The organism is Pusillimonas sp. T2 (genome assembly GCF_002236805.1).
Classification (GTDB): Bacteria; Pseudomonadota; Gammaproteobacteria; order Burkholderiales; family Burkholderiaceae_B; genus Neopusillimonas.
The window spans coordinates 57,672-115,091 of record NZ_NIQA01000001.1; the positions used below are offsets into that span (position 1 = coordinate 57,672).

The following is a 57,420-nucleotide window of genomic DNA, read 5'->3' on the forward strand; positions in this document are numbered from 1 at the left end:
ATCAACGCTGCGGCATTGATCACAATGTCGCAGCTCAGTGCGCGCCTGCTTAATCGACACTCGCCCGACAAACTGTTGCGGTTTGCCCAAAGGGCCATCGTGGTTATCTCGTTAATCGGCGTCGCCCTAACCCTGACAGGCATCCTGAACCTGACACTGTTCATGATCTGCCTGGTCGGTTTCATGGCCGGACAAGGGTTTATTTTGCCCAATTCGGCCGCCATGGCCCTTAACAAGCAAGGCCGTCGCCTTGGGGTCGCCTCGGCTCTGATGGGGACACTGCAAATGCTTTGCGGTACACTGGCCGGCCTTGCCGTCAGCGCCTGGCAGTCTGAAACTGCCCTGCCCATGACAGGCTTGTTAGCAGTGTGCGCCGTGTTATCGTGGCTTTTCGGACGCATTGCATTGACGAAAGCTTGATTCAATTATGCTTTTCGTATTAGAATAGCTGGCTTACCGGGTAATTTATTGCTGATTACCATAACCGAATACCGCAGAATACAGTCTTAAGGGGCACACATTATGGCACGCGTATGCCAAGTTACCGGCAAAGGCCCAATGGTGGGCAACAATGTTTCGCACGCAAACAATAAAACCAAGCGTCGCTTCTTACCGAACCTGCAATCGCGCCGTTTCTGGGTCGAAAGCGAAAACCGTTGGGTTCGCCTGCGTGTCAGCACAAACGCCCTGCGCACAATTGACAAAAACGGCATCGAATCCGTTCTGGCCGATCTGCGTGCTCGCGGCGAAGTCGCTTAATCAATAACGCTAGCGCTACAAGGAGCTCATCATGGCAAAAGGTATCCGCGAGAAAATCAAACTCGAGTCCACCGCTGGCACGGGTCATTTCTACACGACCACCAAAAACAAGCGCAACATGCCCGAAAAGATGCTGATCAAGAAATTTGATCCCGTCGCTCGCAAGCACGTTGACTACAAAGAAACCAAACTGAAGTAATTGGTTGCTTTGAAATAAAAAAACCCTGCTACGGCGGGGTTTTTTTATGTCCGCCCCCTGGCCGACGCCTGCACGACACGCCCTGCTCGGGCGTCCTATAATGTATGGTTTGCATTTACCTTCTAAAAGAACACGACATCATGCAGGAACGCTACAGCCCCAACGAAGTCGAAACCGCCGCCCAACACAACTGGCAGTCACGCGACGCCTATTTGGTGACCGAAGACGCCACCTTGCCCGACGGCTCGGCCAAACCCAAGTTTTACGCCTGCTCGATGCTGCCTTACCCCAGCGGAAAGCTGCACATGGGTCACGTTCGCAACTACACCATCAATGACATGATGGCGCGTCAGTTGCGCATGCGGGGCTATAACGTCCTGATGCCAATGGGCTGGGACGCCTTTGGCATGCCGGCCGAGAACGCCGCCATGAAGTCCAAAGTGCCGCCAGCAAAATGGACATACGACAACATCGCCTACATGAAAAAGCAAATGAAGGCGATGGGGCTGGCGATCGACTGGTCGCGCGAAATGTGTGCCTGCGACCCGAGCTACTACAAATGGAACCAGTGGCTCTTCCTGAAAATGCTCGAAAAAGGTATTGCGTATCGCAAGACCCAAGTCGTCAACTGGGACCCGGTCGACCAAACCGTACTGGCCAACGAGCAAGTCATTGACGGCCGCGGCTGGCGCTCAGGCGCCCCCATCGAAAAACGCGAGATCCCCGGATACTACCTGCGCATTACCGACTACGCCGACGAACTACTCGACCAGGTCAAGAACGGCCTGCCCGGATGGCCCGAACGCGTACGCCTGATGCAGGAAAACTGGATCGGCAAAAGCGAAGGCGTACGCTTCGCTTTCACGCACGACATCAAAGACGCCAACGGCAGCCTCATTCAAGACGGCCGCATGTACGTCTTTACCACACGCGCCGACACCATCATGGGCGTCACTTTCTGTGCTGTTGCCCCCGAGCACCCGCTGGCCACTCACGCGGCCCGGGGCAACCCGGCGCTGGCCGATTTCATCGAGGCCTGCAAACTGGGCGGCACCACCGAAGCCGAACTGGCCACCCGCGAAAAAGAAGGGATGCCTACCGGGCTGACCGTCACTCATCCGCTGACAGGCGAGCCTGTTGAGGTTTGGGTAGGCAATTACGTGCTCATGAGCTACGGTGACGGCGCCGTCATGGGGGTTCCCGCCCACGACGAACGCGACTTTGCTTTCGCTAAAAAATACAACCTGCCCATTCTCGACGTCATCGCGGTCGACGGTAAAAGCTATTCGACCGATACCTGGCAAGAATGGTATGGCGACAAGCAACAAGGCGCCACCACCAACTCCGGCAAATATAACGGCCTGCCCTATACGGCTGCCGTTGACGCCGTAGCCGCCGACTTGGCCGCCAAAGGCCTGGGCGAGAAACAAACCACCTGGCGCCTGCGCGACTGGGGTATTTCACGCCAGCGCTATTGGGGTACGCCCATCCCTATCATCCACTGCGCCAGCTGCGGCCCGGTACCTGTTCCTGAAAAAGACCTGCCCGTCGTATTGCCCGAAGACCTCATTCCCGATGGCACAGGCAACCCCTTGGCAAAAAACGAAGCCTTCCTGGCCTGCAAATGCCCCAAATGCGGGGCCGACGCTCGTCGCGAAACCGACACCATGGACACCTTCGTCGACTCATCCTGGTATTTCATGCGCTATACCTCGCCCGGCAACGACCTGGCCATGGTCGACCAGCGCAACGACTACTGGATGCCAATGGATCAATACATTGGTGGCATCGAGCACGCCGTGCTGCACTTGCTGTATGCCCGCTTCTGGACACGCGTCATGCGCGACCTGGGTCTGGTCAAGTTCGACGAGCCCTTCACCCGGCTGTTGTGCCAGGGCATGGTGCTGAACCATATCTATTCGCGTAAAAACGCCCAAGGCGGCATCGAGTACTTCTGGCCCGAAGAGGTCGAGAACCAGTACGACGCCAAAGGCGTCATCACTGGCGCCACCCTGAAATCCGATGGTTCGCCGGTAGAGTACGGCGGAATCGGCACCATGTCCAAGTCCAAAAATAACGGTGTCGACCCGCAGTCTCTTATTGACACCATGGGCGCCGATACGGCCCGTCTGTTCGTCATGTTTGCCAGCCCGCCCGAGCAAACCCTCGAATGGTCTGACACCGGTGTCGACGGCGCCCATCGTTTCTTGCGCCGCCTATGGAACTACGCCAACGCTCATCAAACAGCCGTTAGCGCGGCCCTGGGCACCACCCCTGTATGGAAAGACGCCGACGAGGCCAGCAAAACCCTGCGCCGCGAGATATACGGGCTGCTCAAGCAAGCCGACTACGACTACCAGCGCATCCAGTACAACACGGTAGTGTCGGCATGCATGAAAATGCTCAACACGCTCGAGTCAGCCCAGCTGCCCGATACGTTGGTGGCCCAACAGGCCATTGCAGACACGCTCGGCGTCTTGTTGCGCGTGCTCTACCCCGTTGTGCCGCACATTACCTGGAAGCTCTGGGAAGACCTGGGCTACAGCAAAACGTACGGCGACTTGCTCGACGCCCCTTGGCCCGAAGTCGATGAGGCTGCACTGGTAGCCGACGAAATCGAACTGATGCTGCAGGTCAATGGCAAGCTGCGCGGCAGCCTGAAGGTACCCAACGGTGCTTCAAAAGCCGACATCGAAGCCCAGGCCGGCTCACACGAGGCCGTTGGCAAGTTCCTCGAAGGCCGGCCGGTAAAACGCATCATTGTGGTACCCGGTAAACTCGTCAATATTGTTGGATGACCCTGCTCATGCAAAGCCACCATACTCAATCAGGCCTGTCAGGCCGCTTTTCAACCGGTTTGCGCCTGCTGGCCTGCGTGGGGCTGGTGGCATTGCTCACAGCCTGCGGTTTTCGTCTTAAAGGGCAAACACCGTTGCCCTTCAATACGCTTTACACCAATATTGCCGAAAACTCGGCGTTTGGCGCGCAGTTACGGCGCTCCATCATCGCCTCGTCACCTGAAACCCGCTTCACCAACGACGTCACCCAGGCGCAGGCGCGCCTGACCGAACTCTCCAACACCCAAACGCTCGAAGAAGTGTCTATCAGCGTGCAGGGGCAGGTTGAAGAGTACGAACTGCGCATTGAATTTGTCTTTCAGCTGACCGACAATAAAGGGCACGTGATTTTGCCACCGACCACGCTGATCGCCACCCGCGAAATTCCTTACGACTCGGGGGCCTTGCAAGCTAAACAGGGCGAAATCGGCTCACTGTATATCGAAATGCAGCAAAGTCTGGTCGACCGTATTGTGCGGCGCATGACTGCGCCCGAAGTTCGCGCGGCCTTCGAAAACCCCGAAGACCTGCCGGTCGACGAAAGCGCCACCAAAGTGCCCGAACGACCACAAATGGGGTCTGACGGTGCCACACCGTCTATCTTGCGGATGCCCAACCTGAGTCCATCCGGGGCGTTTTACTAAGCGCAGAATCATGGGCAAAACCATCGATGCCGCACGCCTGCTTGATCAGTTGTCGCGACCAGGCGCGCGCTTCGACCCGCTGTACGTTATTACCGGAGACGAGCCGCTGCTGCTAACCGAGGCCGGTGACGGCGTTCGTGCAGCGGCACGCCAGGCGGGTTACACCGAACGTACCAGCCTGGTTATGGATGCCCGCAGCGACTGGACGGAGCTCTCTGGCGCGGCACGAAATATTTCGCTCTTTGGCGACCGACGTCTTATCGAGGTAAGGATTCCGTCAGGCAAACCGGGCAAACCGGGTGCAGACGCGCTGCAAGCACTGGCCACCGATGCCGCAAACGGCAGCGACGACACCGTCACCGTCGTTACCTTGCCCAGGCTCGACAAAACAACCCGCAACAGCAAATGGGCAGGGGCCCTATGGCAGGCCGCCACCGTGGTTGATCTGCCTAATGTATCGCGCCAAGCCTTGCCAAACTGGATCGGCCAGCGCCTGGCCGCCCAAAAACAAAGCGCCGACCCCAACACCTTGGCCTGGATTGCAGATCGCGTCGAAGGCAACCTGCTGGCCGCCCACCAAGAAATCATGAAGCTGGGCTTGCTGTACCCCGAGGGCCCACTACAAGCTCACGACGTGGAGCAAGCCGTGCTTAACGTGGCGCGCTACGACCTATTCGGTTTGCGCGACGCGATGCTGGCCGGTGATCCGGCTCGTACATTAACCATACTGGCCGGCCTGAAGGCCGAAGGCGAAGCCCTTCCGCTGGTATTATGGGCCATTGGCGAAGAGGTCCGCGTGCTGGCTCGACTGGCACAAGCGCAAACGCAAGGGCATAATTTGCAGGGGCTCATGCGCGACTACCGTATTTTCGGCCCACGCGAAAACCTGATCCGCCAAACCCTGGGCCGTTTACCTGCAACGGCATGGCCCGCCGCGGTGCAACACGCGCACGACATCGACCGCCTGATCAAGGGCTTGCCGGTGCCCGGCCGCCTCGACGACCCCTGGGAAGAACTGGCACGCCTGGCATTACGCGTGGCGCGCCCCCCAAGAACACATTAGTTTCAAACATAGCCATGACACAAGACATCGCATACGCCATCACCGAACTGGGGCGCCGCGCGCGCGCCGCTTCCCGCGACCTGATGGTCGCTTCCGACCAGGCTAAATCGGCCGCCCTGCTGGCCATGGCCAGCCGCCTTGAGTCGCAACGCGCCGAGCTGCAAGCCGAAAATGAACGCGACCTAGAGGCGGCTCGCCAAAACAACCTTGAGCCCGCCCTGCTCGATCGCCTGACCCTGTCCGACAAGGCCTTGAACATCATGGCCACCGGTTTACGGCAAATTGCGGCCATGCCCGACCCAGTCGGCAGCATGACGGCATCCACGCTGCGGCCCAATGGCATGCGTGTCGGGCAAATGCGCGTGCCTTTGGGCGTTATTGGCATCATCTACGAGTCCCGCCCCAACGTCACCATCGACGCCGCAGCGTTATGCCTTAAGTCGGGCAACGCTACCATTTTGCGCGGCGGCAGTGAAGCCTTCAATAGCAACAGGGCACTGGGCCGCATCATTCAGGCCGGGCTGGCCGATGCCGGTTTACCCGAACATGCCGTACAAGTCGTCGACACCACCGACCGTGCCGCCGTCGGACACCTTATTACCCTGACCGACTATATCGATGTCATCATCCCGCGTGGCGGCAAGGGGCTGATTAAACGACTTTCAGAAGAAGCCAAGGTCCCGCTCATCAAGCACCTCGACGGCAACTGCCATGTCTATATCGACCGTGCGGCTGATCTCGACAAGGCACACGATATCGCCGTGAATGCAAAAACCTACCGATACGGCGTATGCGGCGCCATGGAGACACTGCTGGTTCACGCCGACATCGCCCCTGTCGCCCTGCCACGCATTGCACGCACCCTGCTCGATAAAGGTGTTGAGCTGCGCGGGTGCGACCGTACCCGTGCGCTGGTACCCGAAGCCGTCGCCGCCACCGAAGACGATTGGGCCACCGAATACCTCGCTGCCATCCTTGCCGTACGCATTGTCGACTCACAAGACGATGCCATGGCTCATATCGCGCATTACAGCTCTGGCCACACCGAGTCCATCGTCACCGAAAACATCGATGCAGCAACGCGTTTTCAACGCCATGTTGACTCGAGCTCGGTGTACATCAACTTGCCCACCTGCTTTGCCGATGGGTTCGAGTACGGCCTGGGGGCTGAAATCGGTATCTCGACCAATCGTCTACACGCACGCGGGCCTGTGGGGCTAGAAGGCCTGACGACCCTGAAATGGGTACTGACGGGTAACGGCCAATTGCGCGGCTAAGCGTGCGTTTCAAATACATTATTCTGGTTTTAGCGTCACTTTCATGCTCTGGGTAAAAACCTTCCACCTGCTCTTTGTTATCTCGTGGTTTGCCGGTCTGTTTTACTTGCCGCGTATCTACGTCAACCTGGCGCAAACACCCGCCGGCGAAACCTATCAAACACTGGTGGGTATGGCACGCCGCCTGTACCGCTTCATGACCATTCTGGCAGTGCCGGCCATTGCCCTGGGTTTGTGGCTATACCTGGGCTATGGTCTTGGCCGCGGCCAGGGCTGGATGCACGCCAAGCTGCTGCTTGTTGTTGTTTTGCTGGGTTATCACGTCAGTTGCGCCCGCATTTTGCGTCGCTTCGAAGCGAACGCCAATACTCGCAGCCACCGCTTTTACCGTTGGTATAACGAGCTACCGGTCATTCTGTTGCTGATTATCCTCATCCTGGTCGTGACTCGACCCTTCTAAAACAATAACGACCATGACGACCTCGCAACCTAAAAAGACGCTCACTCTTAAAAAGAAACCATCAGACTCGGACGTAACCAGCACATCGGGTGGGCCACGCAAGCGCTCGGGCGCACGCGCACGTTTAGTGGCACAACGCGAACTGACACGACGCAGAACCGACACCTTCGACGCCGAGCTGGCTGATGCCCCGGTTGTCGAAACATCGCTCGATACGGCCAAGCCAGCAAGACCTGAACGGTCCCGCACGGCCGAACGCCCCAAGGCCGCACGCCGCCCAGACCAAGACGCACACTCGCAAGCGGCCACCGCCCCTGTTGTACGTCGGCCCAGATCAGACGCACGCAACAGCCCGAGCCGCATCAGGGTTGCCGAAACATTTCGCGTATTCACCCCTTGCCCGCACGGACTCGAAGAGGCGTTGGCTGCCGAACTGAACGCCCTTGGCTTTGACGACGCCGTTGCCGATCGAGCCGGATGCCGTCTGACCACCGACTGGTCAGGTATCTTGCGCATCAACCTGTATTCGCGTCTGGCCACGCGGGTTCTCGTTCAGGTGGCCCACCGGCCCGTCAACACCGAGAACGATATTCTCGATCTTGCGTACAACACGCCCTGGGAACGCTGGTTTGGTGCTGAACAAACGCTGCGGGTCGATACCTCGGCGATCCGCAGCCCCATGCAAAGTCTGCAGTACTGCAACCTGCGCGCCAAAGATGGCATTTGCGACCGCTTACGCGACAGAGAAGGCCAGCGCCCCGACATCGACACAGTACGCCCAGACGCCCGCGTGCATCTCTTTCTGGACGAAACCAGCGCTACCCTGTATCTGGACACATCTGGCGAATCGCTCTTCAAGCGCGGCTGGCGTCTCGACAAGGGCGAAGCCCCGATCCGCGAGAACCTTGCAGCAGGCCTGCTTGCGCTTTCCGGTTGGGACCCAAACGCCCCCTTGCTCGACCCATTTTGCGGCAGCGGGACCATTCTTATCGAGGCCGCCTGGATAGCCCTGGGCGTGCCGGCAGGCATCTGGCGCCCATTTGCCTTCGAGCGTCTGCGCAATCACGACGATCGCCACTGGAAAGACATCAAGGCCGAAGCGCGCTCACGCATTGCAACACGGCTGGATACCCCTCTGGTGGGCTGCGACCTGAACCCCGCCGCCATTGAAGCCGCCCGTCAAAACCTTGACCGTGCCTGGCTCACACCCGACACCATCCGCCTTGAGGTTGCCGATGCCCGTAATGTGCTGCCCCCGGCCGATCACGGCTGGCTGGTCACCAACCCGCCCTATGGCGAACGCCTTGAAGATAGCGACGACGACCTGTGGTGGCAGTGGTCGCAAAATTTGAAGCAAAACTACAGCAATTGGCATGTAAACATTATTTCCAGCGACCTTGAGCTGCCCCAAAAATTACGTCTAAAGCCCCGCCGCCGCATCCCTTTACACAATGGTGCCCTCGATTGCCGCCTTTTTGTATTCGACATGGTCAAAGAGAGCTACCGACGAGAAAAGAAGTGAACACGCTGTAGTTTTTTGGCACTGAACCCGCATAAAAAAACAACATTCTTACGCAGTGCAGCAAAACAGCTTGCAATTGGCCTAGGGTTTTCCCTATAATAGGGTTAACCCTGAACGAAACGTTCAATTTACTTAAAGAGGCTAAATCATGAACCAACTGCACAGCGACATCCGTCTTACCGATGAACTCGAGCGCCAACTTATGCAAGCGGCCATCGAAGAGCAAATGCGTATCAAACCCGGTAAAGCGCTGAAAAACCTGTTCGTGAAACTTAGCGGCAAGGCAGCAAAAAGCGCACCTGCAAAAGTTGTTACCGTACGCACTGCCGAATCAGCTGCCTAAGGTCAACCGCAGTATCCGCTGATTCGCGCCCTTATCGGGTAGAATCTGCCCGCCGACGCGATCAGTCGAAGAAAAAGCCGCATATTGCGGCTTTTTGCTTTTGTGTCCGTCATACGGCGATGCCTGACGTAATGGGCGATAATGCGGGCACCGATTTATTTTTTCTGCCCAGCAATGTCAAAAAAGACGCCTACCACTCCCGTAACGCCGGCCACACCAGTTCTCAATACACCCAGCCGCCTTAAACGCTTCGCCTGCATGATGTATGAAGGCGTTTTGCTTTTTGCCGTCGTTTTTCTGGCCGGCTACCTGTTCGACACCCTGACACAAAGCCGCAGCGGGCTGACCTTCAGACATGGACGGCAGTTCGTACTTTTCCTGGCTATCGGGTTGTATTTCGTGGCCTGTTGGCGTTACGGTGGGCAAACCCTGCCCATGAAAACCTGGAATGTCCGTCTTATTGACCGTGATGGCAAGCCGCCTCGCCTGCCTCGGCTTGTCTTGCGATACCTGCTCATCTGGCCTGTACTGATGGTAGCTGCGTTGCTGGTCAAGGGCCTGGGACTGCTCACGGGCTATGGCGCCACCGACTTGCTGATTATCTTCACCCCTTTTGCACTGTTTATCTGGACCTGGTTTGATAAAGACAAACAGTTTTTGCACGACCGCTTGCTTGGCACGCGACTAGTATCCGTATAAACCCTTATAGCGCGTCGATTGTGCGCGCAAAACATTGCACATAACGCCCGAGTCGTTCATGCTTGCATCGGTAAAGACTGCCGGATCGTCTCCGATGACCTGTTAGGTGTTTCAACGACAATGAACGACCAGTACTCGGCGCTGTACGCTTCCTATAAGTGGTATGTGCCCTCGCAGTTCAATATCTCAGAGGTTTGCATCCATCGGTGGGCCACCAACCCCCTCGAAGGGCGTCGGCCCGCGATACTTGGCGAAGACGAGTTCGGCGATAGCATTCGGTGCAGTTACGGCCAGTTGGCCGAAACCACCTGCAAACTGGCCAATGGCCTGCTGCGCATGGGGGTTGCCCAAGGCGACCGGGTTGTTGTCGCCATGGCGCAAGGCCCCGAATTTGTCGCCGCCTGCATGGCCATTCTCGGAGTAGGTGGCGTTGTTGTACCGCTCTCATCCATATTAACGGCGCAGCAAGTTACTGCCCGGGTGGTCAATGCGCAGGCCCGGATCGCCATAGTCGATTCAGCCAATATCCCCAGTTTGCTACAAGCGCAGTCGCGCTACCCGGCTTTAGGGCAAATCATCGGTTTCGGGTTCCAGCACGAAGCCACGCTATCTTGGTCCAGCCTGCTGGCGCGCCAAAACAGCAGCTTTCGTCTGGCCCCTACCAGTGCGCAAAGCCCGGCATTCCTTATCTACCCCATGGCCACCGACGCGCCCTTGCAAGGCATTATGCTGTCACACAGCGCCCTAATCGGGCAGTTGCCCGGCTTTGTCGCCTCGCAAAACTGGTTTCCGCTGCCCGACGACGTCTTCTGGACCCAGTCTGACTGGACCACGCCCGACGGCCTACTTAACGGTCTATTGCCCTGCTTGTATTTTGGTCGGCCCATTGTGGGCCTCCAAGGCAACCACTCGGTACAACGCACACTCAGTGCGCTTATTGATTACAAAGTCACCAATATCAGCGTGCCCTGGTCGTCGTTGCGGGCTGTCATGGTCGAGTCGCCCGACCTGAACCCAGCACAATTTTCACTACGGGCCATTATGGCCACCGGCACACACCCCACCCCCGCCATTCACGAGTGGTGCGAAGCTATTCTGGGCTTGAGCCCCAACCATGTTTATGGTGTCACCGAGGCCGCTTACCTTATTGGGCACAGCCACCTGCGCTGGCCAGCTCGTCCTGGCAGCATGGGCCGCGCCTACCCAGGGCACCTCGTCAGCGTGCTAGACGAGGCCGGACGCGTTTGTCCTGCCGGCACAGTCGGCGAAATCGCCGTCAACCGTTTTGACCTTAACGGTTTTCGCGACCCGGCCATCTTCTTGGGTTACTGGCAGCAAGACGAGGAAACCGCCAGGCGCTTCCGACACAACTGGTTTCTTACCGGCGATTTGGCCTCAATAGACCGTGACGGCTATTTTTGGTTCGCCGGCCACAGACAACATTCACTTACGGCCAATTCACAAGCCCACGAAAACCAGGCAGGGCCGGTATCATTAAGCCTTTAAAACCATTGCCGATTGTTTGCCATGCCTGTTTACGCGCTTAAAAACCTCATCCCCAGCATCGACCCCGATACTTTCATTTTTGACAGTGCCGACATTATTGGCGACGTTACCCTCAAGGCTGGCGTCAGCATCTGGTCCAATGTCAGCATCCGTGGCGACAACGCCCCTATCGTCATTGGGTCTAACAGCAACATCCAGGAAAACAGTGTGCTTCACGTCGACGAAGGCATCCCCATGACCATTGGCGACAACGTCACGGTCGGGCACCAGGCCATGTTGCATGGCTGCACCATCGAAGACGGTACCCTCATCGGCATGCAAGCCATTATCCTGAACAATGCCCATATCGGTAAAAACTGCCTGATCGGCGCCGGCGCCATTGTGCCCGAAGGCCGTCACATTCCAGATGGCTCACTCGTCATTGGCATCGGTAAAATTGTTCGCCAGCTCTCGGAAGAAGAGCTGCACAACCTGTCGCATAACAGCCAGCACTATGCGGACCGCGGTCGCGAATACGCCCAGCACCTGACGCGTCTGAAGTAAAGGCGTCAAAGCGGCGCTAGGCTAAAATAGCGGCATGAGCAACGAACTTAAAAAATACCTATTTCAAGACCAATCCGTCCGGGTGCAGGCCGTGCGCCTGACCGAGGCCTGGCAAACCGGGCTCGTGCATCAGCACTACCCTGCATGCGTCGAGCGCCTACTTGGCGAACTGACTGCCGCCGCCGTGCTGCTGGCGTCCAATATCAAGCTTGACGGTTCTCTGGTGCTACAGCTGCAGGGCGATGGCCCAGTCGCCCTGATAGTGGTCGAGTGCAACGTCAATCTGAACATCCGGGCTACCGCCACCCTGCGCGAGGGGCACGAAATACCAGAAGACGGTACCTTGCAATCGCTGCTGAACGCCAACGGGCAAGGCCGCTTTATTGTGGTGCTCGACCCCAACCGCGACACCACCGACATGCAACCTTATCAAGGCATCGTCCCGCTTGAAGGCGATACTGTCGCACAAGTGCTCGAACTGTACATGCGCAATTCCGAACAACTCGATACCCGACTATGGCTGGCGGCCAACGGGCGCTGCGCTACAGGCATGCTGCTACAGCGGCTACCGGGCCATGGCGGCAATCGACTGGCCGACGCACAAAGCGCCGACGACACCTGGCAACGCGCCGTCATTTTGTCCGAAACGCTGCAAACCGACGAACTCCTGAACCTCGAATCCGATCAAATCGTAAAGCGCCTGTTCTGGGAAGAAGCGCTGCTGACCTTCGAACCCAAGACGGTTCACTGGTTTTGCCCCTGCACCCGCGAGCGGGTCGGCAACATGCTGCGCATGCTGGGCCGCGAAGAAATCGAAAGCATTTTGGGCGAGCGCGAAAATATCGACGTATCGTGCAATTTTTGCGGCAAACCCTATGCGTTCGATGCCGTCGATTGCGCCGGGCTCTTCACCGAAAACCTGGACAGCGGGCATGCCAACCCTAAATCAGTCCATTGATTTAGCTCAATCAACACCATAGACTAATCAACCCAGGCGTATAAGCCGCCGTCGACAGTATCCGGGCCCTGGCACACAATGCCTGATGGCCCGTTTTTTTTACCTTCCGGTTCTTTGGCAAAATACGTTGCTGCCCAAAGCGGTCGCTGCCCGCACGACACGGGCGCGTATTAGCTACGTGTCGCAAAAAGCGCTTGCTGGTTTCAGAGCACTGCTCAGGCGGCGACATTCGCTGCCTGAAGCCCCGACACGGCAACGCGGTACCGGACTGGTTGAATTCTTGCTGGTGGCCATACCTTTGCTGGTAACCGCGTTGGGCGGCATCGAAATCTCGCACTGGATGTTCACCCGGCAAGCCATTAGCATGGCCCTCGTCGAGGCAGGACGCGCGGGGAGCACAGAACACGCCAACCCATTAGCTATTGCGCGCGCGTTCGAGGCGGCGCTGGGGCCGCTGTACCCCGGCACGGCCAAACAGCCATCAAGCCAACGCGTACAACATGCCCTTGAACGGCACCATCTGCATCACGCAACACTACCCTGGCACATTCAAATCGTATCGCCCTCGGCAACTGTCTTCGAAGACTTCAAGGCATCGGCACCAGACGTACGCCACCCAAGTGGGTTACCCACCATCAACAATAGCTACCAATTTGAACAAGATACCGCGTACCGGCAACAAGGCCAGCCCAACGGCACAGGCCCACGATCGGCCCAGACCATCTACCAGGCCAATGCGCTCATCTTAAGATTGACTTACCGCTACAAGCCCCTGCTGCCCGGCCTAGAGACCATGGCAGGCAACACGCTGGCGCTTACACAAGAGGCCGTAGTCGAGATGCAATCACATCCGGTACTCTGGCCCGACGACCCGTCTGGCAGGGTAACGCGCACACGCGATACCGCGGCACACCGTCACTGGAACGACCACGACACCACGCTACCTCAGCCGCCGGCAATACACGACGCCACAAGCCCACCCGCAAACGAGTATGCCGGGTCGCCAGGCCTGAACGAGAACGAAGGGCTAGGAAATAACGCAGACACAGGCAGCAACCCGGGTAACGAATCAGGCGGCAGCCTGGTACCGGAAAGCAGTACCGAAAATGGAGGCGGCGCTCACAGCGCAGCAGAAGACGCGGGAACCACGCCCGGGGACAATCAGGGGGAAGGCTCGTCGGAGGGCAATATATGCACGAACACATCGCCCTCTTTGACCATACCTAATTCGAATCTGGCGCGCTCTTCGACAGCGGCCGTACCCGATTTAAGATCTTGAACCTCGGCCGCCAATGCGTTGTTACGCGCGGCCAAGGCTTCATTTTTCTCTTCTTGACGGGCAAGCTGCTGTTCTAGTTCGCTGACTCGAGCCCAGCTGCCCTTACCCCACCACAAGGGATACTGTATGGCAGCAGCCAATATCACCAGAATCAACAGAACAAGGCGCATCAGCCTGCCCTACAAAAATTAACGCAGGTTGTAGAACGCGTCGCGACCGGGATACGAGGCCACTTCGGCCAGCTCTTCTTCGATGCGCAGCAACTGGTTGTACTTGGCCATACGATCGGAGCGCGACAGCGAACCGGTCTTGATTTGCATGGCGTTGGTGGCCACTGCAATATCGGCAATCGTCGAATCTTCGGTTTCACCCGAACGATGCGAAATAACAGCCGTATAACCAGCACGCTTGGCCATTTCGATGGCAGCAAAGGTTTCGGTCAGTGTGCCGATCTGATTGATTTTGATCAGGATGGAGTTGGCAATATTCTGGTCGATACCCTGCTTGAGGATTTTGGTGTTGGTCACGAACAGATCGTCACCCACCAACTGAACCTTTTTACCCAGTTGCTGAGTCAGAATCTTCCAGCCTTCCCAGTCGTCTTCGGCCATACCATCTTCGATGGTGATAATGGGGTACTTGTCGCACCAAGTTGCCAGCAAATTGGCGAAATCGGCAGCTGCGAGCGAAACACCGCCCTCGCCGGCCAGGTGATATTTACCGTCGCGGTAGAACTCGGAGCTAGCGCAATCGAGACCCAGAGCGATTTGCGAACCTGCTTCGTAGCCTGCGGCTTCGATGGCTTGCAAAATAAGCTGGATGGCCGCTTCGTGATTGGCAACGTTAGGGGCAAAGCCGCCCTCGTCACCCACCGCAGTCGACATACCCTGGTCGTGAATCAGTTTTTTAAGGGCATGGAATACTTCGGCGCCCATCTGCAACGATTCGCGGAAGCTGGTGGCGCCCACGGGCAAGATCATGAACTCTTGCATGTCGAGCGTATTGTTGGCGTGTGCACCGCCGTTGATCACGTTCATCATGGGCACAGGCATTTGCATAGGACCGCTACCACCAAAGTAACGGTACAACGATAGGCCTGAATCGTCGGCAGCAGCGCGCGCTACAGCCATACTGGCAGCCAGGATAGCGTTGGCGCCAAGGCGGCTTTTTGACTCGGTACCATCAAGCTCGATAAGGGTACGGTCAACAAAGGTTTGCTCTTGTGCGTCGAGCCCCATGAGCGCTTCGGAAATTTCGGTGTTGAGGTTTTCGACAGCCTTGAGTACGCCCTTGCCCAGGTAGCGGCTTTTATCGCCGTCGCGCAGTTCGATGGCTTCGCGAGCGCCTGTCGAGGCCCCCGACGGTACGGCGGCACGCCCCATGGCACCCGACTCGAGCAACACGTCGCACTCGACGGTAGGGTTGCCACGCGAATCTAGAATTTCGCGCCCGATGATATCTACGATTGCACTCATTGAATGTCCTGTGAAAAAAATGGAATAGCGTTAAATAACAATAATGGATTGTACTTCGAGCAGACGCACGCCCCTACCTGAGCGACACCTTTTCAAGGTGTTCGACGGCACGCACGCGCCAGCCCAGCTCGTCTTTGATGCGGCAACGTAAGGCGTCGGCCGCCTCGGGCTCGCCGTGCACCAGAAAGGTTTCGCGCGGCGGGCGCCGAAAACCGCCAAGCCAGCGGATGATTTCGTCGGCATCAGCGTGTGCCGACAACATCGACAGGTTGTTAAGCTCGGCTTTAACGGGAATATATTCGCCGTGTATTTTAATCGTCTGGGCACCGGCAAGCATTTTTGCCCCGCGGGTGCCAGCCGCCTGGTAACCAGCGAACAAAATCGATGAGCGCGGATCGGGTGCAAACCGCTTAAGGTGGTGCACAACCCGGCCGCCGGTGGCCATGCCGCTGGCCGAAATAATGATTTTAGGCATGACCGAGGCGTCTAGCGCCTTGGACTCTTCAACGCTTTCAATGTACTCGGCCACTTGATTGACCTCGTAGACTTGCGCCCGCGTGAGCTTTTGCTCGCCCGGATGGTCACGATGCACTTTGACGGCACTTAATGACATGGGGCTGTCGAGGTAAACCGGCATGTTCTCGGGCAGTCGGCGCTCGATTCGCAACTTGTGCAGGTAGTAAAGCAGCAGTTGTACTCGCCCCACGGCAAACGCCGGTATAACCACTGTGCCGCCGCGTTCGGCCGTGCGCCGAATGATGTCCTCAAGCACCGCCTCGGGGGGGCTGGCATCGTGACTGCGGTCGCCATAGGTTGACTCGAGCACAAGGTAATCGGCATCTTCGATGGTGTCCGGATCGGGCATGACAGGATCGTTGTAGCGGCCCAAATCGCCCGAGAACACAAGCTTTCGACCATCCCATTGCACTTCAACAATAGAAGCACCCAAAATGTGCCCGGCGCGATGCAGCTTGATCTTCAGGTCGTGGTCAATGGCGTGAAAAGCATCGCGCGCCAGTGGCTGAAACTGACGCAGGACTTTTTGAGCCTCTTTGGTGGTGTACAGGGGCAAGGCGGGTTCGTGCGAACTCAGCTTGTGGCGATTCGCGAACTCGGCGTCAGACTCTTGAATGTGTGCGCTGTCGAGCAGCAGGATTTCGGCCAGATCGATAGTGGGCTCTGACGCAAAAACGGGGCCCTTGAAGCCGTCTCGCCCTAACCGGGGCAAATAGCCCGAGTGATCGAGGTGGGCATGAGTGAGCACAACCGCATTGATGCTGGCCGGATCGACCGGGAACGGCGCCCAATTGCGTTGACGCAAGAGCTTGAGCCCCTGAAACAGGCCACAGTCGACCAAAATACGCTGCCCATTAGATTCGAGCAGATGACGCGACCCGGTAACCGTGCCCGCCGCACCCAGAAACGATAACTCCATGGCTCCTCCGCCAGGTGATGATCAGTCGAGTTCGAACAGGCCGTTTTCTTTGACGCAGCGATCGATGCTGACCAGTGATTTAAGCAAGCCCGGCATCTGACCCAGCGGGACGGCGTTGGGGCCGTCGGACAGGGCTTGATCGGGATTGGGGTGGGTTTCCATGAACAACCCGGCTATACCAACCGCCACCGCAGCACGAGCCAAGATGGGCACGAACTCGCGCTGACCGCCGGACGATGTGCCCTGCCCACCCGGCAACTGTACCGAATGGGTGGCATCGAACACAACCGGACAACCGGTTTCGCGCATGATGGCCAGTGAACGCATATCGGACACCAGATTGTTATAGCCAAACGATGCGCCGCGTTCGCACACCATGATATTACTGCCGTCGCCCCCGGCGGCAATAGCAGCATCGCGCGCCTTGTTCACCACCTGAAGCATATCGTGGGGCGCCAGAAACTGCCCCTTTTTTATGTTGACAGGCTTGAGTGTGGCGGCGCAAGCCTGGATAAAGTCGGTTTGGCGACACAAAAACGCAGGCGTTTGAAGCACGTCGACCACTGCAGCGACATCGTCGACCTGCGATTGATCGTGGATATCGGTAAGCACAGGCACACCTAGCTGGGCGCGCACATCGGCCAGAATTTGCAGGCCTTCGTGCATGCCCGGCCCCCGGAAAGACTTGCCCGAGCTGCGATTAGCCTTGTCGAACGAGCTTTTGTATATGAACGGGATACCCAGCTGCTGTGTGATTTCTTGCAGCCGGCCTGCCGTATCGAAAGCCATTTGGCGTGACTCGATAACGCAGGGGCCGGCGATGAGAAAAAACGGCCGGTTCAGCCCGGCTTCGAACCCGCATAGCTTCATGCCGAACCCTTAGCCGGGCGATTGGCCTGGTGTTCAAGCGCGGCCTTGATATAGCCCGTGAACAACGGGTGGCCGTCGCGCGGAGTTGAGGTGAACTCGGGGTGAAACTGTACGCCCATAAACCAAGGGTGCGAAGGGAGCTCCATGATTTCGGGGAGTTGTTCGGTGGGGGTACGCGCGCTAATGACCAGGCCGGACTCTTCTAGACGCGACACGTAGACATTGTTGACTTCGTAGCGATGGCGATGGCGCTCGTTGACTTCGTCGCCATAAATTTTATGAGCCAGGGTACCCGGGCGAACCGGGCAACGCTGTGCCCCTTTGCGCATTGTGCCGCCCAGATCAGACGTTTGATCGCGACGCTCGACTTTGCCTTCGCGGTCTTGCCATTCGGTGATGAGGGCCACCACAGGATGCGGCGTAGCCGGGTCGAATTCGGTGCTGTTGGCCCCGCCCAGTTGGGCAACGTTGCGGGCGAACTCGATAACCCCCAACTGCATGCCCAGGCAAATACCCAGGTACGGCACACCGTTTTCACGGGCGTAGCGAATAGCAGCAATCTTGCCCTCGGTGCCCCGTTTACCAAAGCCGCCTGGCACCAGGATGGCATCGAGGTGTTCAAGACATGCCGTACCTTCAGCTTCGATGACTTCGGAGTCGAGGTATTCGATGTTGACGTGGGAGCTGGTATGGATACCCGCGTGAACCAAGGCTTCGGTAAGCGACTTGTACGATTCGGTCAGGTCGACGTACTTGCCGACCATGCCAATAGTGACCGCTTTCTTGGGATGCTCGATGGCATCGACCATGCGGTCCCAGACGGTGAGGTCGGCCGGTGGCGGCGACAATGCCAGCGCATCGCAGACCAGGTTGTCGAGGCCTTGTGCGTGCAGCATGGCCGGGATTTTATAAATCGAATCGACGTCCCAGACCGAAATGACGGCATCGAGCGGCACGTTGGAGAACAACGAAATTTTCGCGCGCTCGTCGTCGGGGATACGGCGGTCGGCACGGCACAACAAGGCGTGCGGATAAATACCGATTTCACGCAGTTTTTGTACCGAGTGCTGAGTAGGCTTGGTTTTAAGCTCGCCGGCCGAGGCAATGAACGGCACCAGCGTCAGGTGCACAAACGCGGCGTTATTACGGCCCAGGCGCAGGCTCATTTGACGTGCGGCCTCGAGGAAAGGCAGCGATTCGATATCACCGACGGTGCCGCCGATCTCGACAATGGCGACATCGGCCTCGCCCTGATAGGCCGCTTTAGCGCCACGGGCAATGAAATCTTGGATCTCGTTGGTAATGTGCGGGATAACCTGAACAGTTTTACCCAGGTAGTCGCCGCGACGCTCTTTACGCAACACCGATTCGTAGATTTGACCGGTGGTAAAGTTATTGACCTTACGCATGCGCGTCGAAATAAAGCGCTCGTAGTGGCCCAGGTCAAGGTCGGTTTCGGCGCCGTCTTCGGTGACAAACACCTCGCCGTGCTGAAACGGGCTCATGGTGCCGGGGTCGACGTTGATGTAGGGGTCAAGCTTGAGCATGGTGACACGCAAACCACGCGACTCGAGAATGGCGGCCAATGAAGCAGCGGCAATGCCCTTACCCAGCGAGGACACTACCCCACCCGTTACAAATACATATTTGGTCATAAATCTGCGCCCGGTGTAGCCGGGCGGTAGCGGGAAATTGAAATTATAGCCGACGCAACCGGTTTCACAGCGGTTCGGTACGCGCAATCAACCAGTCGCGCGCCGCACCGTTGACCAGAGGCAACAATGTTTGACGTACGCAGGCGTGATAGTCGTTCAACCACGTTAAGTCGGTAGGCGTCAGCAAGCTTGCGTCGATACAGCGCGTATCTATCGGGCACAAAGTCAGGGTTTCAAATTTCATGAACTCGCCGAACTGAGTTTGCTCTGCAGGCTGGCACACCACCAGGTTCTCGATGCGCACCCCCCATTGGCCCGGCCGGTAAACCCCCGGTTCGTTGGACGTAATCATGCCGGTTGCCATCGCCATGGCCGGCTTGATGGGCGTGCGGTACGAGATGGATTGCGGCCCTTCGTGAACGTTCAAAAAGTAACCCACACCATGACCTGTACCGTGACCAAATTCAATACCTGCCTGCCACAAGGGCAGCCTGGCAATCGGATCGAGCATGGGTGCGGCAATGCCCTTTGGAAAATGCGCCTGGGACAGGGCAATCATGCCGCGCAACACTAAGGTAAAGTCGCGTTTTTGCTCGGGCGTTGGCGTGCCCACCGGCACGACCCGGGTGATATCGGTTGTACCGCCCAGATACTGGCCACCCGAATCGATAAGCAACAGACCATCGCCTTCGATGCGCGCATGTGAGCGCGTTGTAGCGTGATAGTGCGGCATAGCGCCGTTGGCGTTATAAGCGGCGATGGTCGAAAAGCTGGCGGATACGAAACCAGGCCGACGCGCCCGCGCTTCGGTAATTTTTTCGTCGATAGTCAGTTCGGTGATGGGCGCATTACCCAGTGCAGACTCGAACCAGGCAAAAAATTCACATAAGGCTGCGCCGTCCTCGGCCATCGCTTGCCGAACATGGGCAATTTCTTCCGGCGTTTTACACGCCTTAAGCAAGATGCTGGGGTTGTCGGCCTCGATGTGTTTAACGAACGCTGCAGCCGACAGCAAGCCCACCGTGGTGCGAGCCGGATCGAACAGCAAGGTAACCGATTCGGGCAGGCAAGACAACGCCCCGCCGATGGCGTCATAAGATTCGACACCCACCCCGTCGGCAGCAAGTTCTGCAACCAGTTCGGGCGACAGTTTCGAGGGTTCGACGAACAATGTGACTGTGTCGGCCCCCAGCAGAACATGCGCCAGAAAAACCGGGTTATACGACACATCGGCGCCACGCAAATTCAGTAACCAGGCAATGTCGTCAAGCGACGACAGCCAGTGCCAGCCGGCGCCCTGCGCAAGCATGCGGTCGCGTACGGCCTGAATATTGGCTGCGCGCGGCCGGCAAGCATGCGGTGGCTTATGCGCAAAAACAGGCGCCGACGGTAAAGACGGGCGCTCAGTCCAGACTTCACCTACCAGGTCAAGATCGGTATGCAGGCGTAAACCGCCGCCCGACAATGTGCTTTGCCATTGACGATGTGCAGAAACGGCCAGCGTATTGCCATCGACGGCCACTTTGGCGCCTTTAGACAAATGCGCCACCAGCCACTCGGCCGGCGTCGGTACGCCTTCGGCACCCGCCCGCATTGTTTCGATTCCGCTGCCCTCCAGGTCATTGACCGCCTGCTCCCAGTAGCGACTGTCTGTCCAGAGGCCGGCAAAACCAGCCGTTACCACCAAGGTACCCGCCGACCCTTCAAACCCCGACAGCCAGGCGCGAGCCGCCCAATGATCGGGCAGATATTCGGACAAATGCGGGTCTGCCGACAAGACAACACAAGCGTCGACGCCATGCGCATCCATGGCCTGCCGCAAGGCCTGCAGGCGAAACGAGGGGGTGGAACCGGGGGTCAAATCAGCCACGAGTTTACTCAATCAAAAATGCAAAAAAATAACGGCTTACCCCGTTAACCGGAGCAAGCCGCACGCAAACAAAAAAGTTCAGGCAAACGCTGACACATCGATTTTGGCTGCCGTTTTGGACAGGATCTCGTCAACGGTAACACCCGGCGCCATTTCGGTAAGCTTAAGGCCGTTTTCAGTGACTTCCATGACGCCCAGATCGGTAATGATGACGTTAACCACGCCAACACCGGTAAGCGGCAGCGTGCACTCAGGCAACAATTTCAGGTCTTCGGTGCCGTCTTTTTTACGCGCCACGTGCTCCATTAAGACCACCACACGACTAACGCCAGCGACCAAATCCATCGCGCCGCCCATGCCTTTGATCATTTTTCCCGGAATCATCCAGTTGGCCAGGTCGCCCTTTTCGGACACCTGCATAGCCCCCAGGATAGCCAAATTGATTTTGCCACCGCGGATCATGGCAAACGACTCAGACGAAGAAAAAATTGACGACCCCGGCAAAGTGGTGACGGTTTGTTTGCCGGCGTTGATCATATCGGCGTCGACCTCGTCTTCTTCAGGGAAAGGGCCAATACCCAGCAAGCCGTTTTCGGACTGCAGCCAGACCTCGACGCCCGGCGGTACGTAATTAGCTACCAGGGTGGGCAAGCCAATGCCCAAATTCACGTAGAAGCCGTCTTGAAGCTCTTTTGCCGCACGCGCGGCCATTTCGTCACGATTCCATGCCATGGTTATTCTCCTGCGTTACGTACGGTGCGTTTTTCAATGCGTTTTTCGGGGCTGGTGTTCAGCACAATGCGGTGTACGTAAATACCGGGCAAGTGGACGTCATCGGGGTTGATATCACCGATATCAACCAGCTTTTCAACTTCAACAACCGTAATTTTCCCGGCCATGGCGACATCAGGGTTGAAATTACGCGCGGTCTTACGGAAAACCAGGTTCCCGCTGCGATCGGCCATATAGGCTTTCACCAAACACACGTCGGGCTTGAGCGCGCGCTCGAGAATATAGCGCTCGCCATCAAACTCGCGCTCTTCTTTGCCTTCGGCCACCAGCGTGCCTACCCCGGTACGCGTATAAAACGCCGGAATACCGGCCCCGCCAGCGCGCAACTTCTCGGCCAGCGTACCCTGCGGCGTGAACTCGAGCTCGAGCTCGCCGGCCAGATACTGACGCTCGAACTCTTTGTTTTCGCCTACGTAAGACGAAATCATTTTCTTGATTTGACGGGTCTCGAGCAACTGCCCTAGCCCAAAACCATCGACCCCTGCGTTATTACTGACACACGTCAGGTTTTGAACACCCGAATCACGCAACGCAGCGATCAAGGCCTCTGGAATACCGCACAGACCGAAACCGCCGACGCCAATCATTTGGCCATCGGCCACAATGCCCTTTAGTGCTTCTGCGGCACTTGCATACACTTTGTTCATTAATGCTCCACCCTGAGTTTAAAAACGTGGCGGCCACTACCGGTATCGACCGGCCCCGGACCACCGCAAACTATACTTTAGCCGACTCGCCTACACAAAAAAACGCGCCAGGTGCTCAAGCTCGACGGCTGTCCAGGGCGACGATTGCCCGCTTTCGCGATCGGCTACCACAACCACATTCTTACCCTTGGCGTAGGGCACACCCGGCTCGCCCTCGACCTCGATGGTGACATCGAAAGTCAGACTGGATCGACCAATTCGGGTCACGGTCATGAGCACGGCTACCGTCGCCGGGTAAACCACCGACTTCAAAAAATCGAATGAAGCGTGCGCCAGCAACGGCACACGGCCATGCGGGAAATAGACCTGCTCGGCTTCGAAGCACTGAGCACGGGCCTCTTCGACATATTTGAAATACAGCGTGTTATTGACGTGCCCGACGGCGTCCATGTCGCCCCAACGCACCGGCATGACGCACCGGAATACCCCACCTACCTTCAACGGACAAACGCTTGATTCTTCTGACATAGTTGGCTTATTGACGAAGCTGTTGTTTATTTAAAAAAACGCACAGGCCGGCATACCGACCGCACGCGCCACGAAAGGATAACAGTACAAGGCTGGAACGGCTGACTCGAGCTGCACTACAATCCCCACATACAACAGAATAATTCAACACGGAGAATTACATCCATGACTGAACGCGAATCGATGGAATACGATGTCGTGGTGGTTGGCGCCGGCCCTGCCGGGCTGTCTGCCGCAATACGTATCAAACAGCTTGCCGCCGAAAAGGGCCAGGAGATCAGTGTCTGTGTACTGGAAAAAGGCGCTGAAGTCGGCGCCCACATCCTGTCCGGCGCCGTCATGGACCCCAAAGCCCTGACTGAACTGATCCCCGACTGGAAAGAAAAAGGCGCGCCACTGAACACCCCGGTCACCGAAGACAAGTTCTTGTTCCTGACCCAAAGCGGTTCGCGCTCTACGCCAGCATGGATGCTGCCCGAATGCTTCCAGAACCACGGTAATTACATTGTGCGTCTTGGCGAAGTCACCCAGTGGCTGGGCGAACAGGCCGAAGCTCTAGGCGTCGAGATTTTCCCCGGGTTTGCCGCCGCCGAGATCCTGTACACCGACGACGGTGCCATCAAAGGCGTTGCCACGGGTGACATGGGCGTGGCGCGCGATGGCTCGCACACCCCGAATTACCAGCCTGGCATGGAGCTTCACGCTCGCTACACGCTGTTTGCCGAAGGGTCACGCGGCCATCTGGGTCGCCAGCTCATCGAACGCTTCAAGCTCGATCAAGGCCGCAACAGCCAAAGCTATGCCATCGGCATCAAAGAAATGTGGGAAGTCGACCCGGCGCAATCCCGGCCCGGTCTGGTCATGCATACGGCCGGCTGGCCCCTCGACGCCGACACCTATGGCGGCTCATTCCTGTACCACCTGAAAGACAACATTGTTGTCGTGGGTCTGGTTGTCGGGCTCGATTACGCCAACCCATGGCTGTCGCCCTTCGAAGAATTCCAGCGCTACAAAACCCATCCGGCCATCCGCCCCATCTTTGAAGGCGGCAAGCGTATCGCCTATGGTGCGCGATCCCTGACTGCGGGCGGCTTGTTGTCTCTGCCTAAGTTCGTGTTCCCCGGCGGTGCCATGGTGGGCTGCGAGGCCGGCTTCCTTAATGCATCGCGCATCAAGGGCAGCCACGCCGCCATCAAAACCGGCGCACTGGCGGCCGAAGCTGCAGTACAAGCCATTATGGCCGGCCGCAGCCACGACGAACTCACGGCCTACACGACGGCATTCGAAGCCTCCTGGCTCCACGACGAACTGAACAAAGCCCGCAACTTCAAACAATGGTTCAAAAAAGGCCGTACCGTAGGTACCGTCATGACTGGCATAGAGCAGCTGCTTTTAAAAGGCAAAATGCCCTGGACACTGCGCAATAACAAGCCGGATCACGCCTTCCTGCAACCTGCAGCCGAATGCGCTCGCATCGACTACCCCAAACCCGATGGCAAGCTGACATTCGATCGTCTCAGCTCGGTGTTTATCTCAAACACCAACCACGAAGAAGACGAACCTGTCCACCTGACATTGAAAGACGCGTCGGTGCCGGTGTCAGTCAATCTGGCCAAATACGGTGGCCCAGAGGCGCGCTTTTGTCCTGCCGGCGTCTACGAGTTCATTAAAGACGACGCGGGCAGCGATCGCCTGCAAATCAATGCGCAAAACTGTATTCATTGCAAAACCTGCGACATCAAAGACCCCACACAAAATATTGTTTGGGTCACCCCGCAAGGCGGCGAAGGGCCGGTTTATAACGGCATGTAATACCGCCGGGCTTCTGCGCCCTTATATCGCCATAAAAAGGCAGCCTTTATAAAAGGCTGCCCCCAGGCTAAAAATAAACCCCGCTGTTTTTTGCAGCGGGGTTTATTTTTTGTCGGTTAAGTAATTGCGGGTTTTTGTTTTTGCAACGTGCGGAGGTCTTGTTATGCCGCCATGGGCCGCATAACAAGACACAAACGCCTTTACACCGACTTCGACAACTGGGAAAGAATTGCCGGGTTTTCGAGCGTCGAGACGTCTTGCGTGACCTCTTCGCCCTTGGCCACAATACGCAACAACCTGCGCATGATTTTGCCTGAACGTGTTTTGGGCAGGTTTTCACCAAAACGGATGTCTTTGGGTTTGGCTATCGGGCCGATCTCTTTGGCTACCCAGTCACGCAGTTGTTTGGCCACCTGCACGGCTTCGTCACCTTCAGGCAAGTCGCGTTTAAGCACGACAAACGCCACAATGGCCTCGCCCGTGGTGTCGTCTGGGCGCCCAACCACAGCGGCCTCGGCCACCAGTGGGTGCGACACCAGGGCCGACTCGACTTCCATAGTACCCAGGCGGTGGCCAGAGACGTTCAGAACGTCGTCGACACGGCCCATGATCCAGAAGTAACCATCGGCATCGCGCTGCGCACCGTCACCCGCCAGGTAGTACCCTTTGAGCTCGGGCGGGAAATAGCTTTTCTTAAAGCGTTCAGGGTCGCCCCAGATATTACGGATCATGGCCGGCCATGGGCGCTTGACCACCAGGAACCCGCCAGTCCCATTTTCGACATCGCCACCAACTTCGTCGACGATGGCAGCCTCGATACCCGGCAGCGGCAAGGTGCACGAACCGGGCTTGAGCGGTGTCACGCCAGGCAAGGGCGTAATCATATGGCCGCCAGTTTCGGTTTGCCACCAGGTATCCAGAACCGGGCAACGCTCGCCCCCCACTTCTTTGAAATACCACATCCAGGCTTCGGGGTTGATGGGTTCGCCCACCGAACCAATAAGACGCAATGAACTGAGATCGTACTTGCGCGGGTGAACATCGGGTTGGGCTTCGGACGCTTTAGTCAGTGATCGAATAGCAGTAGGCGCGGTATAGAACACCGTCACGTTATGGCGCTGGATCATTTCCCAGAAACGCCCGGCATTGGGATAGGTAGGCACGCCTTCGAACATGACCTGCGTCAGGCCATTGGCCAACGGACCATAGGCAATATAGGTATGGCCCGTAATCCAGCCCACGTCGGCCGTACACCAGTAGACGTCGGATGGCTTGGCATCGAATGCCCACTTAACCGTGAGCATGGCCCATAGCAAATAACCAGCCGACGCGTGTTGCACCCCTTTAGGTTTGCCCGTAGAGCCCGAGGTATAAAGAATGAACAAAGGATGTTCGGCATTAACCGGCACGGCTGGGCAATCGGCCGACTGTCCTTTGGCAACGTCGTGCATCCAGAGGTCACGCCCTTCTACCCAGTCAACGGCGCCGCCTGTACGCTTGTACACGACCACATGGCGTACCGCCTCGCAGCCCCCCATAGAAATAGCTTCGTCGACCGCAGGCTTAAGCGTGATTGCCTTACCACCGCGCATTTGTTCATCGGCGGTAATGACCAGCGAGGCGCCGACATCGACCAGACGCTCGTGGATGCTTTTGGAGGAAAAACCGCCAAACACCACCGAGTGCGTGATACCCAGACGCACGCAGGCATGCATGGCGACAACGGCTTCGACGGACATGGGCAGATAAATAATGGCGCGATCGCCCTTTTTGTACCCCAGCGCCTTCAGGCCGTTAGCGAACGCGCACACTCGATCGTAGAGTTCGCGATAGGTGACTTGCGTGACATCGCCGTTATCGGCTTCAAAAATAATGGCGGTTTTGTGCTCGACCGGCGTACCCAAATGACGGTCGAGGCAGTTCTCGGAGACGTTAAGCTCGCCATCGCCAAACCATTTGTAAAACGGTGGGTTCGATTCGTCGAGCACTTGCGTAAAGGGCGTTGTCCAGTTCAAGTTTTCTTTGGCCAACCGCCCCCAGAAACCCTCGGGGGAAGCTTGCGCCTCGGCGACAAGCGCTTTGTAGGCCTCCATCCCGGCAATATTTGCCGTTTTGACAAGCTCGGGAAAGGCGGGAAACACCCGGTTTTCTACCAGCACTGACTTAATTTGTGTGGACACGATGGTTGACTCCTTCTTGTTCGTCTGGATAACCCAATTCACGATAAGTATCGCTCACCTGAACGCCGCGCGCAAAATTGATGCGCATTAATATGACAAAACCGACGATAAAAAACAAACCCGTAAACAGCAGAGCCTGACGATGATTGCCACTGGTTAACCAGGTAACCAGCCCATAACTGAACGGACCGACAACAGCCGCCAGCTGAATGGCAAACGTCCATAATGCATAGAACTCTGCCAGACGACCAGAAGGCGCAAGCGCCCCGACCATGGCCCGGCCTGCGCTTTGACTGGTGCCCATGCACAAGCCGGCAAGCACTGCGGCTACCCAGAACACCCGGACATCGACGGCCAGATAAGCCACAACAACCATAACCATCCAGCCCACGAGCGTAATGGCCAACGCAGGTTTATGGCCGACCCGGTCTTGAAAGTGACCAAACAATAGGGCCCCGGCAGCCGCCGCAATATTGACGACAAAAACCAGCGCCATGGTCTGTGCCATGCCAAAGCCCATAGCCTCGGTGGCGTAGACCGCAGCCAAGGTAATGACCACCGCAATACCCGCCTGGTAGAACGCACCACACAACAGCAACAGGCGAAAATCGGGGAAAAAATGACTGACTTCGTGCCAGGCGCCCACCAGATGACGCAACGGCGATACGCGCCGCCGACGACTGGGCACCGAACGCTCTTGTAAAAAGACAAATGAGGGAATGGCAGACAGGCCAAACAACACGGCCGTCAGGAGCATTACCCAGGGCACATAGACAGGCGCGTCGTAACCCTTGCCGGACAGCACTGACACCAGCAGCAATGACAACCCCAGCGCCAGCATGCCGCCAAAATAGCCAAAACCCCAGCCCCAGCCCGACACCCTTCCCAGACTGCCCGGGCGTGCGATCTCGGGCAAAAACGCGGCAATAACCGATTCGCCCACGCAATAACAATAGTTTGAAACGGCCAGCACCAGCAGCCCTACCAGCACCATGCCTGGCCCAATACCCGCAAGCAAACACGTCGCGAGCACACAACCTGCCGTACTTAAAAAAAGTACCCTGCGCTTACGGCGGTGGGCATCGGCGTAGGTACCCAGTGCGGGCATCGTGAACATCACCAGCAAGTAAGACAATGACAACGCCGACGTAAGTGCCAGCGTGCCCCAGTCTTTACCTGCGGCAACCACCCCGACAAAATAAGTATTGAATACCGTCGTCAGTACAACGGTGGTGTAGCCGGAGTTGGCAAAATCATAAAAAGCCCAGCTCCAGAACTCGCGACGCTTGACCCCGGGGGCCAGCGCGCCAGACAGCCCCCGCTGGGCAGGGGACTGTGTCGGAACGGACCCGACTGCGTCTGGTGCAGACATAAACCGGCGCCGGCTTATGCCGTAACGGCAGCAATACCCGCACGGGCAATAGCGGCATCGTCGCTGGATTTGACGCCTGCTGCTGCAACGGCGCCGACGACTTGCCCGTCAACAATAATGGGCACGCCACCCTCAAGCAAGCCCTCGAGCACTGGCGCGGTCAGGAACGACATGCGTCCCTGATTGATGATGTCCTCGTACACTTTTGACTCGCGACGCCCCAACGCAGCCGCGTTGGCTTTGGCGGGTGCCATATGAGCAGTAATAGGGGCGGCGTTATCAAGCCGCAGCAAACCCAGCAAGTGCCCGCCATCGTCCACCACGGCGATCGACACCGCCCACTGGTTTTCGGCGGCGTGCTTTTCAGCAGCAGCCAAAATGGCTTTGACGTCTTCTGCGCTTAAAACGGGTTTTGTTTTCATGATTTAACTCTGAATCTCGTGGAAGTTACAAAACCCAGACTTTACCTGATCGAGCAGATTAGTTAAACTCGGGCACGCGAAAAAATGTCCGGGCATCCGCGGCCCGTTCTAGCCCATGACATCACTATCGATTACACCCGCACATCGTATCTTTAACTCAATTTTGCCCCGCCGATTCGGTGGGGCTTTATGCGCCGCCCTCGTGGTCGGGCTGTTGTCTGGTTGCGCCACCACAGGCCAGCAAAGCGCCGGCACATCGCTTCGCGACGCTTACCAGGCGCAAGCCACCTCCGACCCGCTTGGCGCCTACCTGGCGCAAAACGACTACGGCCTTAGCCGCGGCAGCAACCTGGGCTACGACCAGCCTGCCACAGGCCCACGGGCCATGGCGTCAACTGCACTGCAGCATCTAGGCGTTAAGTATTCTTTTGGCGGCGACGCACCAAGCACAGGGTTCGACTGCAGCGGGCTGGTTATTTATGCGGCCGAAAAATCATTAGGCCTTAAATTGCCTCGCCGCTCGGCCGAAATTGCGCGCTTGGGCACGGCCGTGAACAAGTCCGAACTCAAAAAAGGTGACCTGGTGTTCTTCAATACACTCGGCCACCGTTTTTCACATGTAGGTATTTACCTGGGCAACCGGCAGTTTGTTCATGCGCCTCGCGCCGGTTCGGTAGTGCGCATCGAAAACATGGACATGGCTTACTGGAAGAAGCGCTATAACGGCGCGCGTCGCCTCGACCCAGGCCAACTCGACGACGCAACCACCGCCCTCACCCTGAATAAATAGCAAATCCGCTTCAGGATTTGCGCGCCGGGCACGCCTCGCAGTACCCGCACTGGCTCAGGGCCTGCTTCATGCAGCATACCGAGCGACGACAAGCCACCACCCTGATGCCGGCGCGTTGCGCTGCGGCACGAAACGTTTTCATAACGTTATGACCCAGAAAATCAGTTAAAAGTATTAATAACTGGGTGCCCGAAGGGAGCTGAGGTGTTTTCTTTTGATGCGCGCTGTGACGGCCGCTGATGTGCTGCATGATGGCTATGTTGTGCCCTTTCAGCAGGTCGGGGATATTTCCCAGCCGGTCGGCCCCCACAACAACAGCATTAACAGATCCTGACATGATTTCCTCTCGCGGATAACGTTGAACCACTTAACGATAATCATTATCATTTAATATGTCAATGAGAATAATTCCCATTTGATTTTTTAGGCGTCAATGTTCGACTCCCGATCAATCGCTTCCTGGACAACGTCTCGCGTCAGGCTCTCGGACAGCATCTGCAAAAACACGTAAACATAATCGCGCAGGAAAATACCCGACTTGATGGCAACACGCGTGACGTGCTCGCCAAACAAGTGCCCCACCGGAATACCAACCAGCCCCTTGTCGCGGCGGGGATCAAAAGCCATACCGGCAATAATGCCAACACCTAGCCCGACGTCGACATAGGTTTTGATCACATCGGCATCAATCGCTTCGAGCACGATATCGGGCGTAATGCCGGCATTGGCGAAAGCCTCGTCGATGGCGCGGCGGCCAGAAAACTGGCGATCGTAAGTTACCAGCGGATACTGCGCCAAATGCGCTAACGACAGCTCACGGGCCTGACTGGACGTAAGCTCGGCCAACGGATGTTCGGGCTTCAGTACCAGGACGTGTTCCCAGGCGTAAACAGGCAACGCCGCCAAGCCGGGGGTATGTGCCAAAGACTCGGTCGCGATGGCCAGGTCGGCTTGCTCGTGCAGGACCATACGCGCCAATGTCGGAGGGTTACCTTCGGCTAACGACACACGAACTTTGGGAAACCGCTCACGAAAGCCCGGAATGACCTTAGGCAGTAGGTATCGCGCCTGTGCGTGCGTGCAACCTATGACCAGCCCGCCTTCATCACGCTGGGCGAATTCGTCGCTGACTTTTTTAAGATTGTCGACTTCGCGCATGATGCGCTCGATCACTTGGGCCACCGCCGTGCCGGGCTTGGTCAAACCCTTGATGCGCTTACCGTGACGCTCGAAAATCTTGATCCCCAGCTCATCTTCGAATTCGATAATTGACTTGGACACGCCCGGTTGCGACGTGAACAGCGCGCGAGCGGCTTCGGTCAGGTTGAAATTGCGACGAATGGTTTCGCGAACGAAACGAAATTGCTGTAGGTTCATGATGTGTCCCGATATAGAGACACAATTATATGTAATAAAGACCCTACACAAAATAGCTTTTGGATATAAGCAATAACCTAACAGTTAGCTTTTGCGGGGCGCCTTGACACGCAACTTACGCCACATCATGAACACCATCAAGCCTAAAAATACGGCATGAACCAGCCAGACACCCACAGAAAAAGGGAGCTGTCCATTGCCGATCCAACCACGCGACAGGTTGATTAGATTCATATAAAGCAGGCCAACCAGGCCGGCGATAAGAATATCGCCCGAACGCCCCAGCCGCGGGTTGACCGCGCCAAGAGGTATGGCCAACAGCGCCAGGTTGAGGGCCGCCAGCGGCAGTGCCAGGCGCCACATAATTTGCGAATTGGCATGCTCGGTGTTGTCACGCAATAGCTGCTCGGTAGGCCGCGCTTTGATTTGCCGCTCGGCGATTTCACGCATGGCTGCCGGCGTTGTCGCATCGGCGCTTCGTTCGAGGCGAAAGCCATAGCGCTCGAAGTCGAGCAGACGGAATTCGGGCTGCCCTGGCTTCAAATCGTAGCGATGACCTTCAGTAAGTACCAGAAAGCGATCGCCATTAGCCTGTGTCTCGACACGTGCGCTATTGGCGGTAACGACACTAAGCCATTGATCGTCGATCACACGGGCAACCACCTTGCCCAGTTCGTCGCCTTCGTTGACGGGGTCTTCGGCAAAAAATACCCGTGCACCGCCCTGCGTTTCGATGAACTGGCCGGCCGAGACTTTGGACAAGTCGGACCGTTGTTCGTAACGTTGACGGTACTCGGCAATTTGCCGATAAGCCCAGGGCGAGGCAAACAGGGTAAGAAACGCAATGATAAGCGCAGCCGGAACGGCGCAGCGCATAACCGGCCCCACCCAGTCTTTAAGCGACAGCCCGCTGGCAAACCACACCACCATTTCAGATTCGCGAAAATTTCGGGTGACTGTCGTCAAGACTGCGATGAACAACGACACCGATAAAATGACTGGCAATGCCGTAATACTTGAAAACGTGGCAAGACCGAAAACGACATCGGCCCCAATACTGCCGTTAGCCGCTTCGCCCAGCAAACGCACCAGCAGCACGCTGAGCCACACGACAAGCAATGTAGAGAACACAACCCCTGCGTGACTGAGAATTTCGGAAACTACCGAGCGTTTGAATAGAGACATAAAGAAAAATGGGAGATAATCAGTAGCACTTTACTGACATTAACCGAGACCACCATGGAATTCAGTACCAATACCACAACAACACTTCATACCCTGAAAACTGCAGCCTTGGCCGTTGGCGTATTTGCCGAAGGACAACTTACTGCCGCTGCCAAAATTATCGACGACGCCAGCAACGGCGCTGTCCGAGACGCTGTGAAGGCCGAGTTCCCGGGCACCGCTGGCACGCAGTTAGTGCTGCGAAACCTGGCAGGCATCAGTGCTCAACGCGTTATTTTAATCGGGTTAGGCAAACAAGAGGCCTACAACGCCAAAACTCACGCCGCCGCCGAACAATCCTTCGCCAAATACTGCGTTCAGGCGCAGCTTACCGAGGGCGTATCGACACTAGCCCGCACCGATTGCAAAGACAGCACATTGCAACAGCGTACGCAGGCATTGGCCGTTGCTGTTGGCCAGGCCACTTATCAGTACGACGCCACGCTGGGCAAAGCCTCTAAAAAAACCGCACCCAAACTTAAAAAAATCAGTACCTGGGTCACCCGTGCCGAAGCCGACGAGGCCAATGCCGGCCTGCAGTCTGGCCGCGCTATGGCCAATGGCATGCAACTGGCACGCACACTGGGCGACTTGCCCGGCAATATCTGCACGCCAACCTATCTGGGCAACACCGCCAAAAAACTGGCCAAGACCCATAAGACGCTTAAGGTCGAGGTTCTCGGGCTGAAACAGCTACAAGAACTGGGCATGGGCTCGTTCCTGTCGGTCGCCAAAGGCTCTGACGAGCCCCCGGTATTTATTGTGATCAAGTACACCCCAGCGGCAGCCGCAAAAGCAGCGCGCGCCAAGGCCAAAGCGCCGGTTGTCCTGGTTGGCAAGGGTATCACCTTTGACTCCGGTGGTATTTCCATCAAGCCCGGCGCCAACATGGACGAAATGAAATACGACATGTGCGGTGCTGCAAGCGTTGTCGGCACGATGCAAGCGGTGGCCGAACTGGGCATTAGCCAGCCAGTTATCGGCCTTATTCCCGCATGCGAGAACCTGCCCAGCGGGCGCGCCAACAAGCCAGGCGACGTCGTCACCAGCATGTCGGGTCAAACCATCGAAATTCTTAACACCGATGCCGAAGGCCGTCTCATCTTGTGCGATGCCCTGACCTACGCCGAGCGCTTCAAGCCCGCCGCCGTCGTTGATATCGCGACCCTTACCGGCGCGTGCGTCGTCGCCTTGGGTCACGTCAATACCGGCTTGTTTTCGGCCGACGACGCCTTGGCCGACCAGTTGCTTGCGGCCGGCAAGCAATCGGGCGACCCCGCATGGCGCATGCCGCTCGACGACGCCTACCAAGAGCAGCTGCGGTCCAATTTCGCCGATATGGCCAACATCGGCGGCATGCCGGCCGGTTCTGTAACGGCTGCCTGCTTCTTGTCGCGCTTTGCCAAGGCCTACAAGTGGGCTCACCTCGACATCGCCGGCACAGCATGGCGCAGTGGTAAAGACAAAGGCGCTTCAGGCCGCCCCGTCCCTCTGCTGGTCCAGTTCCTGCTAAACCAGGCTTGATGACCACGATGTCCAGGGTCGACTTCGCCTTTGGCGCTCCCGACCGCTTGCGCATGGCCTGCGAGGTCGTGCGCAAGCACTATGCGGCCGGTCGGCCGTTGGTGGTTTATACGCAAAACAACCAACTTATGGGCCGATTCGACCGCCTGCTATGGTCATTCGAGCCCGATGCCTTCATACCCCATGTCGATGCGGCTGACCCACTCGCGCCGCAAACAGCGGTCATTTTTACAACAGCTGCTCCCATGCCCGACATGCACGCCCGGCATGCGCAAGCACCCGTCTGGCTAATCAATCTCGACGCCGATATCCCACCCACGGCCAGCCACTTCCCGCGCATTCTCGAAGTCATCGACAACAAACCCGCCGAGGTCGCCGCAGCGCGCCAGCGCTGGCGCGCCTACAAGCAAGAGGGGCACGAACTTTTTGCCCACGACGTGTCCAACACCGTGCCGGCATCCTGATTTGCACACACCGCGCAAAGTCATCGCGCCCATAGTCATAATGACCTGAAGACCCTGCCCTACCGCTTGATTATTCAGCTGTATGTCAGTAATCTAAGGGCTGTAATTGTTTTATCTGTTTACCTTAAAGGATCAACCATGAGCGACTTTCGTCAACCCTCATACGCCGAGCAGCAATACGGCGCAGCCGCCGAGGTTGTGCGTAATCGCGTGTTGCGCAATACCTACTGGCTGCTCGCGCTGTCATTAATCCCCACCGTACTGGGTGCATTCGTTGGCCTGACTACCGGCATCAACAGCGTCATGGCGGCCAGCCCCGGCATGAGCGCCATCTTGTTCCTGGTAGGCGCATTCGGGCTCATGTTCCTTATCGAACGCAACAAGAACAACAGCATGGGCGTTGCCCTGTTGCTGGCCTTTACATTCTTCATGGGCATCATGCTGTCGCGCCTTATCGGCTTTGTATTAGGCATGGGCAATGGCGCACAGCTCATTATGCTGGCGTTTGGCGGTACTGCCGTTGTATTCGGCGCCATGGCCTCGGTGGCCAGCACCACCAAACGCGACTTTTCCCACCTGCAAAAGTTCTTGTTCATTGGTGTCGTCGTGCTGCTGGTTGCCTCGCTGGCCAACATCTTTTTGCAGTTGCCAGCGCTGGTTCTTACCATTTCAGTCATGGCAATCGGGCTGTTCTCGGTCTTGCTGCTGGTCGACCTGCAACGCATCATTCGTGGCGGCGAAACCAACTACATTTCAGCCACGCTGGCGGTCTACCTAGACTTGTATAACATTTTCGCCAACTTGCTCATGCTGTTGGGCATTGTCGGCGGCGATCGCGAGTAACCGTCTTAGCCGAAACAAGCGTTCACGCTTAAGCACTTCGTCAATCGGGCCGGACACCCGGCCCACCGCCTCGAAGTCACCTTCTATTTTCCGCAACGCCGACGCCACAGCGTCGGCGTTTTGCTGCCAGCATCGAGTCAACAGCTCATCTGGGTCGAGCAATGTCAACCCAAACCCCCTCAGTTCGGCCCGGTTAAAGTCTTTGATATTACGCGTCACGACGGCGATATTGACAGGGCCGGTACGCTCACGCACTTTACGGGCTGCCGCCACAACATGCCAGTCTTTAGGGTCACTACGCTTTAACCCCTCTTTAAACTCGCTGACGTCACCCTGATCGGCATCGGGATACGCCACTTGCAAGTCGCCCCACTGCGCCTGAATATCTTCGAGGCTGGCTTCCCACAAACGCGCCGCATTACGGCACCACTCGTCCCCAATAACCGGACTCCACGCGGGTCGAAACAATCCACTGTCAACCAAACGGAGCAGCATACGACGCACGACGTTGGAAATGAGTACGCAGGTATCAATGACAATAATGTCAGGCAAAGGCTTGGCCATAGCGGGCGACACATTTGAAACTGAAAGACTCACAGTCGCTGCAGCTCCATCAGTACTTTTCGCGTGCGCAATGGCCTGCCTGACAGCAATTCATCCAGCCGTTCTCGCAGACTTTTGCGCAGCTCGGGCTCGAGCGCCGGGTCGTTGAAATCGGGAGGAGATTCATCCAGGCCATAACCCGTTTCTTGCAACAGCACCCATTCGAACCGACGCAAAGCGGCAGCTGCGCCGCCACCGGCGGCCAACTGAATCAGCGCAGCATCGTAGGCATCGTAAAGCATCGGATGAGGGTCTTCGCGTGGCAACAGCCTAAGCACCAATTCGTTCAAGTACCAGGCAGACATGAAGGCGCGACCGGCCAACGGCCTGATACCCAGCGTCTCGGCCCGCGTCAGTGTTTTAACCTCGCCAGCGCCCGTCCAGGAGAGCAACAGCGGCTGGAACCCCGTCAATACGGAACGCAATGTCGAATAAGGTCGTTTCGCACCCTTTGCCACCAGGGCAACTTGACCATGGTCTCGCGAAAAAACCTGGATTAATAAAGACGTTTCACGCCACGGTGCGGCGTGCAATAAATACGCAACGGTCTCGTTGACCCGCGTACTTCGCTTACTCATACCCCAGGTCGCGCAGAGCGGCTTCGCGATCAGACCAGCCCTTTCGCACTTTGATGTAGATTTCGAGGAACACGGGCTTATCGAGCAGCTTTTCGATGTCTTGACGGGCCTCGGTTGCGATGCGCTTCATGTGCATGCCGCCTGCACCCAGCAAGATAGGACGATGACTTTCGCGCTCGATGACGATACAGGCCGCCACCTTGACCGAGCGGCCCTCTTCTTCCCATTGCTCGATGACGACAGTACAACCGTAAGGCAGTTCGTCACCCACCAGGCGGAATATCTTTTCGCGAATCAGTTCGGCTGCAATGAAGCGCACTGGCCGATCGGTCAGGGCGTCGGCTTCGAACATGGGTTCGCCCTCGGGCAAACGCGTAGCGATCTCATCGAGCAAGGTGTCGAGCTGAACGGACTTTACCGCGCTGACCGGCACCACCGCCGCATAAGGGAACAACGCAGTCAGACGACTGACGAACGCAAACATCGCGTTTTTGTCTTTGAGGCTGTCTACTTTGCTGATGACCAGAATCGTTTTATTGCCCTTGGGCAACAAGGGAAGAAGCTGCGCATCACCCTCGGACCACTTACCCGCTTCGACGACGTGCAATACGACGTCAACGTCGGCCAGCGCCTGGGTAACCACACGATTCATCATCCGGTTCATGGCGCCGCCATGACGCGTCTGAAAGCCGGGCGTGTCGACGAAAACGAACTGCTCTTGTTCGCGCGTTAGCACACCGTTAATGCGGTGACGCGTAGTTTGCGCCTTACGCGAGACAATGGAAATTTTGCTGCCGATCAGGGCATTGGCCAGCGTCGACTTACCGACATTCGGGCGACCGACAATAGCGACGAAGCCGCAACGAAAGGGAGTGCTCATTTATTTTCCTGTGGTACGGCAACGGGCAACGACAATTGTGTATTTTTACGAGCGCGTCGACTACCGCCCTTGGCCGGCCCCATGGCTTGGATAAGCGCGATGATTTCGGTAGCGGCCAACTGTTCAGCAGCTCGACGGCTGGTGCCCGAAGCTGAAACCTTCAGGTCGAGCTTGGGGACGGCGCATTCGACGTCGAACATTTGACTGTGTGCCGCACCGCGCGTGGCCACAACGGTATATTGCGGCAGGTCGAGCTTGCGCCCTTGCAACAGCTCTTGTAGCAAAGTTTTGGGGTCTTTCCCCAGTGTTTTGGGGTCAACCTTGGCCAACAAAGGGGTGTAAAGCCGCGATATCACTGATTGTGCGGCGTCAAACCCGCCATCCAGAAACACCGCGCCAAAAATCGCCTCGAGTGCATCAGCCAGAATCGACGGCCGGCGAAACCCGCCACTTTTTAACTCGCCCTCGCCCAAGCGCAAGAAATTGGATAAATGCAGTGATTGAGCGATTTCGGCCAGGGACGACTGCTTAACCAAATTGGCGCGTAAACGTGATAAGTCGCCTTCGTCGACTTTGGGGAAGCGATCGAAAAGCAAGGCCGCCACCACAAAGTTGAGCACCGAATCACCCAGGAATTCGAAGCGCTCGTTGTGGCGCGCATTATGGCTGCGATGCGTCAGCGCCTGATCGAGAAACGCCTGGTCGTTGAAACGATAACCCAGCGCCGATTCGAGGTTAGCCAGAGATGTCATCAGTTAAACCGGCCAATGCGAGCTAGATCGCCGAAATTCATCCAGATAAAGAAGGCTCGGCCCACGATGTTCTCGTCGGGTACAAACCCCCAGTAGCGGCTGTCGAGACTGTTGTCACGGTTATCCCCCATCATGAAGTAATGCCCTTCGGGAACCACACAGCGCATGCCACCCGGAAAATACCCGCACTGGTCGCGATAGGGGTAGTCGGAAATGGCGGACAAATCTTGGTATGCCCTTTTATTTAACAAGATTTTATGGTCTTTGGCACCCAGTTTTTCGATGAACTGGCTGATATAGGCCGAACGATCAGGCTCGTAGTAGTCGCCATCACGGACCAACGGTACTTCTTGCCCGTTGATGAACAAGGTTTTGTTCTGGTAGACCACCTCATCACCGGGCAAGCCCACCACACGTTTGATGTAATCGATGTTCGGGTCTACCGGATACCGGAAAACAACGACGTCACCGCGCTGGGGAGACCCCAGCTCGACGACCTTTTTGTCGACGACAGGCAGGCGAATGCCGTATTCGTACTTGTTGACCAGAATGAGATCGCCGTTTTGCAGCGTCGGGAGCATCGACCCGGAGGGGATGCGAAACGGCTCGACGATGAAGGAGCGCAGTACAAACACGAACAGAATAACCGGGAAAAAGCTGACGCAATATTCTATAAACCAGGGCACCCGGTGCGCCTTGTCGTAAGCCGCCTGACGCAAACGGGCCGCCTCGATCGAGCCCACTCCTGTGGGGGCCGCATCGTATACCGCCATTTCGGCTTCGGCACGACGCCGACGGCGGGCACGAAGGTAAAAGTAGTCGGTTGCCCAAACCACACCGGTAATCACCAGCAACACAAATAAAATTAGTGCGAAATCCCAGTTCATTGACCTGCTACCCTTGCGTTCATTATTTGTCTTCGACTTGAAGGATGGCCAGGAAGGCCTCTTGCGGGATTTCTACGTTGCCCACCTGCTTCATTCGTTTCTTGCCAGCCTTCTGCTTCTCGAGCAATTTCTTTTTACGCGAGATATCGCCGCCGTAACACTTGGCCAGCACGTTCTTACGGAGCGCCTTGACGCTTTCCCGGGCGATGATTTCGGAGCCAATGGCCGCCTGAATAGCGATGTCGAACATTTGCCGCGGGATCAGGCCGCGCATTTTGCTGCAGACCTCACGGCCGCGATAACGCGCATTACTGCGGTGAACCATCATGGACAAGGCATCGACCCGGTCGCCGTTGATCAGTAAATCGACACGCACGACATCGGACGCCCGGTACTCTTTGAACTCGTAATCCATAGAGGCATAGCCGCGTGATACCGATTTAAGACGATCGAAGAAATCGAGCACGATTTCAGCCAACGGAATTTCGTATGTCAGATGCACCTGCCGACCATGGTAGGTCATGTCGAGCTGCATACCCCGCTTGTTGTTGCACAGCGTCATGACCGGACCAACATAGTCTTGCGGCATGAACAAAGTGACTTTGACGATAGGCTCGCGGATTTCGGCAATGCTGCCGACCTCGGGCATACGCGACGGACTTTCGATCATGGTGACTGAACCGTCGCGCTGCTCGACCTCGTAAACCACCGACGGCGCGGTGGTGATGATGTCCATGTCGAACTCGCGTTCGAGGCGCTCTTGCACGATTTCCATGTGCAACATGCCCAAAAAGCCGCATCGGAAACCAAAGCCCAAGGCTTGCGACACTTCAGGCTCGAACATCAGGGCCGAATCGTTCAACTTGAGCTTTTCGAGGGAGTCACGCAATTGGTCGTATTCACTGCTTTCGACAGGGTAAAGCCCCGCGAAAACCTGAGGCTTGACCTCTTTGAAACCCGGTAACGGTGACGCAGCCGGACGGCCAGCCAGCGTGACGGTATCGCCCACCTTGGCGTCTTCGAGCTGCTTGATGCCGGCAATGACAAAGCCGACTTCGCCCGCCGAAAGCTCGGTACGTGGCAACGATTTGGGCGTAAAGACACCCACCTGCTCGCACAAATGGGTGGCGCCGCTGGCCATGAGCAAAATTTTGTCTTTCGGGCGCAGCACCCCGTTGATGATACGCACCAGCATGACCACGCCCACGTAATTGTCGAACCAAGAATCGACAATCAGCGCCTGGAGAGGTTCGGACGCGCTACCTTTTGGCGGCGGCACCTTGGCCACAACCATTTCAAGAATTTCGTCGATACCCACGCCGGTTTTAGCGCTGGCCAACACGGCTTCAGACGCGTCGATACCAATGACGTCTTCGATCTCTTGGCGGGCCGATTCGGGGTCGGCCGAGGGGAGATCCATTTTATTCAAAACCGGCAAGACCTCGACGCCAAGCTCGATCGCCGTGTAGCAATTGGCCACCGTTTGCGCCTCGACGCCCTGAGACGCGTCGACGACCAGCAGCGCACCTTCGCACGCCGACAGGGAGCGGCTGACCTCGTAGGAAAAGTCGACGTGGCCCGGGGTGTCGATGAGGTTCAGGGCATAGACCTTGCCGTCTTGCGCCTTGTACTGCAACGATGCCGTCTGAGCCTTGATGGTGATCCCACGCTCGCGCTCGATATCCATTGAGTCGAGCACTTGCTGAGACATTTCGCGGTCTTGGAGCCCCCCGCAACGCTGGATCAGGCGGTCGGCCAGAGTGGATTTGCCGTGATCGATGTGGGCGATAATTGAAAAGTTGCGGATGTGATCCATAAACCAGCAGAAAGTGAAGTTGCCTTGAGGCAAAGGTTTCAAGAAATAATAAGTAAAAGAGGAGCGCATGTTGCGCCCCTCTGGGTACCACTAACGCATTTTAGCTGTTTTATGCGCTTTATTTTGCCGGGGTAACAACCACCCACTGCGATTGCCCGCCACGCTGGACCAACAACGCCGCAGCACGCGATTTATCGAGCCCAGACACCAGTTTGGCAAACTGCTCTGGATCTTTGACGTCGGCGTCGTTCAAGGTAAGAATGACGTCTCCTGGGGCGATGCCGGAAGCCGCAGCAGGGCCACTTGCGTCGGTAACCAGTACACCCGAACGTACTTTCTCTCGTTCTTTGACATTGGCCGGGACGGCAGTGACTTTGAGACCTAGCGCGTCAGCAGCAACGGCATCGGACTTGGCGGCCGCCTGATCGGGTGCTGGCGCTTCGGCTTCGAATTCGCCAACCTTCACACGCAATGTGACTTCTTTACCTTTGCGCCATACCTGCATGTTGGCGCGTGTGCCCGGTTTGATGCTACCGACGACACGCGGCAGGTCAGACCACTGCGTGATTGGCGTAGACTCGAAACGTGTGATGACGTCGCCAGGCTGGACACCCGCCTCGGCGGCAGGGCCTCCCTCTTCAACATTGCTGACCATTGCGCCTTCGGCTTTAGGCAGGCCAATGGCTTTGGCAACCTCTTCGGAGACCGGGCCAATTTGTACACCAATGCGGCCACGCGTGACTTTGCCATCGGCTTTGAGTTGCTCGACAATGCGCATGGCCTCGTCGATAGGAATGGCCAGGGAGATCCCCATAAAGCCGCCGCTTTGCGAAACAATTTGAGAGTTGATGCCAACGACATTACCGGCCAGGTCGAGCAACGGCCCACCTGAGTTACCGGGGTTGACGGCAACGTCGGTTTGAATAAAGGGCAAGTAATCGCCAGTATCGCGGTTAATCGCGCTGACAATACCCGATGTTACTGTCGATTCGAGGCCAAACGGCGAACCAATGGCCAACACCCACTGGCCTTTGCGCAGGGTTTTAGAATCGCCAATAGGCAATGGCTTCAGACCGGTGGCTTCGATTTTGATCAGGGCCACATCGGTGCGTGCATCGGTACCGACGACTTTGGCCTTGTATTCTTTGCCATCGGTCATGGTTACAAAAATACCGTTGGCGCCTTCAACTACGTGCGTATTGGTCAGAATATAACCATCTTGGGAAATAATGAACCCGGAACCTACGCCACGCGGCACCTCGCGCTGCTGCCCTTCGGGTGCAGGCGCGGGCGCATTCCGCTGCCGGCCGCCACCCGGGGGAGCGACGTCAGGGCCAAAAAACCAGCGGAACATTTCGTAGGGGTCGTTACCGGGCCCCATGGGCGAGGAACGTACTGCTACGTTTTCTGTAGTGCGGATATTAACGACCGAGCCCTCGGACTTGGCGACGACCTCGGTGAAATCTGGAACGGACAGCACCGGCACATTGGATTGCGCCTGCGCTTGCGCCTGAACGGCATGACCTGCAAATGCAACAACGCAAGCGGTTGCTGCAGCAAACACGAATCGCTTCAACGAACTGTCGGCAGTAGTTGAACGGATCATGGAAACTCCTTTGAAGTTTGATTTATTGTTGCCCGCCGGCCGGCGCAATAAACTGTGTTTGCTCGGCGACGGCTTGCAAAGTGGCAACGGGTACTGCACCCAATGCGGTCAGCCAGTAATCGCCGATACGGGTAGCAAAAACATTGATAGCCCCGTTTTTACGTGCGCCTTTTGACAGACTGCGTGTTGTACGTGCAGCTTCGAACGGCTCGATGAAGACCGAAATTGCAGCTAGGCCATCGGACAACACCAAATGCTTTACTGCTTCGCCGGATTTCATTGGACGGGAAATCTGGGTGGCAAACTGAAATCCCGGAGGGGTGTGGATCCGCCACCCCAACTGGGACGCATCGATATTGTGCGTGGCGATTTCAACCTGTTTCCAGTTGCCCGTGTTCCAGGAAGAATGCAAGTGTTCGGAAGATACTTTTTCGCCCACCTGCAGCATGGTGAATGCAATTTCATCCACAATCGTCAAGCCGTTTACCGTTTGAGCCTTGACGAGTAAATTAGTTTCACGATCGACGCAAAATTTATACCCATAGCGATCGGGCGTTTTGGGATTAACGTGCACAACCGTGCAATCGCGGCCAGCAACCCGACTGGGAAGGGCATCGCGCATGAAGTCGTAGTGCCCCATAAGATGACCGGTGTCGCCCAAGAACATCCCGGGGAAACGATCGGTACGCGCCTCTTCGACGAGTACCAATTGCTTTTCGGGAATAAGACAATACAGGGTATCGTTATGACGAATGAACTCGCGCGGCTTGCCGTCGAGCACCTCAAGACGTTCGCGCTCACCCGTGCCGTCGACCACATGCGTGATACGTGACGACTGCATCGCACCATTATCTTGATAGGTAAATACGCCCGCGTAGTCGGTGGTTCGGGCAGCCTCTTGGGCTTGCTTGAGCAACGCGATGACTTCGTCTGTGCTAGCTGGTGTCGACTGAGCTGCAGCAACCCCGACCATGCAAAAACTAGCCAGCACTACAGAAAAAGCCCTTAACCAATGAACGGGATGTCGCATCATGCACGCAGTCATCGGGAGTGAGCCCCCCCGTCGAACGACACCTGACGAATAGGATTGACACCCGCGAACTGCCTGTGTGCATCGACGTAGTCGCCCAGACTGCCGTCGTCGGTAGAAGCCAGCACAGTCGCCGCAGGCACCGACGTAGCCGGCTGCTGACCAACGAAATAAGGCATGGTGACCCAGACGACGGTCGCAACGGCTGCAGCCACCGCAAAACCCGACAAACCCAGACGAGCGCCCGAGACTTTACGACGCGACGCGACAATAGGCGGCTCTTCGTCGATAGCCTTTGACAGCCGCGCATAGAAGAGATCGGACGGCTGTACGGCAAGCTCTTTGCTTCGCATGACATCGCCGATGAGATGATAGGTATCCCAAACCTGACGGCCATAAGGGGTATCGATATCATCGGGACGAATTTCGCCCTCGCCGTCTACCCAGGCCGAAATACTCTCTTCCCAGACTGTTTCGTTATCAGAGCGCGTCTGAACTTGCATATTCAACTCCTTACCACCGTTGCCGGTCGCCGCCGGCCTCTAGAACGGGGCGCAATTGCGCCGCGATTGCTTCGCGAGCGCGGAAAATACGCGAACGCACCGTACCTATCGGACAATTCATGGTTTGGGCAATGTCTTCGTACGTCATGCCTTCAATCTCGCGAAGCACAATTGCCTTACGCAGATCTTCGGGTAGCGTGTCGATGGCGGCGTTAACTGTATCGACCACCTGACGACTAGCCATTAAAGATTCTGGCGTACTGATATCGGTTAGGTTGTCGATTTGGTCAAAAGTTTCATTGTCTTCGGTTTCGACTATGCTCGACCCCATTGGACGCCGGTGATTGGCGGCCTGCCAGTTACGCGCCGTATTAATAGCAATACGATACAACCAAGTATAGAAAGCGCTGTCCCCACGAAACTGCGGTAAGGCCCGATAAGCCTTGATAAATGCTTCTTGGGCAACGTCTTCGACTTCGGAGGGTTCGCGAACCATGCGCGACAACAAACGCATGATTTTGCGTTGATATTTCAGGACCAGCAGATCAAACGCACGTTTATCGCCCCGTTGCACACGGGCGACAAGATCGGCATCGACATCTCGCTCGCTCACACAGAACTCCTGGGTTCAGAAAACTGAAGATCTTGGGCGACCAGCAGACATAAGCGTTGCCACGAATGCGGCCCCAAAGTGGCCTTGAACAGGGTGATTTCGAGGGCCTGTGACGGCCCAGTAGGCGACAGGCCGTGAAACCCCAGCGTTAAAAAAGCGGGCCCAAGCCAAGCACGGGACAATGACAACGCGCAAGGTGCGCCAGCACCCGCCTGATAAGACCACCCAGCAGGCGTGTAAGCCAGCTGGCCTCGGGCTAGCAAGGCATGTGCTGCCCGCGTACGCCGCCAGACCAGTAAAAAAACAGCCACAAGAGACATCAAGGCCCAATGCACAAGCCCCAACGCCATTGTGGCTGTCCCGATCGTGAGCGCAGCGAACGACAATAGCCCGGCCGAAGGCCGGACCCGCCATGACAGCGGGCCTTGGGCCATAAAGACGTTAGACGCGGCGAACAATCATGGACCCGTTAGTGCCGCCAAACCCGAACGAATTGGACAACGCAACATCGATACGCATCGGGCGAGCCTGATTGGCGCAGTAATCGAGATCACATTCCGGATCTTGATTGAAGATGTTGATTGTGGGTGGCGAAACCTGGTTATACACAGCCAGCGTCGTGAACACGGCCTCGATACCACCTGCGGCCCCGAGCAAATGACCCGTCATGGACTTGGTGGAGTTGACGACCAGCTTCTTGGCGTGATCACCGAAAGCCAGTTTCAGTGCGACCGTTTCATTCTTGTCGCCTAGCGGCGTTGAGGTGCCGTGTGCATTAACGTAGCTGATTTCGTCGAGGTTGATACCGCCGTTACGCAGCGCCATGACCATGCCACGCCGAGGACCGTCGCTGTCGGGCGATGTAATGTGGTGCGCATCGGAGCTCATGCCGTAACCGGAGAACTCGCCGTAAATGCGCGCGCCGCGCTTGCGTGCGTGCTCGTATTCTTCGAGGACCAGAACGCCCGCCCCTTCGCCCAGCACGAAACCGTCACGGTCGACATCCCAGGGGCGAGAAGCCGTTTCGGGGTCGTCGTTACGAGTGGACAGCGCACGCATGGCGGCAAAGCCACCAATGCCCAACGGAGATACTGTTGATTCGGCACCGCCAGCGACCATGACGTCGGCGTCGCCGTATTCGATAAGACGGGCCGCATCGCCAATGGAATGCAAACCTGTGGTGCACGCCGACACGACCGCATAACTTGGACCTTTGAGCCCAAGCATGATCGACAACTGGCCGGACACCAGATTGATAAGGGAGCCGGGGACAAAAAATGGCGAGATACGGCGTGCGCCGCGTGCCAGGTATTCGGCTTGCGTTTCTTCGATGCGGGGCAACCCGCCGATACCGGAACCCACAATGACACCAATGCGGTCGGCATTGGCTTCGGTGACTTCGAGTCCGGCATCTTGCCAGGCCTGCACGCCGGCCGCCACGCCATAATGGATGAAGGTATCCATTTGCTTGGCTTCTTTGGCCGTCATGTATTGAGTGATATCGAAGTCTTTGACTTCGCCAGCAATTTGCGCGTTCAGGTTCGAGGCATCAAAACGCGTTACCCGGCCGATACCGGAACGCCCATTGACAATGTTGTCCCATGCGCTATCGATATCGTTACCCACAGGCGAAATAATGCCCAGGCCGGTAATGACGACACGTCGCTTCACGGATGACTCCTAAAAATAAAAAAGCGGTTTAAAGGCAACGCATTGCAGCACTGAACATGCCCTGTAGGGATATGTCGGTACAACACGTTTTCTAGAAACCGCCCTGGCAATGCGCGCTTGAACGACACCTTGCCGACTCGTTGAAATTATTCTTTGCTGTGTGACGTAACGTAGTCAACAGCTTGCTGAACCGTCGTGATCTTTTCAGCTTCTTCGTCTGGAATTTCAGTTTCGAATTCGTCTTCAAGTGCCATCACGAGCTCGACCATGTCGAGTGAATCGGCACCGAGGTCGTCAAGGAAGGAAGATTCGTTTTTGATCTCGGCTTCGTTGACGCCAAGTTGTTCAGCGACGATCTTCTTGACGCGCTGTTCGATGCTTTCCATGCAGATCTCCAAGTGGGGAAAAAGTCCCGCGAATTATAGCCAAACGTTTAGGAAATACGTTGTGACCATGACAAAAAAAACAGTGTTTCCGGACTAAGGCCGCATTATGCAATGCATGCTGCGGGTTGTCATATAGGGAACACCTCTAACAGGAACAGGATTTTACCCTGTTCGGGTAATTACATGTACATGCCGCCGTTGACGTGCAGCGTGGTACCCGTGATGTACCCCGCTTCGGGCGCCGCCAAAAAGCCAACCGCATTAGCGATATCGGCCGCGGAACCCAGCCGTCCCAACGGAATTTGCGTGAGCAAAGCCGCCGTTTGAGCCTCGCTGAGCGCACGAGTCATGTCGGTTTCGATAAAGCCGGGAGCAACACAGTTAACTGTAATATCGCGACTGCCCAGCTCGCGTGCCAGGGCGCGAGTCATACCCGCCACACCCGCCTTCGCGGCCGCGTAGTTGGCCTGACCCGGGTTACCACTTGAGCCCACGACCGACGTAATATTAATGATGCGTCCCCAACGCGCTTTCATCATAGGTTTGATGACGCCGCGGCACAAACGAAACACAGAGGACAGGTTGGTGTCGATGACTGCAGCCCAATCGTCGTCTTTCATGCGCATGGCCAGCGTATCGCGCGTAATGCCGGCGTTATTGACCAGAATATGAGGCCCGCCGTCTGCGGCCAGATCGGCCAGCAAGGCGTCGCAGGCCGCAACATCGTTCACGTCGAGCGCAACACCACGCCCCCCCGAGGCCGACAACATCTCGGAAATGGACGCAGCACCAGATTCGGACGTTGCCGTACCAACGACAATGGCACCGCGCGCTGCGAGTTCAAGGGCAATGGCCTTGCCAATGCCGCGTGTGGCGCCAGTAACAAGTGCGACTTTGCCTTCGAGTGATTGGGTCACGATGATTATCCTTGTAGTGTCTGCAACGCAGTTTCGAGCGAAGCAGGGTCAGTAATGGCCAACCCGATCAGATCGCGATCGATACGTTTGGTCAGCCCGTTAAGCACTTTGCCCGGACCGCATTCTACAACGTGAGTCACGCCCTGAGCTTTCATCGCCTGGACAGTTTCAACCCATCGTACGGCATGCCATGCCTGGCGAACCAGTGCGTCTTTGATCTGAACAGGCTGCGCAGGCATAGCTACGTCAACGTTATTAATAAGCGGAATGACTGGGGCGTTAACCGTGACGCCATCAAGGGCCGACTGCAACACCTGAGCCGCTGGTTGAAGCAGGCTGGAATGGAACGGTGCTGACACAGGCAATACCAGCGCGCGCTTTGCTCCCGCTTCACGGGCCAATTCGCATGCACGCTCGACAGCCGCCTTGTGGCCGGCGATGACGACCTGTGCGGGGGCATTGAAGTTTACGGCTTCAACGACTTCGCCCTGCGCGGCGCGCTGGCAAATATCGCGAACGACGTCGTCGTCAAGCCCCAGCACGGCAGCCATGCCGCCCGTACCCACGGGCACTGCAGCCTGCATGGCGTCGGCACGAACGCGCACCAAACGCACGGCATCGGGCAGCGACAACGCCTGGGCTGCCGTCAGGGCGGAATATTCGCCCAGGCTATGGCCAGCGACAACGGCGGGTTGAATACCGCCGGCCGCTTGCCAGGCCCGGTAAACGGCAACAGCCGCAGCCAACATGACGGGTTGCGTATTGGTTGTCAGATTAAGAGCATCGGCAGGGCCCTGCGCAATAAGCGCGGCCAGGTCTTGACCCAGTGCATCGGATGCTTCGGCAAGCGCCGATTCGACCGCGGCGTTACCCGCCCAGGCGTCCATCATGCCAACCGACTGCGACCCCTGGCCTGGAAATACAAATGCGACTTTCATGTGAGTTGTCTCGGAGTTCTTGAAATATTTGGGCGGAATTTTACATGCGGGCCAGCACGGAACCCCAGGTGAACCCACCCCCGACGCCCTGCATCAGGACGAGATCGCCCGACTTGATGCGGCCGTCGCGACGTGCTGTGTTAAGGGCCAACGGCACGCTGGCGGCCGACGTGTTGGCGTGCTGATCGACGGTAACCACCACTTTTTCAGGCGCAATCCCAAGTTTTTTGCCCAGAAAATTGATGATACGGATGTTGGCCTGATGGGGCACCATCCAGTCGATGTCGGACAATTGCACACCCGATTGTACGCATACGTCTTGTGCAGACTTCGACAGCGCATTGACAGCCATTTTAAAGACCGCCTGACCGTCCATGCGCAAGAACGGGTCGCCCACCACTTTGCCACCACAGACATTCCCGCTGGCATTGAGGATGCCGGCCTGACTACCGTCGGCATGCAGTTCGGCGCCGATGATCCCAGGGGAGTCGGAGGCCTGCAGCACAACAGCCCCAGCGCCGTCGCCAAACAGCACACAAGTTTTCCGGTCATTCCAGTCAAGAATATTTGAAAAGACCTCGGCACCAATAACCAGGGCAGTTTTGGCCCGCCCGGCCTTGATAAAGGCGTCGGCTGTAGTCAACGCATACACAAACCCGCTGCACACGGCCTGCACATCGAACGCCGCGCCCCGGCGAATGCCGAGGTTGGCTTGCACAATGCACGCGGTGCTGGGAAAAATGAAATCGGGCGTTGAGGTTGCCAGAATAATGAGATCGACATCGCCGGCCGAAATGCCTGCATCGTCCATTGCCATTTGTGCCGCACGGGTGGCCAGCGCGCTGGTGCGCGTGTCGGCGTCAGCTAAATAACGCTGGCGAATCCCGGTGCGCTCGATGATCCACTCGTCGGAGGTTTCGACCCCCCGGGTCGCGAGCTCGGCGGCCAAATCGTTGTTGGTAACCACGCGGGGCGGCAAATAGCCCCCCGAACCCGTAATCTTGGCAAAAGGCATATTGGCTTCCATGAGGAAATACTAGGCAGCGCGACCCGGAATATCGCTGGATGTCGCGCGCTGAAGGGCTTCGGCTTCTTGAAGGCTACGGCGCAAATCGTGGATAGCCGTTGTCGTGCCGTCGAGCAACCGATTGTGCACGGCCTCGCGCGCACGCTGGAGCGCACACCCGAACGCGTAGACGTCGGCAGAGCCATGGCTTTTAATGACGATGCCCCGCAAACCGAGCAACGCCGCACCGTTATAACGGCGGTTATCGACTTTGCCACGAAAGCGGTTAAGCACGGGTGACGCCAGCAAGCCGGCAAACATGGACAGCGGCCCGCTTTTGAATTCGGCTCGCATCATCGCACTGACCATGCGGGCCAGGCCCTCCATGGATTTGAGCACGACATTGCCCACAAAACCGTCACAGACAATCACGTCGACAGTACCTTTGCAGATATCGTCGCCTTCGACATTGCCGTAGAAGTTCAACCCACTGTTACGCAACAGCTCGGCAGCCTGCTTGACGACTTCGTTGCCCTTAATGACCTCTTCGCCGATGTTGAGCAACCCGACGGTAGGCTGCGGCCGACCGTAAAGCGCACTAACCAGCGCAGAACCCATAATGGCAAACTGGAGCAAATGCTGGGCCGTGCAATCGACGTTTGCACCCAGATCGAGCATGGTCGTCGCCCCACCCTTTTGATTGGGGATAGAGGTGGCGATTGCAGGCCGATCGATACCGTCGAGCGTTTTGAGCACGTACCGGGAAATCGCCATCCAGGCGCCCGTGTTACCCGCTGAAATACAGGCATCAGCCAGGCCGTCTTTAACAGCCTGGACCGCAACCCGCATCGAGGAGTCTTTCTTGCGTCGTAGCGCGACCTCGACGGGATCGTCCATAAGAACGACTTCTGAGGCCGGCAAAATTTGGTACCAGTCGGCTTGGGCACAACCCATGTGCGCAAGCTGGGACTGGATAGCCGACGCATCGCCAGCAAGCAGAAAGCGGGTGTCGGGGTAGCGTTGGGCAAACTGGTACGCGGCTGCGACAGTTACCGGCAAACCGACATCACCGCCCATGCAATCGATGGCGATTCGGATGTTGGATATCGACATTAAGCTCGCAATCTGGAACAGATCGCAAATATCAACTTAATTTATTCGTCGTTTTTGGTTTTGAGCACTTTACGACCACGGTAAACGCCGTTGGGGCTGATGTGGTGACGCAAGTGCAGTTCGCCCGTTGTCGGCTCGATGGCGGTAGGCGGGTTGGTAAGAAAATCGTGCGAACGATGCATACCGCGCTTGGACGGGCTCTTTTTGTTTTGCTGAACGGCCATGATGACTCCTGAAAGCGAGGGACCGCAAAATTGAACCCTCGAGGGTTGGTTTCAAAACTAGTGTTTCTGTTTTAACTGCTCAAGCACCGCGAACGGTGATGGGCGGGTATCTTCTGGTACAGGCTCGGGCGCCACTGGAACAGCCACTGCCGACGGACAAATTTCGTGCCGAGGCACGTAGGGCACCGCCAGAATGAGCTCATCTTCGATAAACGACAAGACATCGAAACGACGCCCTCCAAGCACACGCTCGGGAGCGTCATCGTCACCTTCGTCGTCATCGAGGTCAGATTCGCGCGACACAACCTGCACGCGGTTACTCACATTGACATCGAACACAAAGGGCTCGAGACAGCGTTGGCACTGCAAAACAGGCTGCGCCTTAAGGGCAACCAATAAAAACGACTGGCCACCAGAATCGCGCGCACCTTGCAAAGACCACGTCACCCAGCCATCTGGCTGCTGCGGCAGACCTTCGCCAAACCGACCAAAGGCCCCAAGGCTGGTACGCCCGCTAAGCTCGGTACCCAGGCGAGTAAACTCGGCGGTGTCGATATACCGACCAGCTTCGCCAGCGTTTAACGTGTTTACCATGCTGTGTTCACCCTGGCTACCAGGCAATTAATCTGTACCTAAACAGCCGACAAAATTACGTTTGGCCTTATCGCCGCAGCATTAACTTTGGTGCCAGCTTGTAGCACCCGTTTTTGCCGCAGTTTTGTTGCCAATACTTTTGCCTGCCAAGAAAACATTAGATAATACCGCTTTACAGCTATTAGCGTCAAACACTTCGCAGGCCTGACTTCACTATGCGTCTTATTCTGGCATCAAGCTCGCCCTACCGCAAAGAAATGCTTGGCCGACTGGCCCTACCCTTCGAAACGCGCTCTCCCGACGTCGACGAAACGCCACACCCAGGCGAGCCGCCCGCCGAGCTGGCCCTGCGCCTTGCTCAAGTGAAAGCGCAAACCGTTGCTCAACAGATGCCTGGGTCGGTTGTTATTGGCGCCGACCAGGTCGCTACCTTCGATGGCAACCCTATCGGCAAGCCCGGTTCATTCGATAACGCCCAAGCACAGTTGCGCTTGCTTAGCGGCAAAACTGTCGAGTTTCACAGCGCCTTGTGCGTCACCGACGGCCATCGCGTCTTACTGGAAGATATCGTCACGTATTGTAAGTTCCGAACCCTGACCGACACCGAAATCGACACTTACCTGCATCACGAGCAACCTTACGACACTGCCGGTAGCGCCAAGGCCGAGGGCCTGGGCATTGCCCTGATGGACAGCATGCAATCAGACGACCCCACCGCAATTATCGGGCTGCCGCTTATTGCGCTGACGCGCATGTTACGCTCTTTTGACATCAACCCTTTAACTTCTGCCACATTGTGACTACAACACGCACCCTGCACCTAATCCCGGTCAGCCTGGGTGAAGCGCCAACTTCACGCTGGTTACCCAACGACGTACAAGCGCTGGCGGGGCGACTCGACACCTACATTGCAGAAAACGCCAAAACAGCACGCGCTTTTCTGAAACAGGTGGGCACACAGCGCCCACTGCAAGACATCACTATTTACACACTGGCCAAGAACACCAGCGCGGATCAAATCCGCCAGTGGCTCAAGGCCGTGCCCGAAGGTGGGGAAATTGGCCTGGTCTCGGAAGCGGGCTGCCCTGCCGTCGCCGACCCCGGCGCGCAGGTGGCGGCTGTTGCCCATGCCATAGGCATGCGCGTCGCGCCCTGGACGGGGCCATCGTCTATTTTGCTGGCGTTAATGGCCAGCGGGCTCGACGGCCAACGCTTTGCGTTTCATGGTTACGCCCCTGTCGACGCCGGGCAACGCGCCCGTCAGCTCAAGCAGTGGGAATCAGAGTCACAAAAACAACACCAGACCCAACTACTGATCGAAACCCCGTATCGTAACGACGCCATGTTCGAAACACTGGTCCAGACACTTAAGGGGTCGACACGACTGTGTGTTGCGCGCTCGGTATCCACCGAGCATGAATGGATCAGGACCAAAACCATTGCCGACTGGAAATCGTCGCCCAAACCCGAGCTGAACCGTCAACCGACACTGTTTCTTTATCTGGCCTAGAGCAAGCCGCAACGGCACCCACGTTAAAGCCGGCGACGGCTGGTTCCCGTGGTTTTTATCGCCACAAAACGTGTTGCCAGCAGCACGACAAACACGACGATGTAAACCCATACGTCGGCAAAATCATTTTTACCGGCACGCACCAACCAGAAGTGCCAGAGGGATAGCGCAACGGCCGGGTACACCAACCAATGGAGCCGCCGCCAGTTGCGCCCCAGGCGCCGAACCCAGGCATTGGTCGAGGTCAACGCCAAAGGCGTTAATAACACGACAGCCACGACCCCGACCGTAATGAACAGGCGGGTGACGATATCAGCCCACATCGCCGACAACGACCACCCCTGCTCCCACAGCGCCCAAGCCAGCACATGCAGCACTGCATAAAAGTAGGCAAACAGGCCCAGCATGCGACGATGGCGCAATAGCCAGGACCACCCTAGCCACCGCTGCGCCAGCGGCGCGGCCAGAACCAGGCACAACCCGACCAATGCCCACTCTCCGGAAGACCGGGTGAGATATTCGGGCGGGTTGGCCGTCAGGCGATCGACAAAGCCCAAGACGACCCAAAACCCCAGCGGGTACAGGCAAAACAAAAACACCAGGATACGGGACAGCGGCATCTTCAGCCCTCAAGGTACCAGGTTGAGCACTGCACAGGAACACCTATGCACAACGGCGCGCTTTTAAGATCGCGGCGGAACCGTTCAGTAGTTGCGCGCAAGGTCCATCCCGCCATACAAGCTGGCCACCTGGTCGGCGTAACCGTTAAACATGAGCGTGGGAACGCGCGGCGCAAAGAAGCCCGCCCCAATTCGACGTTCAGTCGCCTGACTCCAGCGGGGATGTGCTACCTCGGGGTTCACGTTGGCATAAAAGCCGTATTCGTGAGGCGCGATCTTGACCCAACTGGTCACCGGCTGCTTTTCAACCAAACGAATCTTGACAATAGACTTCCCGGATTTAAATCCGTACTTCCAGGGAACTGCCAGCCGGACGGGCGCGCCGTTCGACGTCGGCAAGGCTTTGCCGTATACCCCAAACACCAACATAGACAGCGGGTTCATTGCCTCGTCCAGGCGCAAAGCCTCAACATACGGCCAATCGATAATACGATCGGCCAGACCAGGCATAGTCTCGGGCTGAACGACCGTCACAAACTCGACATACTTGGCATTACCTGTCGGCTCGACCTGTTTCAACAATGCTGACAACGAATAACCATTCCAGGGGATCACCATAGACCACCCCTCGACACAACGCAGGCGGTAAACCCGCTCTTCAAGAGGCGCCAGCGCCATCAAGGCATCGAGGTCAAATGTCCTGGGGCGCAAGACTTCGCCCTCAACAGTCAGTGTCCAGGGCGCGGACTTGAAGGCCCCGCCGCGCGCATCCGGGTCGCCTTTACCCGTCCCGAATTCGTAAAAATTATTGTAGGTGGTGACTGCGGTCTCGGAAGTCAGCTCGGCATCGACGGCATAGTCGGGGTTGCGCTTCCCCCACTGCGGCGCTGCCAAAGCCAGGCCCGGCAAGGCCGACCCCGTCAGCGCAGGTAAAGCAAGGCCCCCGGCCTTTTTCAGCCATTCACGTCTGGCACGCCATACCGACTCGGGTGTGATTTCGCTGGAAGGAACAACAGGAATCTTGAATTTGGACATGATCACTACCTCGTGAGGACGCGGCAGTGAGCTTCACTAGTCACACCGCATCGCTGGAACGACTCGGCCGGAGAGCCAGTCGTGCATTTCTGTAACACTATGGACGAGCACCGTGGGATTCGCCGATTGCAACGTGGGCAAATCGTGCGCCCCGTAACTAACAGCAATACTGTCGACCCCGGCGTTGTGCGCCATTTGAACGTCGTGCGTTGTATCGCCAACCATCAGCACACGCTCGGGATCGAGCGACAAAAACCCCATAATGTCGTGCAACATGCCTGGATGGGGTTTGCCATGCGATTCATCGGCACAACGCGTAGTATCAAAATACTCGCCCAAACGCGAAGCAGCAAGAACCCGATCGAGCCCTGTTCGACCTTTTCCGGTCGCCACAGCCAGTTTGACCCGCTGTTCACGCAAAACGTTCAACAGCTGAGGCACCCCGTCAAACAAAGGCGTTTCGCGGTCGTGCTGAAAAAAGTGATGCTTGTAACGCTCGACAAAGTGCGGCAGGTCATCGGCGGAGAGATCGGGCGCCACATGATAGAGCGCACTTTCAATAGATAACCCGATCACCCAGCTGGCCTGGCGGCGGTCGGGCACCGGCAGTTGCATATCGGCGCACGCCAATTGAATGGCACTGACAATGGCGTGGGTCGAATCCATCAGGGTGCCGTCCCAATCGAAGATCACGGCATCATATTGCTTCACGACTGTTGCTCCAGGTAAGACAAAATTCGCTGACACTCAGGGGGTAACGGCGAGGACAGGGCCAGCAACTCGCCGGTTAGCGGGTGGGGGATGTCCAACCTGTAGGCATGCAGAAACATGCGACCAAACCCCAAACGGGTGAACTTATCGCGAACCTCGTCGGGCCCGTATTTATCGTCGCCAACAATAGGAAACCCTGCTGATGCCAGGTGCACTCGAATTTGGTGGGTACGGCCGGTTCTAAGTTCAGCTTCGAGCAGAGAATAACGACCCAAGCGCTTTTGCAACGAAATAATAGTGTGCGCCGGTTTTCCGGCTGGGTCGACCCGCACCCGCCGCTCGCCCGATGCGGTCAACCACTTGAGCAGAGGCTGACGTATGTGCTGCCGGTCGTTGACCCAGTCGCCTGACACCAGCGCCAAGTAACGTTTACGGCCTTTACCCTCACGCATCATCTCGTGCAGGGCCACCAACGCCGAACGCTTCTTGGCGATCATCAGCAGCCCGGAGGTTTCGCGATCGAGACGGTGCGCCAACTCAAGCAGGCGCGCATCGGGCCGCGCGGCCCGCAGTTGCTCGATAACCCCGAACGACACCCCGCTGCCCCCGTGCACAGCCACACCTGAAGGCTTATCGATAACCAACAAGGCGTCGTCTTCGAAAACCACCGGAAACTGACACGGCGGTACTGCCCGCGGCGCATTGGGCGCGGGCATCCGAAAAGGCGGAACACGAACCGTATCCCCCTCGACAAGCCGGTAGTCGGACTGTATCCGCCCTTTGTTCACGCGTACTTGACCGTCGCGTATGGCTTTGTATATGTGGCTTTTGGGCACGCCCTTGCATATACGCAAAAGGAAATTATCAACGCGTTGGCCGACCTGTTCGGAGTCGATCAGCAGCATTTGAACAGCAGGGGCAGGAGCGTTTGTGTCTGAGGGTTTGCGCATATGGAAAAGCAGCATATAATCATGCCAGCCTGTAGAAGCTGGGTATCTACCTGCGTAGAGATGCAATGGATGCGTCTCCGTGGGTATCGAAGAACATATTGTACTGCCTTGACACTCAGCTTCTGGGCCATTTGGTCGCCGGGGCAATCTCCCACCGGAACAATGGTGCAGCACAAAACCCATTGCCACCCCGGGGGTGCTTGCCAACCGCGTGCGACGCTGTCGTCTTTGCTAAGTCTAGTCATAAAGTTTAAATGCACCAGGCGCAAGTACAAATCTGCGCCTGCTGTTCCCAGCAATCTATTCGTCAACCACACACCATTGTGAACCTGACCTCCCTGCTGACTGAACCTCGTGCCCAATGGCACGCTGTGCCTGCCTGATGACCAAGGTGGGTACCCTCTGACATTTGTTCAGCCCGGCCCCCTTAAAGCAAATTCCAGCGTCTCACACCGAGTGGTCCAAGGTCGCGCGTCCTGACAAGACGCGTCATGACTACGGAGAAACACACTCATGAAACGCATGTTATTTAACGCAACGCATCAAGAAGAGTTGCGCGTTGCGATTGTTGATGGTCAAAAACTCATTGACCTCGACATTGAAACCGCCGGGCGCGAACAGCGCAAAGGCAATATCTACAAAGGGGTTATTACCCGCATCGAACCCGGCCTTGAAGCCTGCTTCGTCAGCTACGGCGAAGACCGCCACGGCTTCCTGCCATTCAAAGAAGTAGCCCGCAGCTACTTCAAAGAAGGGGTCGATGTACGCACTGCGCGTATTCAAGACGCACTGACCGAAGGCCAGGAACTGATCGTTCAGGTCGAGAAAGAAGAGCGCGGCAACAAAGGTGCTGCCCTGACCACGTTTATTTCGCTGGCAGGCCGTTACCTGGTGCTCATGCCGAACAACCCCCGTGGTGGTGGCGTATCGCGCCGTGTCGAGGGTGAAGACCGCCAAGAGCTGCGCGACACCATGGACCAGCTCGATGTCCCACAGGGCATGAGCATCATCGCCCGTACCGCCGGCATCGGCCGAACCGTCGAAGAACTGCAATGGGACCTGTCCTATCTGCTGCAGCTCTGGAGCGCCATCGACACCGCCGCACGCG

Annotated in this window: 61 protein-coding genes (2 of these 61 running past the window's edge); 23 read left to right on the forward strand and 38 right to left on the reverse strand. The window is 57.0% G+C overall.

Features of this window, described 5'->3' with window-relative positions:
• From PuT2_RS00215 to PuT2_RS15680, 15 genes are all read left to right on the forward strand, one after another.
• A protein-coding gene (locus PuT2_RS00215; RefSeq protein ID WP_233574976.1) for a multidrug effflux MFS transporter crosses the window boundary here: on the forward strand, positions 1–420 show its final stretch. 771 nt of this gene lie to the left of the window's left edge; only the last 420 of its 1,191 coding nucleotides appear in the window; its start codon lies off the left edge, out of view; it ends in the stop codon at positions 418–420.
• Between the two features lie 102 nt (positions 421–522).
• Entirely contained in the window at positions 523–759 is a 237-nt protein-coding gene (gene rpmB, locus PuT2_RS00220; protein WP_093969031.1) for a 50S ribosomal protein L28, read from the forward strand.
• 31 nt (positions 760–790) lie between these two features.
• Entirely contained in the window at positions 791–958 is a 168-nt protein-coding gene (gene rpmG / locus PuT2_RS00225; RefSeq protein ID WP_003810296.1) for a 50S ribosomal protein L33, read from the forward strand.
• Between the two features lie 140 nt (positions 959–1,098).
• Positions 1,099–3,756, forward strand: coding sequence for a leucine--tRNA ligase (leuS, locus tag PuT2_RS00230; protein WP_093969545.1), 2,658 nt, complete (start codon positions 1,099–1,101; stop codon positions 3,754–3,756).
• 8 nt (positions 3,757–3,764) lie between these two features.
• The gene (gene lptE / locus PuT2_RS00235) at positions 3,765–4,439 is read left to right on the forward strand and encodes an LPS assembly lipoprotein LptE (protein WP_093969546.1); all 675 of its coding nucleotides are present in this window, start codon (positions 3,765–3,767) and stop codon (positions 4,437–4,439) included.
• Positions 4,440–4,449: 10 nt separating this feature from the next.
• Positions 4,450–5,502 (forward strand): DNA polymerase III subunit delta, encoded by a 1,053-nt coding sequence (gene holA, locus PuT2_RS00240; protein WP_093969032.1) that lies wholly within the window; start codon positions 4,450–4,452, stop codon positions 5,500–5,502.
• Between the two features lie 14 nt (positions 5,503–5,516).
• Complete coding sequence (locus PuT2_RS00245) at positions 5,517–6,779, forward strand: glutamate-5-semialdehyde dehydrogenase (RefSeq protein ID WP_093969033.1); 1,263 nt, start codon at positions 5,517–5,519, stop codon at positions 6,777–6,779.
• 43 nt (positions 6,780–6,822) lie between these two features.
• Entirely contained in the window at positions 6,823–7,239 is a 417-nt protein-coding gene (locus PuT2_RS00250; RefSeq protein ID WP_093969034.1) for a CopD family protein, read from the forward strand.
• 4 nt (positions 7,240–7,243) lie between these two features.
• Positions 7,244–8,761, forward strand: a complete 1,518-nt coding sequence (locus PuT2_RS00255; protein ID WP_371596205.1) for a class I SAM-dependent RNA methyltransferase — start codon at positions 7,244–7,246, stop codon at positions 8,759–8,761.
• A gap of 148 nt (positions 8,762–8,909) precedes the next feature.
• On the forward strand, positions 8,910–9,104 hold the full coding sequence (locus PuT2_RS00260) for a hypothetical protein (RefSeq protein WP_093969036.1): 195 nt from the start codon (positions 8,910–8,912) through the stop codon (positions 9,102–9,104).
• A 174-nt stretch (positions 9,105–9,278) separates the two neighbouring features.
• Entirely contained in the window at positions 9,279–9,803 is a 525-nt protein-coding gene (locus tag PuT2_RS00265; protein WP_093969547.1) for an RDD family protein, read from the forward strand.
• Between the two features lie 120 nt (positions 9,804–9,923).
• Positions 9,924–11,309 (forward strand): AMP-binding protein, encoded by a 1,386-nt coding sequence (locus tag PuT2_RS00270; protein WP_093969037.1) that lies wholly within the window; start codon positions 9,924–9,926, stop codon positions 11,307–11,309.
• A gap of 21 nt (positions 11,310–11,330) precedes the next feature.
• Positions 11,331–11,852: a gamma carbonic anhydrase family protein gene (locus PuT2_RS00275; protein WP_093969548.1), complete on the forward strand. Its 522-nt coding sequence runs from the start codon at positions 11,331–11,333 to the stop codon at positions 11,850–11,852.
• Between the two features lie 34 nt (positions 11,853–11,886).
• Positions 11,887–12,810 (forward strand): Hsp33 family molecular chaperone HslO, encoded by a 924-nt coding sequence (locus tag PuT2_RS00280; RefSeq protein ID WP_093969038.1) that lies wholly within the window; start codon positions 11,887–11,889, stop codon positions 12,808–12,810.
• An 85-nt stretch (positions 12,811–12,895) separates the two neighbouring features.
• A complete protein-coding gene (locus PuT2_RS15680) occupies positions 12,896–14,089 on the forward strand; it encodes a TadE/TadG family type IV pilus assembly protein (RefSeq protein WP_143516079.1) in 1,194 nt (397 codons plus the stop codon).
• Here the strand turns inward: PuT2_RS15680 and ftsB are convergent.
• The 9 genes from ftsB to PuT2_RS00325 all read right to left on the reverse strand — a co-directional run bounded on the left by ftsB (position 13,972) and on the right by PuT2_RS00325 (position 23,361).
• On the reverse strand, positions 13,972–14,259 hold the full coding sequence (ftsB, locus tag PuT2_RS00285) for a cell division protein FtsB (protein WP_093969039.1): 288 nt from the start codon (positions 14,257–14,259) through the stop codon (positions 13,972–13,974). The two genes, PuT2_RS15680 and ftsB, sit on opposite strands and share 118 nt — an antisense overlap.
• A gap of 18 nt (positions 14,260–14,277) precedes the next feature.
• Positions 14,278–15,564, reverse strand: coding sequence for a phosphopyruvate hydratase (gene eno, locus PuT2_RS00290; RefSeq protein ID WP_093969040.1), 1,287 nt, complete (start codon positions 15,562–15,564; stop codon positions 14,278–14,280).
• Positions 15,565–15,637: 73 nt separating this feature from the next.
• Positions 15,638–16,999, reverse strand: a complete 1,362-nt coding sequence (locus PuT2_RS00295; RefSeq protein WP_093969041.1) for an MBL fold metallo-hydrolase RNA specificity domain-containing protein — start codon at positions 16,997–16,999, stop codon at positions 15,638–15,640.
• Positions 17,000–17,020: 21 nt separating this feature from the next.
• A complete protein-coding gene (gene kdsA, locus PuT2_RS00300) occupies positions 17,021–17,869 on the reverse strand; it encodes a 3-deoxy-8-phosphooctulonate synthase (RefSeq protein ID WP_093969042.1) in 849 nt (282 codons plus the stop codon).
• Positions 17,866–19,524: a CTP synthase gene (locus PuT2_RS00305; protein ID WP_093969043.1), complete on the reverse strand. Its 1,659-nt coding sequence runs from the start codon at positions 19,522–19,524 to the stop codon at positions 17,866–17,868. Before PuT2_RS00305 ends, kdsA begins: the two co-directional genes overlap by 4 nt.
• A 64-nt stretch (positions 19,525–19,588) precedes the next feature.
• The gene (locus PuT2_RS00310) at positions 19,589–21,394 is read right to left on the reverse strand and encodes an aminopeptidase P family protein (RefSeq protein ID WP_256387430.1); all 1,806 of its coding nucleotides are present in this window, start codon (positions 21,392–21,394) and stop codon (positions 19,589–19,591) included.
• Between the two features lie 78 nt (positions 21,395–21,472).
• Complete coding sequence (locus PuT2_RS00315; protein WP_093969044.1) at positions 21,473–22,126, reverse strand: 3-oxoacid CoA-transferase subunit B; 654 nt, start codon at positions 22,124–22,126, stop codon at positions 21,473–21,475.
• A 2-nt stretch (positions 22,127–22,128) separates the two neighbouring features.
• Positions 22,129–22,833, reverse strand: coding sequence for a CoA transferase subunit A (locus PuT2_RS00320; RefSeq protein WP_093969045.1), 705 nt, complete (start codon positions 22,831–22,833; stop codon positions 22,129–22,131).
• A gap of 90 nt (positions 22,834–22,923) precedes the next feature.
• A complete protein-coding gene (locus PuT2_RS00325) occupies positions 22,924–23,361 on the reverse strand; it encodes a thioesterase family protein (RefSeq protein ID WP_093969046.1) in 438 nt (145 codons plus the stop codon).
• A 165-nt stretch (positions 23,362–23,526) separates the two neighbouring features.
• Here PuT2_RS00325 and PuT2_RS00330 point away from each other — a divergent pair, with 165 nt between their 5' ends.
• The gene (locus tag PuT2_RS00330; protein ID WP_173862491.1) at positions 23,527–25,173 is read left to right on the forward strand and encodes an electron transfer flavoprotein-ubiquinone oxidoreductase; all 1,647 of its coding nucleotides are present in this window, start codon (positions 23,527–23,529) and stop codon (positions 25,171–25,173) included.
• A 200-nt stretch (positions 25,174–25,373) separates the two neighbouring features.
• Here the strand turns inward: PuT2_RS00330 and acs are convergent, their stop codons facing one another.
• Genes acs through PuT2_RS00345 form a run of 3 tightly spaced genes read right to left on the reverse strand, consistent with a single transcriptional unit; the run spans position 25,374 to position 29,147 of the window.
• Positions 25,374–27,353: an acetate--CoA ligase gene (gene acs / locus PuT2_RS00335; protein WP_093969047.1), complete on the reverse strand. Its 1,980-nt coding sequence runs from the start codon at positions 27,351–27,353 to the stop codon at positions 25,374–25,376.
• A complete protein-coding gene (locus PuT2_RS00340) occupies positions 27,337–28,725 on the reverse strand; it encodes an MFS transporter (RefSeq protein ID WP_093969048.1) in 1,389 nt (462 codons plus the stop codon). The genes acs and PuT2_RS00340 overlap by 17 nt, the downstream gene beginning before the upstream one ends.
• Before the next feature lie 14 nt (positions 28,726–28,739).
• The gene (locus tag PuT2_RS00345; protein WP_093969049.1) at positions 28,740–29,147 is read right to left on the reverse strand and encodes a heme-binding protein; all 408 of its coding nucleotides are present in this window, start codon (positions 29,145–29,147) and stop codon (positions 28,740–28,742) included.
• 115 nt (positions 29,148–29,262) lie between these two features.
• Here PuT2_RS00345 and PuT2_RS00350 point away from each other — a divergent pair, with 115 nt between their 5' ends.
• Positions 29,263–29,937, forward strand: a complete 675-nt coding sequence (locus PuT2_RS00350) for a C40 family peptidase (RefSeq protein ID WP_093969050.1) — start codon at positions 29,263–29,265, stop codon at positions 29,935–29,937.
• Between the two features lie 10 nt (positions 29,938–29,947).
• On the opposite strand, the gene PuT2_RS00355 is transcribed toward PuT2_RS00350, so the two are convergent.
• The 3 genes from PuT2_RS00355 to lptF all read right to left on the reverse strand — a co-directional run bounded on the left by PuT2_RS00355 (position 29,948) and on the right by lptF (position 32,499).
• Positions 29,948–30,274 (reverse strand): DUF2325 domain-containing protein, encoded by a 327-nt coding sequence (locus tag PuT2_RS00355; RefSeq protein WP_093969051.1) that lies wholly within the window; start codon positions 30,272–30,274, stop codon positions 29,948–29,950.
• Between the two features lie 86 nt (positions 30,275–30,360).
• A complete protein-coding gene (locus tag PuT2_RS00360; protein WP_093969052.1) occupies positions 30,361–31,314 on the reverse strand; it encodes a CysB family HTH-type transcriptional regulator in 954 nt (317 codons plus the stop codon).
• 84 nt (positions 31,315–31,398) lie between these two features.
• Positions 31,399–32,499: an LPS export ABC transporter permease LptF gene (lptF, locus tag PuT2_RS00365; protein WP_093969053.1), complete on the reverse strand. Its 1,101-nt coding sequence runs from the start codon at positions 32,497–32,499 to the stop codon at positions 31,399–31,401.
• 54 nt (positions 32,500–32,553) lie between these two features.
• Between lptF and PuT2_RS00370 the strand changes: the two genes are divergently transcribed.
• The 3 genes from PuT2_RS00370 to PuT2_RS00380 all read left to right on the forward strand — a co-directional run bounded on the left by PuT2_RS00370 (position 32,554) and on the right by PuT2_RS00380 (position 35,369).
• On the forward strand, positions 32,554–34,062 hold the full coding sequence (locus tag PuT2_RS00370; protein ID WP_093969054.1) for a leucyl aminopeptidase: 1,509 nt from the start codon (positions 32,554–32,556) through the stop codon (positions 34,060–34,062).
• An 8-nt stretch (positions 34,063–34,070) separates the two neighbouring features.
• Positions 34,071–34,526 carry a DNA polymerase III subunit chi gene (locus tag PuT2_RS00375; RefSeq protein ID WP_093969551.1) on the forward strand — a complete coding sequence of 152 codons (456 nt, stop codon included), beginning with the start codon at positions 34,071–34,073 and terminating at the stop codon, positions 34,524–34,526.
• A gap of 138 nt (positions 34,527–34,664) precedes the next feature.
• Positions 34,665–35,369 (forward strand): Bax inhibitor-1/YccA family protein, encoded by a 705-nt coding sequence (locus PuT2_RS00380; RefSeq protein ID WP_093969055.1) that lies wholly within the window; start codon positions 34,665–34,667, stop codon positions 35,367–35,369.
• Here PuT2_RS00380 and PuT2_RS00385 read toward each other — a convergent pair.
• The 19 genes from PuT2_RS00385 to PuT2_RS00475 form a co-directional block, all read right to left on the reverse strand.
• Positions 35,301–35,966, reverse strand: a complete 666-nt coding sequence (locus PuT2_RS00385) for a PIN domain-containing protein (protein ID WP_254046906.1) — start codon at positions 35,964–35,966, stop codon at positions 35,301–35,303. The two genes, PuT2_RS00380 and PuT2_RS00385, sit on opposite strands and share 69 nt — an antisense overlap.
• Entirely contained in the window at positions 35,963–36,550 is a 588-nt protein-coding gene (recO, locus tag PuT2_RS00390; RefSeq protein WP_093969057.1) for a DNA repair protein RecO, read from the reverse strand. The genes PuT2_RS00385 and recO overlap by 4 nt, the downstream gene beginning before the upstream one ends.
• Positions 36,543–37,430 (reverse strand): GTPase Era, encoded by an 888-nt coding sequence (era, locus tag PuT2_RS00395; RefSeq protein ID WP_093969058.1) that lies wholly within the window; start codon positions 37,428–37,430, stop codon positions 36,543–36,545. The genes recO and era overlap by 8 nt, the downstream gene beginning before the upstream one ends.
• A complete protein-coding gene (gene rnc, locus PuT2_RS00400) occupies positions 37,427–38,182 on the reverse strand; it encodes a ribonuclease III (protein ID WP_093969059.1) in 756 nt (251 codons plus the stop codon). The genes era and rnc overlap by 4 nt, the downstream gene beginning before the upstream one ends.
• On the reverse strand, positions 38,182–39,069 hold the full coding sequence (lepB, locus tag PuT2_RS00405; RefSeq protein WP_093969060.1) for a signal peptidase I: 888 nt from the start codon (positions 39,067–39,069) through the stop codon (positions 38,182–38,184). The genes rnc and lepB overlap by 1 nt, the downstream gene beginning before the upstream one ends.
• A 22-nt stretch (positions 39,070–39,091) precedes the next feature.
• Positions 39,092–40,885 (reverse strand): translation elongation factor 4, encoded by a 1,794-nt coding sequence (gene lepA / locus PuT2_RS00410; RefSeq protein WP_093969552.1) that lies wholly within the window; start codon positions 40,883–40,885, stop codon positions 39,092–39,094.
• Between the two features lie 118 nt (positions 40,886–41,003).
• Entirely contained in the window at positions 41,004–42,488 is a 1,485-nt protein-coding gene (locus PuT2_RS00415) for a Do family serine endopeptidase (RefSeq protein WP_370318061.1), read from the reverse strand.
• A 25-nt stretch (positions 42,489–42,513) separates the two neighbouring features.
• On the reverse strand, positions 42,514–43,524 hold the full coding sequence (locus PuT2_RS00420) for a MucB/RseB C-terminal domain-containing protein (RefSeq protein ID WP_158213989.1): 1,011 nt from the start codon (positions 43,522–43,524) through the stop codon (positions 42,514–42,516).
• Between the two features lie 8 nt (positions 43,525–43,532).
• Positions 43,533–44,024, reverse strand: coding sequence for a sigma-E factor negative regulatory protein (locus PuT2_RS00425; RefSeq protein WP_093969063.1), 492 nt, complete (start codon positions 44,022–44,024; stop codon positions 43,533–43,535).
• A 10-nt stretch (positions 44,025–44,034) separates the two neighbouring features.
• Positions 44,035–44,637: an RNA polymerase sigma factor RpoE gene (rpoE, locus tag PuT2_RS00430; protein ID WP_093969064.1), complete on the reverse strand. Its 603-nt coding sequence runs from the start codon at positions 44,635–44,637 to the stop codon at positions 44,035–44,037.
• Positions 44,634–45,071, reverse strand: a complete 438-nt coding sequence (locus PuT2_RS00435; protein ID WP_093969065.1) for a hypothetical protein — start codon at positions 45,069–45,071, stop codon at positions 44,634–44,636. The genes rpoE and PuT2_RS00435 overlap by 4 nt, the downstream gene beginning before the upstream one ends.
• A gap of 7 nt (positions 45,072–45,078) precedes the next feature.
• Positions 45,079–46,308 (reverse strand): beta-ketoacyl-ACP synthase II, encoded by a 1,230-nt coding sequence (fabF, locus tag PuT2_RS00440; protein ID WP_093969066.1) that lies wholly within the window; start codon positions 46,306–46,308, stop codon positions 45,079–45,081.
• 146 nt (positions 46,309–46,454) lie between these two features.
• Positions 46,455–46,694: an acyl carrier protein gene (acpP, locus tag PuT2_RS00445; RefSeq protein WP_093969067.1), complete on the reverse strand. Its 240-nt coding sequence runs from the start codon at positions 46,692–46,694 to the stop codon at positions 46,455–46,457.
• Positions 46,695–46,873: 179 nt separating this feature from the next.
• On the reverse strand, positions 46,874–47,611 hold the full coding sequence (fabG, locus tag PuT2_RS00450; protein WP_370318059.1) for a 3-oxoacyl-ACP reductase FabG: 738 nt from the start codon (positions 47,609–47,611) through the stop codon (positions 46,874–46,876).
• 5 nt (positions 47,612–47,616) lie between these two features.
• On the reverse strand, positions 47,617–48,549 hold the full coding sequence (gene fabD / locus PuT2_RS00455; protein ID WP_093969069.1) for an ACP S-malonyltransferase: 933 nt from the start codon (positions 48,547–48,549) through the stop codon (positions 47,617–47,619).
• 40 nt (positions 48,550–48,589) lie between these two features.
• Complete coding sequence (locus PuT2_RS00460; protein ID WP_093969070.1) at positions 48,590–49,576, reverse strand: beta-ketoacyl-ACP synthase III; 987 nt, start codon at positions 49,574–49,576, stop codon at positions 48,590–48,592.
• A 9-nt stretch (positions 49,577–49,585) separates the two neighbouring features.
• Positions 49,586–50,668, reverse strand: a complete 1,083-nt coding sequence (gene plsX, locus PuT2_RS00465) for a phosphate acyltransferase PlsX (RefSeq protein ID WP_093969071.1) — start codon at positions 50,666–50,668, stop codon at positions 49,586–49,588.
• Between the two features lie 41 nt (positions 50,669–50,709).
• On the reverse strand, positions 50,710–50,892 hold the full coding sequence (gene rpmF, locus PuT2_RS00470; RefSeq protein WP_093969072.1) for a 50S ribosomal protein L32: 183 nt from the start codon (positions 50,890–50,892) through the stop codon (positions 50,710–50,712).
• 57 nt (positions 50,893–50,949) lie between these two features.
• On the reverse strand, positions 50,950–51,486 hold the full coding sequence (locus tag PuT2_RS00475; protein WP_093969073.1) for a DUF177 domain-containing protein: 537 nt from the start codon (positions 51,484–51,486) through the stop codon (positions 50,950–50,952).
• A gap of 215 nt (positions 51,487–51,701) precedes the next feature.
• Here PuT2_RS00475 and PuT2_RS00480 point away from each other — a divergent pair, with 215 nt between their 5' ends.
• Together PuT2_RS00480 and PuT2_RS00485 are read left to right on the forward strand one after the other, a co-directional pair.
• Positions 51,702–52,286 carry a Maf-like protein gene (locus PuT2_RS00480; RefSeq protein ID WP_093969074.1) on the forward strand — a complete coding sequence of 195 codons (585 nt, stop codon included), beginning with the start codon at positions 51,702–51,704 and terminating at the stop codon, positions 52,284–52,286.
• Complete coding sequence (locus tag PuT2_RS00485) at positions 52,283–52,996, forward strand: SAM-dependent methyltransferase (protein ID WP_093969075.1); 714 nt, start codon at positions 52,283–52,285, stop codon at positions 52,994–52,996. The genes PuT2_RS00480 and PuT2_RS00485 overlap by 4 nt, the downstream gene beginning before the upstream one ends.
• Positions 52,997–53,019: 23 nt before the next feature.
• Here the strand turns inward: PuT2_RS00485 and PuT2_RS00490 are convergent, their stop codons facing one another.
• From PuT2_RS00490 to PuT2_RS00505, 4 genes are all read right to left on the reverse strand, one after another.
• A complete protein-coding gene (locus tag PuT2_RS00490) occupies positions 53,020–53,616 on the reverse strand; it encodes a sulfite oxidase heme-binding subunit YedZ (protein ID WP_093969076.1) in 597 nt (198 codons plus the stop codon).
• An 84-nt stretch (positions 53,617–53,700) separates the two neighbouring features.
• The gene (gene msrP / locus PuT2_RS00495; RefSeq protein ID WP_093969077.1) at positions 53,701–54,651 is read right to left on the reverse strand and encodes a protein-methionine-sulfoxide reductase catalytic subunit MsrP; all 951 of its coding nucleotides are present in this window, start codon (positions 54,649–54,651) and stop codon (positions 53,701–53,703) included.
• 36 nt (positions 54,652–54,687) lie between these two features.
• On the reverse strand, positions 54,688–55,362 hold the full coding sequence (locus PuT2_RS00500; RefSeq protein WP_093969078.1) for an HAD-IA family hydrolase: 675 nt from the start codon (positions 55,360–55,362) through the stop codon (positions 54,688–54,690).
• Positions 55,359–56,327 (reverse strand): RluA family pseudouridine synthase, encoded by a 969-nt coding sequence (locus tag PuT2_RS00505; RefSeq protein WP_173862492.1) that lies wholly within the window; start codon positions 56,325–56,327, stop codon positions 55,359–55,361. The genes PuT2_RS00500 and PuT2_RS00505 overlap by 4 nt, the downstream gene beginning before the upstream one ends.
• 498 nt (positions 56,328–56,825) lie before the next feature.
• On the opposite strand from PuT2_RS00505, the gene PuT2_RS00510 reads away from it, so the two are divergent.
• On the forward strand, positions 56,826–57,420 hold the 5' portion of the coding sequence (locus PuT2_RS00510; protein ID WP_093969079.1) for an Rne/Rng family ribonuclease. 2,489 nt of this gene lie beyond the right edge of the window; only the first 595 of its 3,084 coding nucleotides appear in the window; the start codon lies at positions 56,826–56,828; its stop codon lies off the right edge, out of view.

Coding starts and splice junctions, on each gene's coding strand:
- rpmG (WP_003810296.1), top strand. CDS start 791: ATGGCAAAAGGTATCCGCGAGAAAATCAAACTCGAGTCCACCGCTGGC.
- rnc (WP_093969059.1), bottom strand. CDS start 38,182: ATGACATCTCTGGCTAACCTCGAATCGGCGCTGGGTTATCGTTTCAAC.
- fabD (WP_093969069.1), bottom strand. CDS start 48,549: ATGAAAGTCGCATTTGTATTTCCAGGCCAGGGGTCGCAGTCGGTTGGC.
- PuT2_RS00265 (WP_093969547.1), top strand. CDS start 9,279: ATGTCAAAAAAGACGCCTACCACTCCCGTAACGCCGGCCACACCAGTT.
- PuT2_RS00250 (WP_093969034.1), top strand. CDS start 6,823: ATGCTCTGGGTAAAAACCTTCCACCTGCTCTTTGTTATCTCGTGGTTT.
- PuT2_RS00375 (WP_093969551.1), top strand. CDS start 34,071: ATGTCCAGGGTCGACTTCGCCTTTGGCGCTCCCGACCGCTTGCGCATG.
- PuT2_RS00360 (WP_093969052.1), bottom strand. CDS start 31,314: ATGAACCTACAGCAATTTCGTTTCGTTCGCGAAACCATTCGTCGCAAT.
- PuT2_RS00245 (WP_093969033.1), top strand. CDS start 5,517: ATGACACAAGACATCGCATACGCCATCACCGAACTGGGGCGCCGCGCG.
- PuT2_RS00435 (WP_093969065.1), bottom strand. CDS start 45,071: ATGGCCCAAGGCCCGCTGTCATGGCGGGTCCGGCCTTCGGCCGGGCTA.
- plsX (WP_093969071.1), bottom strand. CDS start 50,668: ATGTCGATATCCAACATCCGAATCGCCATCGATTGCATGGGCGGTGAT.
- msrP (WP_093969077.1), bottom strand. CDS start 54,651: ATGTCCAAATTCAAGATTCCTGTTGTTCCTTCCAGCGAAATCACACCC.
- holA (WP_093969032.1), top strand. CDS start 4,450: ATGGGCAAAACCATCGATGCCGCACGCCTGCTTGATCAGTTGTCGCGA.
- PuT2_RS00345 (WP_093969049.1), bottom strand. CDS start 29,147: ATGAAAACAAAACCCGTTTTAAGCGCAGAAGACGTCAAAGCCATTTTG.
- PuT2_RS15680 (WP_143516079.1), top strand. CDS start 12,896: ATGGCCCGTTTTTTTTACCTTCCGGTTCTTTGGCAAAATACGTTGCTG.
- rpmB (WP_093969031.1), top strand. CDS start 523: ATGGCACGCGTATGCCAAGTTACCGGCAAAGGCCCAATGGTGGGCAAC.
- PuT2_RS00260 (WP_093969036.1), top strand. CDS start 8,910: ATGAACCAACTGCACAGCGACATCCGTCTTACCGATGAACTCGAGCGC.
- PuT2_RS00480 (WP_093969074.1), top strand. CDS start 51,702: ATGCGTCTTATTCTGGCATCAAGCTCGCCCTACCGCAAAGAAATGCTT.
- lptF (WP_093969053.1), bottom strand. CDS start 32,499: ATGTCTCTATTCAAACGCTCGGTAGTTTCCGAAATTCTCAGTCACGCA.
- PuT2_RS00475 (WP_093969073.1), bottom strand. CDS start 51,486: ATGGTAAACACGTTAAACGCTGGCGAAGCTGGTCGGTATATCGACACC.
- kdsA (WP_093969042.1), bottom strand. CDS start 17,869: ATGAAGCTATGCGGGTTCGAAGCCGGGCTGAACCGGCCGTTTTTTCTC.
- PuT2_RS00275 (WP_093969548.1), top strand. CDS start 11,331: ATGCCTGTTTACGCGCTTAAAAACCTCATCCCCAGCATCGACCCCGAT.
- PuT2_RS00380 (WP_093969055.1), top strand. CDS start 34,665: ATGAGCGACTTTCGTCAACCCTCATACGCCGAGCAGCAATACGGCGCA.
- lepB (WP_093969060.1), bottom strand. CDS start 39,069: ATGAACTGGGATTTCGCACTAATTTTATTTGTGTTGCTGGTGATTACC.
- era (WP_093969058.1), bottom strand. CDS start 37,430: ATGAGCACTCCCTTTCGTTGCGGCTTCGTCGCTATTGTCGGTCGCCCG.
- PuT2_RS00420 (WP_158213989.1), bottom strand. CDS start 43,524: ATGATGCGACATCCCGTTCATTGGTTAAGGGCTTTTTCTGTAGTGCTG.
- PuT2_RS00305 (WP_093969043.1), bottom strand. CDS start 19,524: ATGACCAAATATGTATTTGTAACGGGTGGGGTAGTGTCCTCGCTGGGT.
- PuT2_RS00320 (WP_093969045.1), bottom strand. CDS start 22,833: ATGAACAAAGTGTATGCAAGTGCCGCAGAAGCACTAAAGGGCATTGTG.
- eno (WP_093969040.1), bottom strand. CDS start 15,564: ATGAGTGCAATCGTAGATATCATCGGGCGCGAAATTCTAGATTCGCGT.
- recO (WP_093969057.1), bottom strand. CDS start 36,550: ATGAGTAAGCGAAGTACGCGGGTCAACGAGACCGTTGCGTATTTATTG.
- PuT2_RS00355 (WP_093969051.1), bottom strand. CDS start 30,274: ATGTCAGGATCTGTTAATGCTGTTGTTGTGGGGGCCGACCGGCTGGGA.
- PuT2_RS00505 (WP_173862492.1), bottom strand. CDS start 56,327: ATGCTGCTTTTCCATATGCGCAAACCCTCAGACACAAACGCTCCTGCC.
- ftsB (WP_093969039.1), bottom strand. CDS start 14,259: ATGCGCCTTGTTCTGTTGATTCTGGTGATATTGGCTGCTGCCATACAG.
- PuT2_RS00295 (WP_093969041.1), bottom strand. CDS start 16,999: ATGGAGTTATCGTTTCTGGGTGCGGCGGGCACGGTTACCGGGTCGCGT.
- acpP (WP_093969067.1), bottom strand. CDS start 46,694: ATGGAAAGCATCGAACAGCGCGTCAAGAAGATCGTCGCTGAACAACTT.
- PuT2_RS00330 (WP_173862491.1), top strand. CDS start 23,527: ATGACTGAACGCGAATCGATGGAATACGATGTCGTGGTGGTTGGCGCC.
- PuT2_RS00460 (WP_093969070.1), bottom strand. CDS start 49,576: ATGGAAGCCAATATGCCTTTTGCCAAGATTACGGGTTCGGGGGGCTAT.
- PuT2_RS00350 (WP_093969050.1), top strand. CDS start 29,263: ATGACATCACTATCGATTACACCCGCACATCGTATCTTTAACTCAATT.
- PuT2_RS00340 (WP_093969048.1), bottom strand. CDS start 28,725: ATGTCTGCACCAGACGCAGTCGGGTCCGTTCCGACACAGTCCCCTGCC.
- PuT2_RS00270 (WP_093969037.1), top strand. CDS start 9,924: ATGAACGACCAGTACTCGGCGCTGTACGCTTCCTATAAGTGGTATGTG.
- rpmF (WP_093969072.1), bottom strand. CDS start 50,892: ATGGCCGTTCAGCAAAACAAAAAGAGCCCGTCCAAGCGCGGTATGCAT.
- lepA (WP_093969552.1), bottom strand. CDS start 40,885: ATGGATCACATCCGCAACTTTTCAATTATCGCCCACATCGATCACGGC.
- PuT2_RS00490 (WP_093969076.1), bottom strand. CDS start 53,616: ATGCCGCTGTCCCGTATCCTGGTGTTTTTGTTTTGCCTGTACCCGCTG.
- lptE (WP_093969546.1), top strand. CDS start 3,765: ATGCAAAGCCACCATACTCAATCAGGCCTGTCAGGCCGCTTTTCAACC.
- leuS (WP_093969545.1), top strand. CDS start 1,099: ATGCAGGAACGCTACAGCCCCAACGAAGTCGAAACCGCCGCCCAACAC.
- PuT2_RS00315 (WP_093969044.1), bottom strand. CDS start 22,126: ATGGCATGGAATCGTGACGAAATGGCCGCGCGTGCGGCAAAAGAGCTT.
- PuT2_RS00325 (WP_093969046.1), bottom strand. CDS start 23,361: ATGTCAGAAGAATCAAGCGTTTGTCCGTTGAAGGTAGGTGGGGTATTC.
- PuT2_RS00425 (WP_093969063.1), bottom strand. CDS start 44,024: ATGCAAGTTCAGACGCGCTCTGATAACGAAACAGTCTGGGAAGAGAGT.
- PuT2_RS00370 (WP_093969054.1), top strand. CDS start 32,554: ATGGAATTCAGTACCAATACCACAACAACACTTCATACCCTGAAAACT.
- PuT2_RS00280 (WP_093969038.1), top strand. CDS start 11,887: ATGAGCAACGAACTTAAAAAATACCTATTTCAAGACCAATCCGTCCGG.